The 56,534-nt window shown below is 67.6% G+C and carries 48 protein-coding genes and 10 pseudogenes (1 of these 58 cut by a window edge); 18 read left to right on the top strand and 40 right to left on the bottom strand.

Annotated features, from left to right (window positions below; translation table 11 throughout):
• The 6 genes from ACZ3H8_RS08565 to ACZ3H8_RS08540 form a co-directional block, all read right to left on the bottom strand.
• Positions 1-821, bottom strand: the beginning of a protein-coding gene (locus ACZ3H8_RS08565; protein WP_467399070.1) for an NACHT domain-containing protein. Its footprint begins 1,150 nt before the window's first position; the window shows 821 of its 1,971 coding nt (coding positions 1-821); it begins with the start codon at positions 819-821; its stop codon lies off the left edge, out of view.
• 430 nt (positions 822-1,251) lie between these two features.
• Positions 1,252-2,508 (bottom strand): ABC transporter substrate-binding protein, encoded by a 1,257-nt coding sequence (locus ACZ3H8_RS08560; protein ID WP_467399068.1) that lies wholly within the window; start codon positions 2,506-2,508, stop codon positions 1,252-1,254.
• Positions 2,505-3,755 carry a branched-chain amino acid ABC transporter permease gene (locus ACZ3H8_RS08555; RefSeq protein WP_467399065.1) on the bottom strand — a complete coding sequence of 417 codons (1,251 nt, stop codon included), beginning with the start codon at positions 3,753-3,755 and terminating at the stop codon, positions 2,505-2,507. Before ACZ3H8_RS08555 ends, ACZ3H8_RS08560 begins: the two co-directional genes overlap by 4 nt.
• On the bottom strand, positions 3,748-4,638 hold the full coding sequence (locus ACZ3H8_RS08550) for a branched-chain amino acid ABC transporter permease (protein WP_467399062.1): 891 nt from the start codon (positions 4,636-4,638) through the stop codon (positions 3,748-3,750). The genes ACZ3H8_RS08555 and ACZ3H8_RS08550 overlap by 8 nt, the downstream gene beginning before the upstream one ends.
• The gene (locus ACZ3H8_RS08545) at positions 4,635-5,507 is read right to left on the bottom strand and encodes an ABC transporter ATP-binding protein (protein ID WP_467399059.1); all 873 of its coding nucleotides are present in this window, start codon (positions 5,505-5,507) and stop codon (positions 4,635-4,637) included. The genes ACZ3H8_RS08550 and ACZ3H8_RS08545 overlap by 4 nt, the downstream gene beginning before the upstream one ends.
• Positions 5,504-6,364: an ABC transporter ATP-binding protein gene (locus ACZ3H8_RS08540; RefSeq protein ID WP_467399056.1), complete on the bottom strand. Its 861-nt coding sequence runs from the start codon at positions 6,362-6,364 to the stop codon at positions 5,504-5,506. Before ACZ3H8_RS08540 ends, ACZ3H8_RS08545 begins: the two co-directional genes overlap by 4 nt.
• Before the next feature lie 370 nt (positions 6,365-6,734).
• Between ACZ3H8_RS08540 and ACZ3H8_RS08535 the strand changes: the two genes are divergently transcribed.
• The 3 genes from ACZ3H8_RS08535 (at position 6,735) to ACZ3H8_RS08525 (ending at position 10,135) form a co-directional block, all read left to right on the top strand.
• Complete coding sequence (locus ACZ3H8_RS08535) at positions 6,735-8,039, top strand: PucR family transcriptional regulator (protein WP_467399054.1); 1,305 nt, start codon at positions 6,735-6,737, stop codon at positions 8,037-8,039.
• 276 nt (positions 8,040-8,315) lie between these two features.
• Positions 8,316-8,531 carry a hypothetical protein gene (locus ACZ3H8_RS08530; protein WP_467399052.1) on the top strand — a complete coding sequence of 72 codons (216 nt, stop codon included), beginning with the start codon at positions 8,316-8,318 and terminating at the stop codon, positions 8,529-8,531.
• The gene (locus ACZ3H8_RS08525; RefSeq protein WP_467399049.1) at positions 8,531-10,135 is read left to right on the top strand and encodes a sodium/solute symporter; all 1,605 of its coding nucleotides are present in this window, start codon (positions 8,531-8,533) and stop codon (positions 10,133-10,135) included. Before ACZ3H8_RS08530 ends, ACZ3H8_RS08525 begins: the two co-directional genes overlap by 1 nt.
• Positions 10,136-10,172: 37 nt before the next feature.
• Here ACZ3H8_RS08525 and ACZ3H8_RS08520 read toward each other — a convergent pair whose 3' ends face one another.
• The 5 genes and pseudogenes from ACZ3H8_RS08520 to ACZ3H8_RS08500 all read right to left on the bottom strand — a co-directional run.
• Entirely contained in the window at positions 10,173-12,158 is a 1,986-nt protein-coding gene (locus ACZ3H8_RS08520) for a sensor histidine kinase (protein WP_467399047.1), read from the bottom strand.
• Between the two features lie 200 nt (positions 12,159-12,358).
• The gene (locus ACZ3H8_RS08515; RefSeq protein WP_467399044.1) at positions 12,359-12,616 is read right to left on the bottom strand and encodes a hypothetical protein; all 258 of its coding nucleotides are present in this window, start codon (positions 12,614-12,616) and stop codon (positions 12,359-12,361) included.
• Between the two features lie 141 nt (positions 12,617-12,757).
• Entirely contained in the window at positions 12,758-13,621 is an 864-nt protein-coding gene (locus tag ACZ3H8_RS08510; protein WP_467399042.1) for a hypothetical protein, read from the bottom strand.
• Positions 13,618-18,855, bottom strand: a complete 5,238-nt coding sequence (locus ACZ3H8_RS08505) for a caspase family protein (protein WP_467399040.1) — start codon at positions 18,853-18,855, stop codon at positions 13,618-13,620. The genes ACZ3H8_RS08510 and ACZ3H8_RS08505 overlap by 4 nt, the downstream gene beginning before the upstream one ends.
• A 300-nt stretch (positions 18,856-19,155) precedes the next feature.
• Positions 19,156-19,305, bottom strand: a pseudogene (locus ACZ3H8_RS08500) (DUF7848 domain-containing protein); the annotation flags it as partial.
• A gap of 280 nt (positions 19,306-19,585) precedes the next feature.
• Here ACZ3H8_RS08500 and ACZ3H8_RS08495 point away from each other — a divergent pair.
• Positions 19,586-20,008, top strand: a complete 423-nt coding sequence (locus ACZ3H8_RS08495) for a ScoMcrA-related endonuclease (protein ID WP_467399037.1) — start codon at positions 19,586-19,588, stop codon at positions 20,006-20,008.
• 378 nt (positions 20,009-20,386) lie between these two features.
• Here ACZ3H8_RS08495 and ACZ3H8_RS08490 read toward each other — a convergent pair whose 3' ends face one another.
• Complete coding sequence (locus ACZ3H8_RS08490) at positions 20,387-22,687, bottom strand: LPXTG cell wall anchor domain-containing protein (RefSeq protein WP_467399034.1); 2,301 nt, start codon at positions 22,685-22,687, stop codon at positions 20,387-20,389.
• Positions 22,688-22,888: 201 nt separating this feature from the next.
• On the opposite strand from ACZ3H8_RS08490, the gene ACZ3H8_RS08485 reads away from it, so the two are divergent.
• Positions 22,889-23,392, top strand: coding sequence for a hypothetical protein (locus ACZ3H8_RS08485; protein ID WP_467399033.1), 504 nt, complete (start codon positions 22,889-22,891; stop codon positions 23,390-23,392).
• Between the two features lie 276 nt (positions 23,393-23,668).
• On the opposite strand, the gene ACZ3H8_RS08480 is transcribed toward ACZ3H8_RS08485, so the two are convergent.
• The 3 genes and pseudogenes from ACZ3H8_RS08480 to msrA (ACZ3H8_RS08470) all read right to left on the bottom strand — a co-directional run bounded on the left by ACZ3H8_RS08480 (position 23,669) and on the right by msrA (ACZ3H8_RS08470) (position 25,471).
• The gene (locus ACZ3H8_RS08480) at positions 23,669-23,881 is read right to left on the bottom strand and encodes a hypothetical protein (protein WP_356227271.1); all 213 of its coding nucleotides are present in this window, start codon (positions 23,879-23,881) and stop codon (positions 23,669-23,671) included.
• A gap of 575 nt (positions 23,882-24,456) precedes the next feature.
• Positions 24,457-24,609: pseudogene (locus ACZ3H8_RS08475) on the bottom strand (DUF4291 family protein); the annotation flags it as partial.
• 142 nt (positions 24,610-24,751) lie between these two features.
• Entirely contained in the window at positions 24,752-25,471 is a 720-nt protein-coding gene (gene msrA, locus ACZ3H8_RS08470) for a peptide-methionine (S)-S-oxide reductase MsrA (protein WP_467399029.1), read from the bottom strand.
• Between the two features lie 228 nt (positions 25,472-25,699).
• On the opposite strand from msrA (ACZ3H8_RS08470), the gene ACZ3H8_RS08465 reads away from it, so the two are divergent.
• Positions 25,700-26,239 (top strand): hypothetical protein, encoded by a 540-nt coding sequence (locus ACZ3H8_RS08465; RefSeq protein WP_467399027.1) that lies wholly within the window; start codon positions 25,700-25,702, stop codon positions 26,237-26,239.
• A 121-nt stretch (positions 26,240-26,360) separates the two neighbouring features.
• On the opposite strand, the gene ACZ3H8_RS08460 is transcribed toward ACZ3H8_RS08465, so the two are convergent.
• The 3 genes and pseudogenes from ACZ3H8_RS08460 to ACZ3H8_RS08450 all read right to left on the bottom strand — a co-directional run bounded on the left by ACZ3H8_RS08460 (position 26,361) and on the right by ACZ3H8_RS08450 (position 29,703).
• The gene (locus tag ACZ3H8_RS08460) at positions 26,361-26,600 is read right to left on the bottom strand and encodes a hypothetical protein (protein ID WP_467399024.1); all 240 of its coding nucleotides are present in this window, start codon (positions 26,598-26,600) and stop codon (positions 26,361-26,363) included.
• A 103-nt stretch (positions 26,601-26,703) separates the two neighbouring features.
• Positions 26,704-26,799: pseudogene (locus ACZ3H8_RS08455) on the bottom strand (peptide-methionine (S)-S-oxide reductase MsrA); the annotation flags it as partial.
• A gap of 144 nt (positions 26,800-26,943) precedes the next feature.
• A complete protein-coding gene (locus tag ACZ3H8_RS08450; protein ID WP_467399022.1) occupies positions 26,944-29,703 on the bottom strand; it encodes a tetratricopeptide repeat protein in 2,760 nt (919 codons plus the stop codon).
• A gap of 322 nt (positions 29,704-30,025) precedes the next feature.
• Here ACZ3H8_RS08450 and ACZ3H8_RS08445 point away from each other — a divergent pair, with 322 nt between their 5' ends.
• Positions 30,026-30,229, top strand: a complete 204-nt coding sequence (locus ACZ3H8_RS08445) for a hypothetical protein (protein ID WP_467399020.1) — start codon at positions 30,026-30,028, stop codon at positions 30,227-30,229.
• A gap of 45 nt (positions 30,230-30,274) precedes the next feature.
• Here the strand turns inward: ACZ3H8_RS08445 and ACZ3H8_RS08440 are convergent.
• The 3 genes and pseudogenes from ACZ3H8_RS08440 to ACZ3H8_RS08430 form a co-directional block, all read right to left on the bottom strand.
• Positions 30,275-30,370 (bottom strand): annotated as a pseudogene (locus ACZ3H8_RS08440) (peptide-methionine (S)-S-oxide reductase MsrA); the annotation flags it as partial.
• A complete protein-coding gene (locus ACZ3H8_RS08435) occupies positions 30,371-30,922 on the bottom strand; it encodes a DUF3885 domain-containing protein (protein WP_467399018.1) in 552 nt (183 codons plus the stop codon).
• A 34-nt stretch (positions 30,923-30,956) separates the two neighbouring features.
• Positions 30,957-31,055 (bottom strand): annotated as a pseudogene (locus ACZ3H8_RS08430) (peptide-methionine (S)-S-oxide reductase MsrA); the annotation flags it as partial.
• Positions 31,056-31,107: 52 nt separating this feature from the next.
• On the opposite strand from ACZ3H8_RS08430, the gene ACZ3H8_RS08425 reads away from it, so the two are divergent.
• Positions 31,108-32,595 (top strand): recombinase family protein, encoded by a 1,488-nt coding sequence (locus ACZ3H8_RS08425; protein ID WP_467399015.1) that lies wholly within the window; start codon positions 31,108-31,110, stop codon positions 32,593-32,595.
• Between the two features lie 216 nt (positions 32,596-32,811).
• Here the strand turns inward: ACZ3H8_RS08425 and ACZ3H8_RS08420 are convergent, their stop codons facing one another.
• The 4 genes from ACZ3H8_RS08420 to ACZ3H8_RS08405 all read right to left on the bottom strand — a co-directional run bounded on the left by ACZ3H8_RS08420 (position 32,812) and on the right by ACZ3H8_RS08405 (position 36,338).
• Positions 32,812-34,188 (bottom strand): replication initiator, encoded by a 1,377-nt coding sequence (locus ACZ3H8_RS08420; protein ID WP_467399953.1) that lies wholly within the window; start codon positions 34,186-34,188, stop codon positions 32,812-32,814.
• A gap of 298 nt (positions 34,189-34,486) precedes the next feature.
• A complete protein-coding gene (locus ACZ3H8_RS08415) occupies positions 34,487-34,684 on the bottom strand; it encodes a hypothetical protein (RefSeq protein ID WP_355836720.1) in 198 nt (65 codons plus the stop codon).
• A complete protein-coding gene (locus ACZ3H8_RS08410) occupies positions 34,681-35,982 on the bottom strand; it encodes an FtsK/SpoIIIE domain-containing protein (protein ID WP_467399951.1) in 1,302 nt (433 codons plus the stop codon). The genes ACZ3H8_RS08415 and ACZ3H8_RS08410 overlap by 4 nt, the downstream gene beginning before the upstream one ends.
• Positions 35,982-36,338 carry an SCO3933 family regulatory protein gene (locus ACZ3H8_RS08405; RefSeq protein ID WP_467399014.1) on the bottom strand — a complete coding sequence of 119 codons (357 nt, stop codon included), beginning with the start codon at positions 36,336-36,338 and terminating at the stop codon, positions 35,982-35,984. The genes ACZ3H8_RS08410 and ACZ3H8_RS08405 overlap by 1 nt, the downstream gene beginning before the upstream one ends.
• Before the next feature lie 163 nt (positions 36,339-36,501).
• Between ACZ3H8_RS08405 and ACZ3H8_RS08400 the strand changes: the two genes are divergently transcribed.
• Positions 36,502-37,278, top strand: coding sequence for a GntR family transcriptional regulator (locus ACZ3H8_RS08400; RefSeq protein WP_467399011.1), 777 nt, complete (start codon positions 36,502-36,504; stop codon positions 37,276-37,278).
• A 407-nt stretch (positions 37,279-37,685) separates the two neighbouring features.
• On the opposite strand, the gene ACZ3H8_RS08395 is transcribed toward ACZ3H8_RS08400, so the two are convergent.
• Positions 37,686-37,991 carry a hypothetical protein gene (locus ACZ3H8_RS08395; protein WP_467399009.1) on the bottom strand — a complete coding sequence of 102 codons (306 nt, stop codon included), beginning with the start codon at positions 37,989-37,991 and terminating at the stop codon, positions 37,686-37,688.
• 322 nt (positions 37,992-38,313) lie between these two features.
• The gene (locus tag ACZ3H8_RS08390; protein WP_467399006.1) at positions 38,314-38,814 is read right to left on the bottom strand and encodes an ATP-binding protein; all 501 of its coding nucleotides are present in this window, start codon (positions 38,812-38,814) and stop codon (positions 38,314-38,316) included.
• A 249-nt stretch (positions 38,815-39,063) separates the two neighbouring features.
• On the opposite strand from ACZ3H8_RS08390, the gene ACZ3H8_RS08385 reads away from it, so the two are divergent.
• On the top strand, positions 39,064-40,434 hold the full coding sequence (locus tag ACZ3H8_RS08385) for a sporulation protein (RefSeq protein WP_467399004.1): 1,371 nt from the start codon (positions 39,064-39,066) through the stop codon (positions 40,432-40,434).
• A gap of 3 nt (positions 40,435-40,437) precedes the next feature.
• On the opposite strand, the gene ACZ3H8_RS08380 is transcribed toward ACZ3H8_RS08385, so the two are convergent.
• Both ACZ3H8_RS08380 and ACZ3H8_RS08375 read right to left on the bottom strand, forming a co-directional pair.
• Positions 40,438-40,770 carry an ankyrin repeat domain-containing protein gene (locus tag ACZ3H8_RS08380; protein ID WP_467399002.1) on the bottom strand — a complete coding sequence of 111 codons (333 nt, stop codon included), beginning with the start codon at positions 40,768-40,770 and terminating at the stop codon, positions 40,438-40,440.
• On the bottom strand, positions 40,764-41,681 hold the full coding sequence (locus ACZ3H8_RS08375) for a phosphotransferase enzyme family protein (protein ID WP_467398999.1): 918 nt from the start codon (positions 41,679-41,681) through the stop codon (positions 40,764-40,766). The genes ACZ3H8_RS08380 and ACZ3H8_RS08375 overlap by 7 nt, the downstream gene beginning before the upstream one ends.
• Positions 41,682-42,319: 638 nt before the next feature.
• Here ACZ3H8_RS08375 and ACZ3H8_RS08370 point away from each other — a divergent pair.
• The 4 genes and pseudogenes from ACZ3H8_RS08370 to ACZ3H8_RS08355 form a co-directional block, all read left to right on the top strand.
• On the top strand, positions 42,320-43,513 hold the full coding sequence (locus ACZ3H8_RS08370) for a hypothetical protein (protein WP_467398997.1): 1,194 nt from the start codon (positions 42,320-42,322) through the stop codon (positions 43,511-43,513).
• A gap of 258 nt (positions 43,514-43,771) precedes the next feature.
• Positions 43,772-43,918 (top strand): annotated as a pseudogene (locus tag ACZ3H8_RS08365) (IS5/IS1182 family transposase); the annotation flags it as partial.
• Positions 43,919-44,007: 89 nt separating this feature from the next.
• Positions 44,008-44,694: pseudogene (locus tag ACZ3H8_RS08360) on the top strand (IS5 family transposase); the annotation flags it as partial.
• A 39-nt stretch (positions 44,695-44,733) separates the two neighbouring features.
• Positions 44,734-44,964 (top strand): annotated as a pseudogene (locus tag ACZ3H8_RS08355) (IS110 family transposase); the annotation flags it as partial.
• Positions 44,965-45,137: 173 nt separating this feature from the next.
• Here ACZ3H8_RS08355 and ACZ3H8_RS08350 read toward each other — a convergent pair.
• The 7 genes and pseudogenes from ACZ3H8_RS08350 to ACZ3H8_RS08320 form a co-directional block, all read right to left on the bottom strand.
• Positions 45,138-45,359, bottom strand: a complete 222-nt coding sequence (locus ACZ3H8_RS08350) for a DUF5959 family protein (protein WP_467399949.1) — start codon at positions 45,357-45,359, stop codon at positions 45,138-45,140.
• Positions 45,360-45,850: 491 nt separating this feature from the next.
• Positions 45,851-45,946: pseudogene (locus tag ACZ3H8_RS08345) on the bottom strand (peptide-methionine (S)-S-oxide reductase MsrA); the annotation flags it as partial.
• Between the two features lie 69 nt (positions 45,947-46,015).
• Positions 46,016-46,735 (bottom strand): SAVMC3_10250 family protein, encoded by a 720-nt coding sequence (locus ACZ3H8_RS08340; RefSeq protein WP_467398995.1) that lies wholly within the window; start codon positions 46,733-46,735, stop codon positions 46,016-46,018.
• Positions 46,736-47,395: 660 nt separating this feature from the next.
• Positions 47,396-47,485: pseudogene (locus ACZ3H8_RS08335) on the bottom strand (peptide-methionine (S)-S-oxide reductase MsrA); the annotation flags it as partial.
• Complete coding sequence (locus ACZ3H8_RS08330) at positions 47,486-48,082, bottom strand: DUF3885 domain-containing protein (RefSeq protein WP_467398992.1); 597 nt, start codon at positions 48,080-48,082, stop codon at positions 47,486-47,488.
• The gene (msrA, locus tag ACZ3H8_RS08325) at positions 48,079-48,750 is read right to left on the bottom strand and encodes a peptide-methionine (S)-S-oxide reductase MsrA (protein ID WP_467398990.1); all 672 of its coding nucleotides are present in this window, start codon (positions 48,748-48,750) and stop codon (positions 48,079-48,081) included. Before msrA (ACZ3H8_RS08325) ends, ACZ3H8_RS08330 begins: the two co-directional genes overlap by 4 nt.
• A gap of 112 nt (positions 48,751-48,862) precedes the next feature.
• Positions 48,863-49,966 (bottom strand): hypothetical protein, encoded by a 1,104-nt coding sequence (locus ACZ3H8_RS08320; protein WP_467398987.1) that lies wholly within the window; start codon positions 49,964-49,966, stop codon positions 48,863-48,865.
• Positions 49,967-50,153: 187 nt separating this feature from the next.
• On the opposite strand from ACZ3H8_RS08320, the gene ACZ3H8_RS08315 reads away from it, so the two are divergent.
• A complete protein-coding gene (locus ACZ3H8_RS08315; protein WP_467398984.1) occupies positions 50,154-51,308 on the top strand; it encodes a cystathionine gamma-synthase in 1,155 nt (384 codons plus the stop codon).
• Between the two features lie 92 nt (positions 51,309-51,400).
• Here ACZ3H8_RS08315 and ACZ3H8_RS08310 read toward each other — a convergent pair whose 3' ends face one another.
• From ACZ3H8_RS08310 to ACZ3H8_RS08295, 4 genes are all read right to left on the bottom strand, one after another.
• Complete coding sequence (locus ACZ3H8_RS08310; protein ID WP_307661460.1) at positions 51,401-51,592, bottom strand: DUF1059 domain-containing protein; 192 nt, start codon at positions 51,590-51,592, stop codon at positions 51,401-51,403.
• Between the two features lie 63 nt (positions 51,593-51,655).
• Complete coding sequence (locus ACZ3H8_RS08305) at positions 51,656-51,907, bottom strand: hypothetical protein (RefSeq protein WP_467398981.1); 252 nt, start codon at positions 51,905-51,907, stop codon at positions 51,656-51,658.
• Entirely contained in the window at positions 51,904-52,377 is a 474-nt protein-coding gene (locus ACZ3H8_RS08300) for a sigma factor-like helix-turn-helix DNA-binding protein (protein WP_467398979.1), read from the bottom strand. Before ACZ3H8_RS08300 ends, ACZ3H8_RS08305 begins: the two co-directional genes overlap by 4 nt.
• A gap of 32 nt (positions 52,378-52,409) precedes the next feature.
• On the bottom strand, positions 52,410-52,922 hold the full coding sequence (locus ACZ3H8_RS08295) for a MarR family winged helix-turn-helix transcriptional regulator (RefSeq protein WP_307661457.1): 513 nt from the start codon (positions 52,920-52,922) through the stop codon (positions 52,410-52,412).
• A 145-nt stretch (positions 52,923-53,067) separates the two neighbouring features.
• On the opposite strand from ACZ3H8_RS08295, the gene ilvA reads away from it, so the two are divergent.
• The 3 genes from ilvA to ACZ3H8_RS08280 all read left to right on the top strand — a co-directional run bounded on the left by ilvA (position 53,068) and on the right by ACZ3H8_RS08280 (position 56,393).
• Positions 53,068-54,297 (top strand): threonine ammonia-lyase, encoded by a 1,230-nt coding sequence (gene ilvA / locus ACZ3H8_RS08290; RefSeq protein ID WP_467398975.1) that lies wholly within the window; start codon positions 53,068-53,070, stop codon positions 54,295-54,297.
• Between the two features lie 192 nt (positions 54,298-54,489).
• A complete protein-coding gene (locus ACZ3H8_RS08285) occupies positions 54,490-55,536 on the top strand; it encodes an ATP-binding cassette domain-containing protein (protein ID WP_467398973.1) in 1,047 nt (348 codons plus the stop codon).
• Positions 55,533-56,393, top strand: coding sequence for an ABC transporter permease (locus ACZ3H8_RS08280; RefSeq protein ID WP_467398970.1), 861 nt, complete (start codon positions 55,533-55,535; stop codon positions 56,391-56,393). Before ACZ3H8_RS08285 ends, ACZ3H8_RS08280 begins: the two co-directional genes overlap by 4 nt.
• The last annotated feature ends 141 nt before the right edge of the window (positions 56,394-56,534 follow it).

The following is a 56,534-nucleotide window of genomic DNA, read 5'->3' as shown; positions in this document are numbered from 1 at the left end:
ACCGTACGAGCCAGCCACACCGTGTATGCGGACTCCATTGCGCGTGACAGCGGTCCGCGCGGCACCCCGCCTGCGGCTTCGAGTTCCCGCAGCACCGGGGCCCAGGCTCTGGTCCGCTGCGGCGGCGCCGAGGCGCGTAAGTATGCTGCTGCCGCCCCGGGTCCGACCGGCCTCGCCTCGACGACGGCCGCCGCGCTGAGGACATGGCCTCCGTCGCGTACGGCCGACTCGTACTCGGCCGTACGGCAGGTCACCACCAGCGACTGGTCGGCGGCGAGCGCGTGGTTGACCGCGCGCAGGGCCGGTGCGCGGTGTGGTGCGGGGAGTTCGTCGAGCCCGTCGAGTACGGGCAGGACGCGCCCGGAGTCCACCAGCCGGCGCGCGACATGGGCGCCGTGGGAGCGTCGGGGGTCGCGCGCGGCCAACTGCGGGTAGTCCTCCTCCAGCCGCCGCGCCAGCCACACGCGCAGATGCTCAGCCTCCGGATTCCACCCGGACATCGAGAACAGCACCGGCACGGGCTCGTCTTCGTCCAGCACGTTCTCCGGCCCGTCCCGCAGCAGGGCGAGCACCAGTAGTACGGCGAGCGTGGTCTTGCCCGATCCGCCGGGTCCGAGGACGACAAGCCGGCGGTGGGGGAGGCCGCGGAAGGCGCGGGCGAGGGTGTCCGGCGCGTCATCACTGGCGTACTGCGGCCGGGCACCGACGTTCTGGGGGTGGTCGGCGAGGTCGGCCGGACCCGGGACCCAGCGGACGGTCAACGGCGCGGTGGTGAACAGCCCTTGGTGCGCGGCCTCGTCCTTCCACTGGACGGCGACCATACGGCGCAGCTCGCGGGCGGCGCGGTCGAGGGGGTCGGGGGGCGGGGCGCCGCCGACGTACAGCCGTCCGATGTGGTCGGCCTGGATGACTTCCTTCGCCGACCCGCCGAAGTGGTTGCGGCCTGACCGACCCGGACCGCCTGGTCCGTCTGATCGACCCGGACCGCCTGGTCCGTCTGATCGACCCGGACCGCCCGGTCCGTCTGATCGACCCGGACCGCCCGGTCCGGGTAACTCGTCTGGTCCGCCTTGCTCCGGCCGTCCCGGACGCCCGTTCGGCACGACTCCTCGCCCCCGTCACTCGCGGTCGCTCTGCCACCCCAAGCTACGGCGAAGTCGTCTTCGGAATGGTCAGTTTCGCCTGGCTCGGCCGGCGGCCGTGTGCGGCAGCGTGAGAGCGCTGCCGCACACGGCGGACCGGGGTGACGGGTCAGCTCTTGGGCAGTGGATAGCTCCGTGCCGCGGGCGCTTCGCGGGCCGGCTCGACGGTCACCAGTCCGCCCGCCGCCTGCTTGGCGGGCTTCTGGATGAAGGACTGGTAGGTGGACGGCTTGGCGCGGTCGGAGAAGTCGAACGACACTCCGAGAACGTTGAGCCCGGACTGCTTGCGGTGCGCCGCGGCGATGCCTTCCCGGGTGAGGTCCTTGGCCTTGCAGGCTGCCTTGAGGTCCTCACCGAGGACGCTGATCGTGTTCCAGCCGCTGACGACCCCTGCGTCGAGCAGCTGGCCCGGATACTTCGCCCGGTAGTCCTTGGCGAGCTTCTGGATCGCCGGGGTGTCGGAGCTGAACGCCGGGGCGGCGCTCACCAGGTAGAGCTGCTTCTCCAGGGCGGGGCCGACCGGGGTGGCGAGCAGTTGCGGGGCGAAGCCGGGTGCGTTGCTGAGTACCGGGACCGCGAATCCCTTCGCCGCCGCGGTGCCGACCAGGGCCGCCGACTGCTTGGGGCCGGCGCTGATGAGGATCGCCTTGACACCGGCCTGCTTGAGGGCGGTGACCTGTGCGGTCAGATCCTGATCGGTGGGCTTGATCTTCTGCTCGACGATGCGCAGCCGGTGCTGCTTCGCCGCGTACTTGGCTCCGGCCAGGGCGTTCTCACCGTACTCGCCCTCGAAGTAGACGTGGCCGATCTTGTCGCCGGGCTTCAGCTTGGCCTTGCGGACGACGAAGTCGACGCCGTTGATCATGTCGATGTCATAGGTGGATCCGACCACTTGGACGTACTCGTGGCCCAGCAGGCTGGAGGCCCATCCCATCGGAAGCGTCAGCAGGTGCTTGGCTTCGATCTCCTGCTGCAACGAGGACACCACGGGAGAACCGACCACCTGGGACAGGGCGGCCACATTCGGCTCGGTCTCGGTGAACGCGGACACGGCCTTCTGAACGTCGTAGCCGTGATCCTTGACGGTTATCCGGACGGTACGGCCGCAGACGCCGCCGGAGGCGTTGAGCTGGTCGACGTACAGCTGCTGCGCGTTGACGATGCTCTTGCCGAGCGATGCGTACGGTCCGGTGAGGTCGGTCAGCGCGCCCAGGGTGATGGTCTTCTGCGTCACTCCGGGGCCGGCCTTGACGCCGTCGCTGCCGGCCGTGTCCGCGCCGGTACCGCTTTTGGTGCTGCAGGCCGTGGCGCTCAGGGTGAGTACGGCAAGGACGGCTGCAGCCGGGGCAAGTCGGGGGTGTCTCACGGTGTGTGCTCCTTCGGGGTGGCGCCTTCGACGCCCTGAGGGTCGGAGGTGGTGCGGGTGCGGAGAGGGAAACGCCAGTTGCGGCGAGTGCCGTCGCCGGTGCGGCGCGGCCGTCTGTGGGCCAGGCCGGCCAGGCCGCCCGGTGCGAAGACCAGGACGAGGACGATCGCGGCGCCGTAGAGATAGCGCGCGGCGTCGCCGGGGGTCACACCGGATCCGGCGGTACCGGGTGCGGTGAGCAGCGGCAGGTGGTCGGCGTACTTGGTGAGGACATGCGGTATCAGGGCGACGAAGACGGCTCCGGCGACGGCGCCGCCGACCGATCCCAGGCCGCCGATGACGATCATCGCGAGGTAGTCGATGGAGAGCAGCAGACCGAAGTGGTCGGGGACGACGCGCTTGAACACCAGAGCCAGCAGAGCGCCGGCGGCGCCCGCGTACATCGAGGAGACGATGAACGCCGAGGCGCGGTAACGGGAGAGGGGAACTCCCATGACGGCTGCGGCGACTTCGCTGTCGCGTACCGCCGCAAGGGCACGGCCGGGACGTCCGCGCACGAGATTGCGCGCGGCGAGCCAGGCCATGGCCACCAGTACGAGGCCGAAGTACCAGAGGCGTTCGAGTCCGCCGAAGGGGACGCCGAGTACAGCGAGCCCGTCGGGTGAGGTCTCGGAGAAGGAGAACCCGAAGATTTCCAGCGCCGGCACGGAGCGGCCGTTGAACCCGCCTGTGATGTCACGGGCGTTGAGCATCATGTGGTGGCCGAGGAAGACCAGGGCGAGGGTGGCGATGCCCAGGTACATGCCGCGCAGGCGACCGGAGATGGGGCTGAACAGCCCTCCCGCGACACCGGCGAGGACGACGGCGAGAACGAAGGCGAGCAGGGGCGGCAGCCCGAGCCCGTACAGGTGGGCGGAGCCGGTGCCGGACGGGTCCGCGGCCAGCCACACATAGCCGTACGCGCCTACAGCGAGGAAGAAGGCGTGGCCCAGGGACAGTTGTCCGGTGGTCCCGGACAGCAGGTTCAGTCCGATGGCGCCGATGACGGCGGCCATGGCGAACAGGCCTGTCTGAAGCCAGAACGACGAGACGTAGAAGGGCAGGACGAGCAGAAGCAGCACGCCTACGGCGACGGTGCCCGCCCTGGAAGCTGTGCCGGACCGGCGTCCGGCGGCGCCGCCCGAGTCGTCGGGGGGAGCGCCCGTGGTGGCAGGAGGGGAGGTGTCGGGCGACAGGGTGTCAGACACGGGTCAGCTCCTTCGATCCGAAGAGACCGGTCGGGCGGACCAGGAGTACGAGCACCATCACGAGGTAGGGGGCCACGTCGGAGATTCCGGAGCCCAGGGCGCTCAACTCGTTCTGGTAGCCGGCGGCCATCGCCGCGGTCAGGCCGATCACGAGACTGCCGACGAGTGCGCCGGCGGCCGAGTCCATACCGCCGAGGATGGCGGCGGGGAAGGCGCTCAGGGCGATCTGGCTGGTGGTGCGGTCCAGGCCCGCGGCGGGAAAGGCGGCGAGGAACACCGCCGCGAGAGCGGCCAGCGCTCCGGCGACGCACCAGGCGATGAGGCGTACGCGGTCCAGCCGTATGCCCATCAAGGAGGCGGCCTCCGGGTCGGCGGCCGCCGACCGCATGGACAGGCCCCAGCGGGACCAGCGGAACGCCGCGAAGAACACGGTGATGACAACGATCGCCACCGCTATGCTCGCGATCCGGGAGTCGGCGACGGTGATGTCCCCGAGCTGCGTCACGTCGGCACCCCAGGGATCTCCCATGTTGAGGAAATCGGCGCCCACCCGCCTGTTCAGTTCGGTGCTGAGCAGGACGTCGATACCGATCGTCAGGATCGTCAGCGTGTGGATTTCCGCTCCGCGCAGACCGCGGGTGGCCAGCAGTTGCACCAGCCCCGCGAGCGCCGCTGCCAGCGCGGCGCCGACGAGCACAGCCGGCAGGAAGCCGATGGTGTCGTGCAGCCGTGCCGTGACATAGCCGCCGAACAGGAGCAGGGAGCCGTGGGCGAAGTTCATGACGCCTGACGCCTTGAAGATCACGACGAAGCCCAGGGCTATCAGCGCGTACACCGAACCCAGCGCCAGTCCGTTCAGAATCGTTTCGGCCAGCTTGATCATGGTTGCGTTCCTTCGTCCTGGGCGTCCTGGGCGTCCTCTGCAGGGACGCCGAGGTAGGCGCTGATGACCGCCGGGTCGCGCTGGACACGTTCGGGCGTCCCGTCGGCGATGAGCCGGCCGAAGTCGAGAACGGTCACGGAATCGGCGATCCGCATGATCAAGCCCATGTCGTGCTCGACGATGAGGATCGAGATGCCCAGGGCGTCACGGACCTTGGCGATGGTTTCGGCCATGGCCACCCGCTCGGTGGGATGCATACCGGCGACGGGTTCGTCGAGCAGCAGCAGCTTGGGCTCCATGCACAACGCGCGCGCCATCTCGACGCGCTTGCGGTCGCCGTACGCGAGCGAACCCACCGGCTTGTCGAAGGCGGGGCCCAGGCCGAGGAAGTCCGCGATCTCGGCCGCGCGCTCCCGGTGGCGGCGCTGCTCCCGTACCGCTTGGGGCAGTCGCAACGCGGTCGCCGTGAATCCCGCACGGGTCAGGCTGTGGCGGCCGAGCATGAGGTTGTCGGCAACGGTTCCGTGGGTGAGCACGATGTTCTGGAAGGTGCGGGCCACTCCGAGTCGGGCGATGCGGTGCGGAGCCAGGCGGGTGAGGTCCTTGCCCGCGTACCGGACGGCTCCTGCAGTGGCGCGGTACACCCCGGACACGACGTTGAAGCAGGTCGACTTCCCCGCGCCGTTGGGCCCGATGAGGGCGTGGATCGTACCGGGGGCGACGGTGAATGAGACGGCGTCGAGGGCGACGAGGCCGGAGAAGCGGACGGTCAGTGCGTCGACCGTGAGCGTCGGCACCGGCTCTGTCTCCGCGTCCGGTTCCGGTGACGAGGCGGGATCGCGCGTCGTGGCCGCGGCGTCGATGCTCATCCGTTCCACCTGGCCAGCTCTGTCAGTCCTGGTGCGGTTGCGGACAGGGCGGTCGGGGGCGTAGCGGCGGACACCGCATCCTGGCCCGCCGTGCCGGCGTCGATGCTCTCGCCCAGGTACAGGCGCCGCACTTCGTCCGTGCCGGCGAGGTCGGCCGACGCCCCCTCCAGCCGCACCTGGCCGACGTCCAGCACCGAGGCACGGTCGGACAGCGCCAGGCCCATGGAGGCGTTCTGCTCGACGAGCAGGATCGACGTTCCCTGGGCGTTGATCTCGCGGATGACCGACGCGATGCGCTGAACCATGAGGGGCGCCAGTCCCAGTGAGGGCTCGTCGAGCAGCAGCAGCCGGGGGGCGGCCATGAGCGCGCGGCCCATCGCGAGCATCTGCTGCTCGCCCCCGGACAGCAGCCCCGCGGCCTGCCGCCGCCGCTCGGCCAGCAGCGGGAACAGCGCGAAGACGCGGTCGCGGGCCGCCTGCCGGTCAGCGCCACCGCGACGGCGGGCCCCCAGGAACCCGGCCCGCAGGTTGTCCTCCACCGACAGGGCGCCGAAGATCCTGCGGCCCTCGGGCACCTGCACCACTCCGGCGGCCACCGACCGCGCGGGATCGCCGGTCAGCCGTGTTTCGCCGAAGTGCACGGTGCCGCTGTCCACCGTGCCCCGATGGAGCGCGAGGGTCCCGGAGACCGCCCGCAGCAGCGTGGTCTTGCCCGCTCCGTTGGAGCCGAGGACGGCAACGATCCCGCCTTGCGGGACGCTGAGCGACACTCCGTGCAGCGCCCGCACGGACCTTCCGTAGGTGACGTGGAGATCAGTGATCCGAAGGGATCCCGACTGCGTCGGTGGAGGGCTCATAGGGGGTCTCCTCGCAAAAGGTGCAAACGAGCGGGCCGGGCTGGGCGCTACGAGAACACGGCCCGAGCAGGGCGTCCATACAGGTACGGCGAGCCGCTGTCCGCTCCCAGCCGGGAGGCGTCCGGCTTGTGAGAGCTCACAGTCCGCAAGGCCTACTGGGCGGAAACATCACGGTTTGGCTGAAACCTCGCCCTTTGATAAGCGACTGCTTAGCATGGTGGCCTCCGGGGAGGGTGCCGTTTCGGCTTCCGCACGCGGCTTCCGCGCGGCAGCCATTGACCCGGTGGAGGAACTTCACTGCGCTCCGCGCGGCTCACGACATGGCAACTCGCGTGTTCTTCTCGCACGCCCCGTCCAACCTGGAGGGTCCATGCACGCCAGTTCCGTCCCCGGCAGCGTTCGCACTCGCCGCCCCGACATAGCCCTGCCCCGCGGTCCGCTGTCCGACGGCGGCGCGGACGCCTCTCCTCTCCAGCTCTTCGACCGTGCCTGTCGGCGCCTTCTGGGGCACGGCGTGGAATTCACCGACACCGTGGTGGACAGGATCCGCGCCGAAGTGCCGTACTACGCCGACCCGGTGCTCGCGCCGCCCGACGTGCGGCGGAACGTAGGCATCGGCATCCGCCACGGGCTGGAAGCCGGCGTGGATCCCAGCAGAATCGTGGACGTCGAGCGGTACACCAGAGACCTCGGCATGAGACGCGCGGAACAGGGCCGCCCCCTCGACGAGGTGCTGCATGCCTTCCGTGTCGCCGGCTCCGAAGTCTGGAGCGGGATCATCAGCGTGGTGGAGCGGGACGGACTCGGCGACACGCGGCAGTTGGTACACGTCGCCGAGCTGGTGTGGAAGAGCAACGACCGCGACGCCGTCATGGTCGCCGACGCCTACCGGCAGGTCGCCAAAGGCGTCGCAAGCCAGCACGGTGAACGCGTCCGGCTGATCCTCGCCGCCCTGCTGGAGACCCGTAACGAACCCGAGTTCACCCGCGACGCGGCGGCGATCCTCGATCTGCCGATCGACGGGCGTTTCGCGGTGGCGGTGGTGGGGGCGACACCGCCGTACGGCCGCGCGCCGGAGACCGTTCCGGAGGTTCGCGGCATCCGGATCCTGCGCCACGCCTGCGGACGCCGCGATGTGCTCGTCGCCCACCTTGGCGACCGTCCCCTGGACGCGCTCGCCTCCGGCCTGGACGCCGGTCCCGGGTTCCGTATCGGGATCAGCCCGGTCGTCCAGGGGCTGGAGAGCCTGGCCCGAGCGCGTGACATGGCCGGGCTCGCCCTTCGCACGTGCCGGGCCGACGGTGAGATCGCCCGGCTCGATTCCCGCCTGCCCGAAGGGCTCCTGATCTCGCGGCCCGACCTGTCCGCCGAGCTGGCCCACGGGGTGCTCCGGCCCATGTACGACCTTGAACCTGCCGACCGGGACACGCTGTTCGACACCGTCGGTATCTGGATCGAGAACGGCGGCTCCGCCGTCCAGGCCGCCCGGCACATGCTGTGCCATCGCAACACCGTGCTCAACCGTCTGCGCCGCTTCGAGCAGATAACCGGCCTTGAGCTGACCCGCCCCCGCGATCTGGTCCAACTCACCCTCGCGCTCGACGCCCACCGCCTGCTCGGACCAGCCGCCGCACTCGGCATCACCGACGACCGCAATCGCCCACTGACTGCCTGACGACGCACGGCTCCGCGGCAGCCGATGACCGTCGGTGGCCGCCGGCGGGCACGGTTGAATGGGCAACAGCACAGTCACCCATGCAGGGCATTGGGAGCCGACAACGGCCCGCGCACAGCGCATGGACGGGCCGGGGCGCGGGTGCTCTGGTGAGCGTCGCATCAGAGGTGACCCACCCGAAGGTGCCCCACCCGCATCCGCGCCCGCCAGGAGACAGCCATGGCCCAACAGCACGCCCCCATGCTTCATCATCGACCACGGCCGTATCGCCCGGGCATGTCCTTCGCCGTGGTCAACGGACTGACCTTCGGGGTCCACCTGCTGCTCGCCTGTTCCGCCGCCGACTTCATGGCCACCCGCATCTGGGGGGAAACCACCATCGGTGTGCTGGCCCTCCTCATCCAGGGTTCCCTGCTGGTGTGGACCGCGGCGCGGTACGACCGCCGTGCGGACGGACGCCGCGTTCCGCAGGAGCAGGAGCTGGATTACTGATGAATCCGGAGATCCTGCTCGCCGCGCCAGGCGCCCTGGACAGAGACACGCGCGCCCTGGTCCTCGTGGGCTTTCTGACGTTCATCGTCCCCATCTTGTTCATCTGCGTCCTCAGCGGCCCCGAGAGAGACCGGGTCAACGACTTCTACACAGCGGGTCGCAGCGTGTCGCCCTTGCGGGGAGCCCTCGTACTGTCCGGCGTCTACCTGTCCGCGGCCACGGTGCTCGGCACCACGGGAAGCGTCGCGGTCTTCGGCTACGACGGGCTGTTCATCGCCCTGTGCACCGTGCTGTCCCTCGGCGTGCTCCTGCTGCTGGCCCGCCCCCTGCGCGAACGCGCCGGCTACACCTTGGGCGACATATTCGCCCTGCGGGCTCCAGGGCCCGCGGCAAGGATCGCGGCCGCCGTCGTGACCCTGTGCGCCTGCGTCCCCTATCTGGTCGTGCAGCTCTCCGGCGCGGGAGTGACCACCACGGCGCTGCTGGGACTGTCCGGTGCGGGCGCCGAACAGACGGCCGTCATCATGATCGGCGCACTGGTCGTCTGCGCCACGGTGTTCGGCGGCATGCGCGGCACCATCGTGATTCAGGTGATCAAAACGGTCGTGCTGCTCGGTGCGGCCCTGGCTGTGACAGCTGTGCTGCTCCATCGCTTCGACTGGAGCAGCGACTTTCTGATCGACGCCGCCGGACAGGGCAGCGGCCGTCCCGCCGGCTATATGAGCCCCGGCCTCCGGTTCGCCGGCGGCACCGACCCCGAGAGCACACTCGACTTCGTCGGCCTGATGATCACGATCGTGCTGGGAGTGGCGTGCCTGCCACACGTGTCCATGCAACTCGGCACCGCTCCCGACGCTACCGCCGCGCGCCGTACGGTGCGCCACACCATCGGCATCGTCGGCGCTTTCTGCCTCACCACAGCTCTGATGGGCTTCGCGGCCGCCGCGTTGGTCGGCGCTCCGGCGATCATGGCCGCGGATCCGGGAGGCAACACCACCCTGCTGATGCTCACCGGCGAACTGGCGGGCGGCTCGTCCACCAACACGGGCGGTGCGTTTCTCGTCGTACTGGTCTCCTCCGCGGTGTTCCTCACCACGCTCGCGGTCGTAGCGAGCATCACCCTGGCAGCCGCGGCGGCAGTCGCCCACGACCTGTACACGCATGTCCTGCGCCGGCGGCGCACGACCGAAGGCCGAGAGGTGGCCGCCGCACGCTTGGCGTCCGCCGGGGTGGGAGTACTGAGCATCGGACTGGCGGTCTGGGTCCAGGGATGGAACGTCCTGTTCCTGTCTGCGCTCTCCCTGGCGGTGGCGGCCTCCTGCCTGCTTCCGGCACTGGTGTACTCCCTTTTCTGGAGGGGCTACACCCGCGCCGGGCTGCTCTGGACGCTGTACGGAGGCCTGGGCTGCGCCGTCGGACTGCAGATCTCAGGCCCGGTCTTCTCCGGCTCCCCCTCGGCGCTCGTCCCGGACTGGCACCTCGACTGGTTCCCGCTCCAGACGGTCGTCCTCGTGTCGATGCCCGCCGCCTTTCTGCTCGGCTGGCTGGGCAGCGTATGGGGAAAGCAACGGGTGTCGGAGGTCGCCGAGCATGCCAGGGCATGAAATGGGGCACGGGGCTACTGCTGCCGACCCGTCCCCGTCACATAGCCACCTGCCGAGTTCCGCCGGCCGTCGCTGATTGCGTCTCCGACACATCGACGAGAGTGGCCGGCAAGGCGATGTACGCCGTGACTCCCACGGCCCCGTCCTGCCCCTGCGTGGGGCGCAGTTCGACCTGGGCGCCGAGCCGGGCCGCCAGGGTCCCGACGACGTAGTGGCCGAGGAAGCGGGTGGGGGCGATCAGGAAGGTTTCCCGGCCCGCGAGCCGGGCGTTGGAGCGGGCCAGTTCCTCGGTGGTCATGCCGGTACCCCGATCGACGACCGCGAGGCAGTAATCGCCGCCGTCACGCCAGCCGTAGATCTCGACCGGGTGCGAGGGAGGTGAGAAGACCAGGGCGTTCTCGATGAGTTCGGCGAGCAGATGGGAGAGCTCGGCGACGGCCCGGCCGCGGATCCGGCCGTCCTGTACGTCGGCCACAACGACGCGCTGGTACTGCTCGACCTCGGCGATCGCCGACTGCACCACCTCGGTCGCCGTCACCAGGCCGGACCAGGTCCGCGGCGGCAGCTCCTCGCCCGCGAGTACAAGCAGCGACTCGGCATTGCGGCGCATACGGGTTGCCAGGTGGTCGAGTTCGAAGAGCTCGCCAAGCGCGTCCGGGTCGATTTCCTGGCGCTCCAGGACGGTGATCAGGCCGAGCTGGCGCGAGAGCAGTGCCTGATTGCGGCGGCCGAGGCTGGCGAGCGACTCTGAGGTGTTGCGGCGGAGTACAGCCTGCTCGGTCGCAAGGCCGATCGCAGTGTGCTCGACATTGTGCAGGGCGGTGGCGAGCCGGGTGAACTCCCGAGCGCTGTCAGGAACCCGGCGGGAGAGTTCAGGGACGAGTTCGTCGCCCGCCTCGGCCTCCTGTATACGGGCGACAGCGGCGGGCAGTCCGCTACGGGCCACCGAGTCGGCCTCGTCGGCGAGTGCGACGAGCGGCCGGGTGATCGAGCGGGCGGAGAGCACGGCAAGTGCGGTGGCAACCGCGAGGATCAGCACACCGAGACCGATGAAACCGCCTAGCTCACCGGTGGCGTCGTCCCCGATCCGGTCCGCGCGAACCTGTACATCGGCGCCGATCTGTCCCTGAACGCGGTGCAGTTGGTCGACGAGCACGGTCATCGACGACCACCAGCGGCTGGGGTCCACAGCGAGTTTGCTGCCATCGGCTCCGCCCTCCGCCCGCTTCTCGAAGCCGGTGGCGCGCCGGGCGTCGCTGGTGGCGAAGGCGGCGTCGAGTGCGGACTGCTGGTCGGAGGTGGCGAGTTCGGAGTACTGACGCAGGAAGGACAGCCGGTCCGCCCGTACCTCGGTGAAGTCGAGGAACTCGCTCCCCTTGAAACGCCCCGCGGCAAAGACCCCGTTGAGGGAGCCGCGTTCCAGGGCGACCGCCTCGGTGGCCCGGGCGAGGGCCTGCAGGGCGCCCATCCCGTCGGCAAGGGGGCGGTCACCACGAGCGGGTTCCGCGGCCGAGGCGCTGATCAGTCCGTCGATCGCCTCGGTGTACGCGGCGAGAGTCTGGGCGCGCTGAGCGGTGCCGTCGTCAACCGACTGGCGCACGGCGGCCAGCGCCGCGACGGGCGAGAGCGCGTCCCCCAAGTCGTCGGCGGTGTCCGCTCCCGCGCCGCCTGCCGCGAGCAGGGCGTCGAATCCGGTACGGGCGGTGTCGGTGCGGGCACGCTGAACGTCGACGTCGTCGCGGTACTCCTTGGCGCCGCCCACCAGCCCATTGGTGAGCCCACGTTCGCGCTGCAGCTCGCGCACCAGGTCCTGGGCCTTGAGGACAAGCCCGACCCGGCCGGCGGTCTCGCGCGCCGCGGACCAGTCGGCCGCCCGGTCGACGACACCGAGGCCGGTCAGGACCAGCAGGAGACAGGTGGGGACGGCGAGCACGATGGCCACACGGCCGCGGATCGTGCCCCAGCCGAGCAGGGCGGGCAGAGCGGGCGGTCGAGGCAGAGTGCGTCGTTGGTTGCGCGTCACGTCCGACGACGATACGAACCGGCATGCCCGGCGCGGTTTCCTGGCGGTAAGGGGATGGTTGCTCCCGGCTCACAGGAGGCCCGGCCGCCCCGCGCGCCATCCGCCACTCTCCTGTAACTCCGCACCGAGCGGCGTGAGTTGTGGGTGCGGACGCCGGTCGGTACCCGTCATGTCGTACGCATGTATCGCGTTCACTGGCATCACCAGCCATGGCCACAGTGATCTTGACCGTCGGGCTGGCGTTCATCGGTTACCTGGCGACCTTCCTCAACGGTCTGCGACTGGCGCAGAGGCAGGCGCGGCTGACACGCGTCAACCTGCAGTTGAGCGACTTCTACGGTCCGCTGTTCGCGCTGATGGAAGCCAACAGCCGCACCTACGACACCTTCTCCGAGAAGTACGCCCGCCCCGATGGCCGCGATCCCTTCGACCATGACATACCTTGCGGGCTTGATCACACGATGATTCTCAAACGCAGAGCGCGGGTTCGATTCCCGTCACCCCGCTCCAAGGCGAAGGCCCCGGTCATAGACCCAAACAGCGCACGGCTTGGTCGACCGACGTCCGCGCTGCCTCTGGCGGAGCCACACCGAACCACGCTAGGCATCCGCGACACCTTCACTCAGTGCTTCGGCGATGGCTTTTCCGGTTTCCAGCGCTGTGAGATACGGCCGTACATCGTGAGCTTTGGCGCCATTGTGGACGACGACATCGCTCACGCGATCCCCGAACGAGGGTGCCAGAGCCTTGGTCAACGCGACGGCATCGCCCCGGTCGGCGACATTGGTCCAGCGCTTCACGGGAGCCGGCCAGCGGGCGTAGCCAGCAGTGGGCTCCGGGATCAGGTGCTCGAATACGAGATTGCGCACGGCAAGCGGGGATCCCAGCGTGATCAGTGTCAGGTCATGCCAGTCAGGATGGGCGCACAGGGCCTCGTAGGCGACCACCGAGCCGAGTGAGTGCGCGACAATCACCTCGGTCTCCCCGTTCACTGTCTGGGCGAGGCGCTTCTGAACCTCTGCCCTTACTTCCGGCTCCGTGAAGTAGCGACGGACCTGTCGCGCACTGGAGATCATGAGACGTTCACTGAGCCCGGCGAAGAAAGAGGAGTGGCTGAGCGCATCGAGTGCCCGCTGGACAAGGTGTGGGGTACGCAGCCGAGTTATGGCATCCGGTCCGGCTACCTGCGGCTCCTGGCGGGATGCACCCTCCCACCAAAGGAGGAGCAGTTCGCGTTCGAGGTCATTCCGAACGTCGGAGGCGTCCAGGTCCGGGATTCCGATCCTGCGGTGGCCGACGGGGCGGAAGAGATCGCCGTAGAAGGCCACGGAGACCTCGTGTTGCTGCACTTGCGTCCCGGCCAGGCCGAGACCGTCGCTCAGTGCCGGATACCAGTCGGCAAGCAGAGTGCGGGGCCCCTTGAACTCTTGTGCTATGCCGTGGACGAGGACGATACGGGTCATATGGCACCCTGCTCCTTCACTTGTCCGGCGATATTGAGACGTAGAGCGACAACGCCCATGTCGGTTGCGACGCATACCCGCCCACTGCCGTCGACAGCAATGCCGTTGATGCCACTGCCGATGTCGAGTTCGCCTGTCCAGCTGGCGGAGTTCATGTTCGCGACCCGCATCAGTCCGTACCGGTCCGCTGCGACCATCATTGGTGTGCCATGAACGTCTGCGATACGAATCGCCCGGACTGCGGAGGGGAAGGCTTCAAGTTCAACTCCCGTGTCGCGAACATCGGCGATGTCCGAGAATCGCAGGCGTCCGTCGCCCGCTCCGGAGACGATGACATCGCGGTCCAGGTGAGCGAAGTCCAGGCCGAACGCGCCCATTTCGTGTCCGCCGAGCGGCTCACTGAACGGGTCTCCCGTGTGCAGATCCCACAGGCGCACCGTTCCGTCGAGGGACGCACTGGCCACGAGATGGACGCCGTCGGCCACGCCTGTCCGGACCGTCATCACATCAGCGGTGTGACCGGTCATCGGCGGGCATACAGGGGCGTGGGTCTGCAGGTCCCAGGCATGGAGTGTGTAGTCCCCCGCGACCGACACCACCACGGCATTGCCGTCCATCGTGTGCACGCATGCCCGCCACGACGTGCCGGAGCGCTTACCGAGCCGTCGCCGGGTTTGCAGGCTCCAGACTTCGGCCTCCGTCCAGCTGCTGCGCACCAGCACGCTGTCACCGTCCACTTGGGCGGCCGTTACGTCGAAGATCTCCTGCGCAGCCGATGTGATCTGGGCCGTCACCTGGCGGCCGTCTTCCAGGTCGTGTGTGCGTACGACGCCGTCGGCGCTTCCGGTGACGACGACCGCCTTGCCGTCCGTGGTCTGGACGATGTCGGCCGATACCAGCCTCTGATCCGCGCCGCACAACGGTTCTCCGATGGGCCGCATGGTGACCAGGTCCCAGAGCCGCACATCGCGCGAGTGGACGATCACAGCCACCGGCACCCCGTCGACCTGTCCGAGTACCGGGGCCGCGCGCATGAGATCCGGGCCTAGCCTGGTGAACCCTTCCAAGGGCGGGCCCAGAGGCGAGCGCGTTTCCAGATCCCAGATCCGCACAGTGTCGTCGTAAGCCATGGACACCACGACGGACTTTCTCCCGACAGTGCCGAGCGCTCCGACCAACACGTACTCGGTGTGGCCGAGGAACGGCCCACCGACGGCGGAACAGCTGACGATGTCATGCACGTACACGTTGTTGCCCTCAAGCGTGGACAGGACAACAGGACGCGCTCCGAGGAAGGCCACACCGACGGCCCGCGCGGTCGGCGTGAGGTCCTCGACGTTGAAATGCGCATGCGGCCGGGCCGGCAGCGGCACACTGCGATCGCTCACCTGCCAGAGATACGCATGATCCAGCGAAGTCGCGAGGACGATTTCCATTCCCCGGCCTGAACGCCGCACGGCAAGGTGGCGGATGCCGCCGATGTGCCCCACCATCGGCGGGCCGACAAGCGCTCCGGAGGCGACGTACCAGATCCGGACGGTGCCGTCCTCACCGCCACTCACCACGACCGCCTCGCCGTTCAGCTCGCCAAGGGCCATACATCGCACCGCGTTGGTGTGTCCTGTCAGGGGCGGTCCCAGGGCCGTCCCCCGGAAGGCGTCCCACAGCCGGACCGTGGTGTCGGACCCCCCTGTTGCGACGATCGTTCGCCCGTTGGCGACCCCGAAGGCCACGGCGAGCACCTGACCCGAATGCCCCTCCATGGGACTGCCGACCGTGCTTCGCGTTCGGAGATCCCACAAGCGGGCGGTGCCGTCCTGTCCGCCGGTCACTGCCATGGGGCGGCCCGCGACGTCACAGAACGCCGCGGCGAGCACTGGGCGAGTGTGTCCCTCCTCGGGCTGGTCTGCGGTCAGATCCCACATCCGGGCCGTGCGGTCCTGACTCACCGTGACCGCCAGGGAGGCATCTCCACGGTCGGTAAGAGCGGCTGCCGTGATGTCCTCGACATGACCGCGGAGAGGATGTCCGAGTTGCTGAAGCGTTCGCAGATCCCACAAGCGGGCTTCACGCCGCCCGGTCGTCAGCGCCACGGTCCGGCCGTTGAACTCTCCGATCACCGCGGAGGCGACGCCACTCCTGGTGAAGTAGACGTGGCCCATGACAGGCTCACCGATCTGGCGGCGATCGGCCAGGTCCCACAGACTGATCATCCCGGCCTTGTCTCCGACCAGCGCCACGGTCCGGCCGTCCAACCGCGCCACACATACCGAGGTGACCGCCTCGGCCGGCCCGATGAGCGGGCTACCGTCGAGGCGTGCGTCACCACCGTCGAGCACATCACTCAGGTCCCAGACATAGACGGCTTTGTCGTCGCCACCAGTGACCGCGACCGGGCGCCCATCGAGTGCACCCAGGTCGGCGTCCCAGACCGTTCGTTTGTGCGCAGTCAGGTCGCGGCCGAGCTGACGTCTGCTGACGAGATCCCAGATCCGTGCCGTACCGTCCCCGCTGGCGGTCAGAACGACGGGGCGCCCGCCGACGGCATCCATCACGATGGCCTCGACACGGTTGGTGTGTCCGGTCAGCGCTCGGCCGTGTTCCTGGCCCGCCGAGAGATCCCAGACCCTGACGGTGCCATCGTCACCCCCGGTGAGCGCAACCGTGTAGTCGCCGAGATCGCCGATGGCGATGGCGCTCACGGCAATGCCCACCCGCAGCGGGTCGCCAATCTGGCGTTGCGTGGTGAGGTCCCAGACCAGGGCGGTCCCGTCCAGGCTGCCGGTAACCGCGATGGGCCGTCCGTCGAGTTCTCCGACCGCAACGCATCCCACTGTCTTGGTGTGGCCGCTGAGCAGCCGGTGTACGCCGCTGGTCGACCACCAAGCCCAGCTCGCGGACCACGGGAGCGAGACCCCGAGTTCGCCGATGCGGTCTGCCAGTTGATCGGCCTCACAACGACGGGCGGACAGTTGCAGATCGGCGGCTCGTTCCCCCAGCGGGCGATCTGTCGTCAGACGGTGCGCGACCTGTTCGTACGCGCCGCGGATACGTCTCGGACCGTCGCCCTCTATCGATGCGAACGCCCGTAACAGTGACAGAGGTTCGCAGGCGAGCAGGAAGCCCGGATCCGCGACGAGCCCGGCGAGAACGCCCGCCGCCGCCGCGTGCGTCGCCAAGTGCTGACGTATATAGGGCACAGCCGCGAACCAGTCAGGCCGGCCGTCCGGCGAGGCGGGTACAAGGGAACAGAGCGCTTCGACGACCGACTGCTGGATGTTGTCGGGCAGCCGGTCGGCCGTCCCGCGTAAATGCTCGGCCAGTGCCTTGTGGTAGAGCCGGTAGGCCGAACGCCGGTCGTCGTCGATAACCTCGGCGATATACGCCTCTGCGACGTCCAGAACCCACGAGACGTCCTCTTCCGTGCAGGAAATGCCCGAGATCACCGAACTCAGCGCCGTCCAGACCTGCCCCCGGGGAAGGCCCTTGCCCTCCGAGAAGGCGAGGGCAAGCAGCATGCGGCGCACCCGCGGCTCGTCGGGCCCGAAACGGGCCAGGTAGTCGTCGAACGCCTCACCGACCTCGCTCGGCAGCTGCCCTCCCCAACCGGGACGGTCGACGTCCACGGCGACCCGGTCGGACCGCAGCGTGCGCGCAGTGGTCCTGGCGTAGAGATAGACGCCAGCGGCCTTCGCGGCCACACCCCCGGCAACTGTTCGAGCAAGATCAGGACGGCCCCGGTACGGGGTACACACCTCGGGCTCTTCGGTGGCGAGCAGCACTCTGGTGACGTATCCGGCCACATCGTCCTCACCGGCACGGTACTCGGGCCGGTCCAGATCCATGCAGGTGAAGGTTGGTCCGAGGGGCGCGACCAATTCGTGGCGGGTCCCCACCAGAAGCCGCACCCCCTGGATCTCCGACATGGGCCGCAGTAACTCCCGGGTGATCCGCCGCGGTTCGCCGTGGCCACCCGCGTCTGCCGCGGTGTCGGACCCGGCCTCGTCCACCGCGTCCACGACAATGACCAAAGGCGGTCCCTGTCGGCCTCGCCGCGTCAGTTCCTGGAGTAGCGCCGCCGCGCCGTCCGCCTCCGCATCGAGAGCGGTGGCGATCCGTTCTACGACCTCTTCGAGACGCTTGTGCCGTGCGTGCACTGCCGCTGTCACGCACCCCTCGGGCATCACGGTCGCCGGATCGACACCCGTCAGATCAAGCCTCGAGCGGTACCGGCTGTCCGAGAGTGCGACGATCCTGCCCAGAACCGCTGACTTGCCGCAGCCCGGACTGCCGGTGATGACCCGTCCCTTTCCGTCTCCTTCGTCTGCCGTCAGCCACGTCACCAGTTCGGTCAGCACACGAATGCGTCCGCTGAAGTAGAGCCCCTGTTCCGACTCGAACTCCACTCCACGCGACCGAGGTCCGAAGTGCTCGGTGAGGTCTCGCTCGACGACCCGGCGCTGAACCTCGAGATCGGTGCCGATGGGGGGCAGTTCCTCCCGGAAGCCCGAGTTGGGCAGGAAGGGGGCCAGGCCTGTGACCAGACCGCTGGCCAGTTCAGCGCGCTGCCCGAGACCGTCGGCCTCAAAGCGCTCGTTGACCGCCTTCACAAGTTCGGTGAGGTCCAGGTACTGCTGACGCTGGCCGGTGCGCCCTGTTGTCGTCCCCACTGCCTCGCTGAGGGCGTCCACGAAGGCACCGTCCTCAGCAACGTCCTTGCGGCGCGCTGACGCCAGGAACCACAGACCGGTAGAAACATCGGCGCCACTGTTCCGGTACGCAATCGACTGGAGAGCAACGGCAGAGGCCTCCGCACTGCCGGCACCACCCGCGCACGTATCGAGGATCAGCAGGAGGTGCCGCAGATTGCCGCGGCACAGAATGCGCACCAAGTCCTCGGTAGCCAGGGCGGTGGCCGCGGGGTCCTCATCATGCGAATCCCAGCAGAGCAGATAGTGCCGGTCACGCTCCTCCACGAATCCGTGGCCGGCGAAGTACACGACCGCTACGTCGTCAGCGGTCAAGGCGGTGTCCGCCGACCAGTGCCGCAGCTTCTGACGGATCTGCTCGGCGCCGTCGTACTCCCCCAGGCCGGGTAGTACCGCTTGATATCCGAAGGCGGCAAACAGCTCTGTCGTCGCGCGGACGTCAGCGGCCACGGAGTGCAGTTGTTCGTCCTCCGGAAGATGGCGGTACCGACCGCTCCCCAGCGCTATGAAGAATCGCCGCCCCACCCCGCCGCCCCACTGTTGCGTTTCGCAGACCTTTGAAGACTGTAGCGACACGACCACAGACTGCGCCGAGGAAAGCTGGGACGAACGCGCCTTAGCTCACTGTTTTCGGGACGGACATCAACCGCCCGGCCACGCCAACACGCCGCGGTGGAACGGGAACACCATTACTGACGCTTGCGGCAGGCTCCAAGCGACGGGCCCCTTCCGTGCCCTTCATGGCCGGACCACCCGGATGCTGTCGGGGCCAAGGGGCGGTCCGGTTACGTACGGGGTTGTGGGAGCTAACGACACGGTGTGTTCTCAACCGCCACTGGTCCTGTCCGGCGCTGACTGCCCATCGCCGACCACGGCCGCTTGGAAGAAAGCGGTAGTGGTCGCCCGGAAGCCGGTATGGCGCGTGCGGCCCGCGTGCCGTAGGCACCAGATCGTGGACCCGGTGGGGCGTCGGCCAAACTCACTCTGCCGAGCCCACGTTCATCAGCCGATCGCCGGTGCTCGTGCCAGATCCATGTCAGATCGAGCGGTCAGTCAGGTCAAGTGGGGCGGCCTCGCAGCGCATCCGCCGGTCGGCATGCAAGAGCCGTTTGCTGACTGGTGACCAGCGATGACGCCCCTGGAGGCGCGTTCGGCGCAAGGCGGTGGTCTGCCGGGCCCTGAGATCGCGCAAAGGCGAGGCGGCTCAGTCCAGGAACAACAGCAGGACTGTCAGTCCCCCGTCGTAGCCACAGCCATGCGTCGAGAAGCGATCACACGCGAGGCTGTACTCGAAGCCATCACGGAGGGCGAGGAGTTGGGGCGCGAGGCAGTCCTGTCGAAGTACGGCTTCGGCGAAGTCCGTTCGTACGCACTCGTCCCCGAACCGGGCAGGCCATTGGCCAAACCCGTTCCGCCGGCCTCGCAGCGACTCACTGTTGTGGTCGGATTCGTGGCCGAGGGAACCGGCAAGGGCATCCCCGTCATCACGATGCCGTGCGTCAACGCCGCGTACGTGAAGCACACGCAGTTCGATCAGAGCGTCGCAACCCTCCGCGCCATGGGCGTCCAAGTGCTCTACAGGGAAGGCGGGTTCATCCCGAACAAGCCAGGCGAGGGCCGACCGGACGCGTACCCATGGCACCTCGCGCTGGCAGCCGCTGAGTCGGCCATCGGCTGATGCGACGCACGGTGACACGGCGGGGCTGGGGTTACTCCTCGGTCGGAGCGGGGGTCAGTCCGGTCGGGCAGGAAGCTCCCCAGTTCGTCTCGAACGGGGTACTTAGCCTGAATCCACCGACGAAACCGGGGTCCGTGCAGCCTTCGACCAGGTCAGCGGCCCAATCGAGCCGTTCCGCGCCTTCACCTCCCGGATGAAGATCGATTACCACCCGAAGTACTGGTTGACCTGGGAGGACATGGGACGCCCATTACCTCTCGTACAGCAACATGCCGGTGGCCCGTCCCGCACTAGCGGGAGTGAACTGATAGACGGCTTCGGCCCCGCACCCAGTCGTTGGGTGCGGGGCCGAGCCGTTATGAGAGCGCTGTGGTCGGACTACTCCTGGTCGGCGGTGCGGCGGCGCTTCCACCACACCAGGCCGCCGCCGATGGCCGCGAGGGCTGCGGCGAGTCCAGCGAACAGTCCGACCGGTGTGCTGGAGCCGGTGTCGGCGAGGTCGCCTTCCGGGTCGTTCCCGCCCGTGCCGCCGCTGCTGCCGCCGGTAGCCGGGGGCGTGGTGGGGTCGGTGGGCTCATCCGTCGGCTCACCCGGCTTGGTCGGCGTCGGCGTGGGAGTCGGCGTCGGGTCCGGGGTGTCGCCGCCGCTGGAGACGTCGGAGGACACGGTGTTGCCGCCCAAGAGCAGAAGGTTCCTCTCGCCGTCCTTGGCGTTGTCCGTCAGCGTGCGCACCGATGACTTCGTCTCGCGAGGGAGGTAGCGGTGCTCGGTATCGAAGCGGACCTTCGTCATGTTCCGCTTCGGCTGCTTGGACAGGTCCACACCGCCGACCCCGTAGGCGTACCGGCCGCCGCCGGCGTCGTGCTCCCAGTGATCCTCACCGGTGCGCAGAGACTTCAGGTATGCCTGGTAGGTCTTCTCTCGCGTCCAGTCCTTGTTTTCCCCGCGCAGCGGCCACGCGGTCACGTCGTTGCTGTTGATGACCTTGTGGTAGTCCGTGGGTGCCTTGGCGTCCTGCTGGCGGATGAACTCCGCCGCCACTCGCGCCGTGTACACCCGCCGCAGGTCCGCGTAGCGGGGGCTGGTGTTCACCTGCTTCTCCACCTCGGGGATGATCAGCGTGTTGACCTGCTGCTCGGCCCACTTCTTCTGCTGCTCGTTGAAGTCGCACAGCTCCGTGCCGTTGTCGGGCATGTTGCTGTAGGCGAGGTACTGGGCCTTGACCTTCAGCGGCGTGTCGAGGATGTGGATGCCGCCGTTCTCCTCACGGACGACGGCGGTCGCAGGCTCGATCCAGTTCCGCACGGAGAACCAGCACGGAACGCCCTCACTGTTGCGGGGCATCGACTTCCAGAACCGGTCGGCCTCGGGCCGCTTGGTCGGGTTCATCGCCGAGGCGTAGTCCCGCTTCATCTCCAGGTCGGCTTCCAGCAGGATCCGGCCGGCGTCGGTCTTCCCGAACGCCGTGTCCATGATCTTGTCGGGCTGGTCCGGGTTCAGGTTCACCCAGAACTTCGACGGGTCCAGCGCGAGCCATGTGAAGAACGCGTCGTTGATGAGCTGCGACTTGGCCTTGCCTCCCCAGCCGGCCGTGTCCTCGGGGACTTCCTTGGCGGAGAAGCTGTAGTCGACGCCCTTGCCCTTGACCGGCTTGCCGATGTACCGCAGCTCCAGCGTGGTGAAGTCCACCCCACCCGGGCCCTTGGGCTGAAGACGGTTCGGGTCGGCTGCGTTCTTGCGGTCCAGGAACTCCTTCATGTCCTTCGGGTTCGGCCGCGACTCACGGATCAGATCCTGCGCCCCGCCGCCGGTCACCCCCTTGGATCCGGGGGGCTGCATGGTGGTCGACTTGTCCCGCACGCCCCCGCCCGGGGCCAGCTCGACCTTGCGGGAGCGGTAGTTGTACTCGGTGACCTTGCCCGGAGCGTTCTTCTTCAGCTCGTTCAGGTGGTCCTTGGCGGACTTCTCCTGCGGCTCGGCGAAGATGTACTTCAGCGACTTGACCGGGGATTCCTTCTGCTTCGACCAGGCGATGTCACCCGGCTTCTGCTTTTTCTCCGGATGCCCGTTGGACTTGATCTCCAGCGCCTGACCGGTGCTCTTGTTCCACGCATCCGCCTGACGCCGGTGAGTCTTGCCGGTATCGGGGTCGGTGTAATCGAACTCCTTCTGGCAGATCCAGTCGTCACCGACGAGACCGTGTTCCTTGATGATCTTCTTCTCGAAGGCCTTGCCGCGCGGGTCGTTCCCGGCGTTCTTGATCAGGATGATGTCGCGCCAGTAGGTGAAGTCCCCGAACGCGTTCGGGTTCTTCTTGCTGGCCCGGATCCACTTCCACCAGACCCGGTCGACCGGCCGGGACTTCGGAGGCTCCTTGGTCTCCTTCTCCAGGCGCTTGTAGTCCGCCTCGGACGGCCCCTGAAGACCGTCCCAATTCTTGCCCGGGTTCTCGTACTCGTAGGTGTCCCACTGGGACTTCGCCCGCGACGCATCCCCGTCGGGCATCTCCACGATGGCAGCGAGGTCTTCCGCGAGATCGAAGTAGTCGCGGCAGAGCATGCCCGGGTTCGGCGGCTTCCGCGGTGCGGCATCCGCGCTGGAGGTCAGGCCCGGAAGGCCGGTGAACGCGAGGGTTGCCGCGGCGGCGACCGCGACAGCGGATGCCAGGCGTGCCCTCACGCGTGAACGTATGGTTTTCAAGTGCTTTGTCCCTTACCTGCGGGGGCCTGGGGACATGTGAGAGAGCGGTGTGAGCCCCCGTGACATGACACCGCCAACGAGGCAGCCTAGTACCTGAACTCTTTGTGAATGCAACCCTATTGGGGCGCGTCGTACGAGCCGCTGCCGCACTGTCAGAGGTGCCGGGTAGGGTCGGCCGGTATGGAGATGACCGACGACGAGTACCAGGAACTGGCCGAGCTGGACCGCATACGCTCCAGCAACCCCGTCCTGGACGCCTGGCTTCAGATCCAGCAGCAAGAGTTCCCCGCATGGGCCCAGCGGTACGACGGGGACTGGGACTTCACCCCCGGCTCCCTTGAGCGCCTGGAGGCCCTCGTTCGCTCCCGCTACACCAGCAGCGACCAGGCATGGGAGGAACGCGGCAGCGACTTCCTCCAGACGGCCGCCTGGTATGTCGGCGAGGTCCACAACCGCACCTGCGGCACCCAGTGGCAGTACCACCCTGACTCCGCCGCCGCCGACCCGGCCGTGTGGCCGTTCGTCACCGTGCCGTTCGACCGGCTCTTCGACTTCGAAGACGAAGACGGCATCGAATCCGACGCCAGGCCCCTGTACACGCCGGTCAACCGCCTGTGCGGAATCCTCGACGCGGACGGCGGGAGTCTCATCACCGACATCGACATCCACACACCCCCGCAGTAGTCGTCAGGATTACCTCAACACACCCTGGGGGAAGGCCGGTTAGGTCACGATGGTCCGATCGGTGCCGCGCATCCGCGCGCCCGACCGTGGAGAGGAACCCTCTCTTGGCCACACCACCGCGATCCGCTCGCGCAAAGCCCACGCCGGCCCGCGCCGCGGCCATCGCCCTCGCGGCCGTCGCCGCCCGAACAATCGACCGTGGTGAGCGCCGAGTCGCTCGGGCGATCACAAGCAAGCATGTGGGGGCGGCCCCTGGGAAACGCCCCTCACTGAGGGTTAATTGCCCTGCCTCTTGACGTAAGCGACGGCCGTCATGCAGAGACCGAAGACCCCGGCGAGCACCACGGCTCCAGTACCGACTGCCGACACCGGCGACATGCCAAGCGCGACCCAGAGAAGGCCGCTCATCAGGCCCGCGACCACGGACACCAGAAAAACGATCACGACTTCGTAGACCCGGTGGTTACACACCGGCACCTGAGTGGACAACGACGATCCTTCCGAGTTCTGTCAGAACATCGGCGTCCGGATCTTGCAGGGTGAAACACACATGCCAGCCGGACGACCAATGCCTACGCATTGAGGTCGTAGCCAGAGCGCATCGCCTGCGAAGCGAACGCTTGGCCGCCACGGGGTAAAACCCACGTGGCCTAAGCACTGCATGTGCATCCCCCTGAGCTTGTCCTCAACCGTCGGCAGTCGCCGAGCAGTCGAAGAAGGCTACCGCCCACGGCACACAACGGCCCACTGACACAAGGGAGTTGATGTCCAGATAGCAACCGTAGGGGGTGGTCGCTCAGACCGTCCGTCTTCTTCGCTCGACCGAGAAGCCGCAGGCAAAACCTGCGTACGGGACGCCGTTGCGCTCGCGAGCACTAGCGCGGTCGGTAGTCCACGCGGCCAAGTCCATCGCCGGATATGGCCGGAACCGACCACGGTTCCTCGAGATGCAGCATCGTGACGCTGGCCCTTCGGGGCTCCCCTCTTGAACGGAAGGATGAGCCCTTTGCGGCATCGCTGACGGCCTCTTGGGAAGATCACAAACCGCGATCAACGCGCGGCAATGAGCGACTGATCCATGTCATCCGGTCCCGCTTCCACATGGCGAAACGGCCCTCGCGGACGGCGGGCAGGCCGATGTCCGGGGAGTACGCCTGATAGACGGTGATCGTGGATGCTGCGTAGACCGCCCTGATCCGGCGTTGCGGTTCTTCCATGACGCGCAGCGTCGAGCCGACCGGTCCGGGCAGCCACCGATTTTCGACCCCCCTTCACCCCCGGCGAAGGCCTGGCCGCAGCACGGTGCCAGTTGCCAGTACCACGGCCGTCCTCTTCAAGCACCAGGGCCCGCGCCACCAGCTACTTGTCCGTGGCCTCCGGAGCCGGCGCGATGCCCGACGGGCAGGACGCTCCCCAGTTGGTCGCGAACGGGGTACCTAGCTTGACCCCCGTCCCGCCGATCCCGCAGTACCCCGCCGGGTTCTTGTCCAAGTACTGCTGGTGATACGCCCGCGCCGGATAGAACGGGTGGTGCTCGGCCGGGAGGATCTCCGTGGTGATCTCGCCGTATCCCGAGGCGGACAGGGCCTGCTGGTAGTGCGTCCGGGTCCGCTCGGCCGCCGCCTGCTGGGCGGGGGAGTGGGTGAAGAGGATCGACCTGACGTGGGTACCGACGTCATTGCCCTGGCGGAAGCCCTGGGTGGGGTCGTGGGACTCCCAGAAGAGCTGGAGCAGCCGCTCGTACGTGATCTCCGCGGGGTCGAAGACCACCCGCACCGTCTCCGCGTGCCCCGTCCGCCCGGTGCGTACCTCGTCGTCCACCGGGTGGGGCGTATAGCCCCCCTGAAAGCCGGTCAGGGTGGTCCAGACGCCCGCCGGAAGCTGCCAGAACCGGCGCTCGGCGCCCCAGAAGCAGCCAAGGGCGAAGTCGGCGACCTCGAAGCCCTCGGGGTAGGGGCCCAGTAACGCCGTCCCGAGCACGGTGTGCTTCTCGGGAACCTCGTACGCGAGCGCGGACCGGCCCGGCGGAGCCTCCTCGGGTGTGGGCAGACGCAGATCACGACTCCGTGCAAACGACATGGCGGCCTCCTCATTCTCTGTGGACGCTGAGGTCGGCGCTTCGGGCGTCGAGCCGTGTCCAAGCATGGCGTGCCGGCTGGCAACTTGTCACAACTCCGCATGCAGGAGGGGGCATTGGCCCCGGGGACGGGGGCTCCGGGGCTGGCCGTTCCGGTGCCGCGATTCAATGAGCCTGAAGAACCAAGCTTTCGTAGTCGTCGGCAACTACGGCGACGTGGAAGAGGACTGATGACCCGCACCGCCGCCAGGCTCCTTGTTTCTGGCCTGGCTCTGGCCTCCATCACGACGGGATGCTCGAAGGACATGGACGAGCTCGGCTACACCCCCACCGCGCTCGGTGTCGAGGAGGCCCGGGCGAAGACCAAGGATGTCTCCAGCCAGGTCTTCGACATGATCGGCATCAAGGCGGGTAAGACGACCGAGCCCGGTCCCGGCATCTCCACCTGCGAGGAGGACCCCGAACACCTCTTCCTCTCCCGCCACCCCTGGTCGCTCTACGGAGTCTCGCCCGACGAGCTGAAGCAAGGCTTCACGCGCCTCAAGGAGAGACTGCCGAAGAATGGGTGGAAGATCGTCGAGTACGGGCCCAACAAGAGCGCAAACAAGAACCTGGAACTCACCGCGGACTCCGAGAAGGAGCACTTCTCCATCAATGCGGAACTGCATGTCACCGGAGAGTCGGGCAAGACGCAGCCCCTGATCCTGGTGAACGTAGTCTCTGGCTGCTACAAGGCACCCGAGGGCACGGATCTCAGCGGGGTCTACTGAGCCATCTGCCAGGGCGCTGAACTGCAGCGCACCAACCCGTTCGGGTTTGCTGCTCGAAAGGCACTACTGGTGCCCGCATCCGCTTGGTCACGGTGGACGTTCCGCCTGCGCTGTCGGCTGCTCAGCGCTCGACGAAGCGAGGCTCCGGCCATGCGGTGATCGGCTCGCTAGACGCCGAGTAGATCTCCAAGAGCGAGAGATAACCGTTCTTCGTGAACACCATTACCCCGGCGTCCTCCGGCGCGACGTACCAGGCATCTGCCGCCAAATTGCCGTGCGTCGGAGCGGGGGCACTGCCGCCCGGTCCACCGTCAGGTCGACTGTCACGCAGCCGCAGCCGCAGCCGCAGCCGCAGCCGCACCGGCCCGTCACTCGCGTGTGCGGGATCTGAGCCCGCAGGGCGCTGCTCACCGGATCAGGACCGGCGAGCAGCGCGTTCAGCGTTGCCGTCGCGCCTGGGGGGTTCAGCCACCGGCCTTGGCGACGCCGATCGGGCACGAGACCCCGGTCCCGCCGATCCCGCAGTACCCCGCCGGGTTCTTGTCCAGGTACTGCTGGTGGCAGAGAACCTGGGACAGTACGCCAGACCAACGCGTCTCCGCCCCGCCCCGTGATGAGTGCTCCCGGCGGTCGATGCCCTGGCTATTTGATCCCACACGGCCCGCGAGTCCTGCAGTGCGTGCTCCGCTCAGTCGGCGGCGTTGTCACCATGGCTCGGATGGCGAGCCATCCGGGTTGAGCCCGTACGGCCACAGAGGCTTGAGGCGCGTATCTCCGTCCATGCGCATCGCTGCAAGGTGGAGCAGAGCTCGTGCGTCGCCAGAGTCTGCGGCTTGATGGGCCAGGCGTTCGGCCTCCTCACTGTCACCAGCTTCCTCCCGCGACATCGCAACATGCATTAGAGCGTCGGTATCTCCGGCCTCGGCGGCCTGCTGGGCCATACGTTCGGCACCGCCCCAATTTCCCGCCCGCTCGCGCATTATGGCCAGCGAGAACAGGGCTTTTGTGTCGCCAGCGTCTGAGGCCTGCTGGGCTAGGCGTTCGGCCTCCTCACTGTCACCAGCTTCCTCCCGAGACTTTGCAAGTAGGAACAGGGCGCCAGTGGCGCCGGCATCGGCGGCTTGCGTGGCCAGATGCGTTGCGGCGTCGCGGTCGCCCTTCCTCTCCTGTAATACGGCGAGCCGGGAAAGGGCGCGGGCATCACCGGTATCGGCGGCCTGCTGGGCCAAGCTCTCGGCAGTGGCGAGGTCTCCCGCCTTCTCCCGCATCGCTGCGAGCACGCGCAGCGCGTCGGTATCGCCGGCGTCGGCGGCCTGCTGAGCCAGGCGTTCGGCATCCTCGCGGTTTCCACTCTGCTCGCGCATCCCGGCCAACTGAACCAGAGGGCGGGTGTGACCGGTGTCGGCGGCGTGCTGGGCCAAGCGCTCAGCACCGCCCCGGTCTCCGGCCACTTCCCGAGCCACAAGGATGATGAGCAGCGCGCTGGTACCGCCGGCTTCGGCGGCCTGCCGAGCGAAGCGTTCGGCCTCGTGGCAGTCCCCATCCTGCTCCCGCCGATGGGCGAACAGGTCCAGAGCGTTGGTGTTGCCTGCTTCGGCGGCCTTCTGGGCGTAGTGGTTGGCCGCCTCGTGGTCGCCGGCTTTCTGTAGCAGCATGGCGTAAAGCGAAAGGGCGGTTGAGCTGCCGGTATCGGCGGCCTGCCGCGCTAAGCGCACTGCGTCGGCGAAGTCTCCTGTCTTGTCTAGCATCACAGAGAGCTGGATCAGGGCGCCGGTGTTGCCTGCTTCGGCGGCCTTCTGGGCGTAGTGGTTGGCCGCCTCGTGGTCGCCGGCTTTCTGTAGCAGCATGGCGCAATGCGAAAGGGCGGTTGAGCTGCCGGCGTCGGCGGCCTGCCGCGCTAAGCGCACTGCGTCGGCGAAGTCTCCTGCCTCGTCCCGCATCACAGAGAGCTTGAGCAGTGCGCTGGCATCGCCTGCTGCGGCGGCCTGCCACGCGAACTGTCCGGCTTCCTCGCGGTCTCCCTCCCCTTCCCGCCACACCGCGAGCTGGAATAGGGCATCAGTGTTGCCGGAGTCGGCCGCCCGTCGCGCCACATGCTCGGCACCATCGCGGTCCCCAACACTTTCGCGCCACATCGCGAGCCGGAACAGAGCCTCCGAGGTGCCCAGTTCGGCGGCTTTGTGCCAGAGCGGGTGGGCCCATTGGGTGCGGTGGCGGTTGTGAGCAGCCTGGGCGAGGTGCGTGAGGTCCTCGGGGTTGGTGAGGTGGTCGTTGGCAGCGTCCCAGAACGACGCTGGCGGGCACAGGCTCCGGCGTCGGCGGCTGCCGTGCTGTTCGAGATAGTCGGCCAGCCGACAGGAAGGATCCGACGGCTCAGGGGTCCGCGGGACGCCGGGGTTGTTGCGAGCCGAGCGTTGGCGGACGCGTCGCAAGGGGGCAAGATTGCCGTGGACGGTGGCACTTACCTGGGCGAGGGCCTGTTCGAGCCAGTTATCGTCCATGCTGTCGAACTCGTCTTCCGTGAGGTAGCCCTCCGCCGCGTGTGCCAGGAAAGCCATCGGCAGTTGAAGGCCGACGCCGAGGCGGAGGGCGTCCATGGCCGCATGGAGAATCGCCCGAGCCGGCGGTGATGCAGTTTCGTAGCGGTGCAGCAATTCGGGGGCGCCGGCCAGGAACTGTGCGAGATGCTCGCCGCGGGCGTGCTCCAGCGCATGGGCTAGCTGCCGGTCGCCAGCAGCGGCAAGGTCCTTCGCGCTGTTGGTCGCAGCAGTGTCAAAGCTGTCTGCCACATTGATCCGCCGCCCGGTGAGGAGTTCCCTCACCTGAGGGTGCTGGTCCTCCTGCCCGGGCTTCGGAAGTGCGGTGTAGTCGCGGGCGAACTCGGGCCAAAGTGTGCCCAGGACCAGGACCGGGCCCCGTGCCGGTTCGGTGAGCAGGCTATGCAGGGCTGTGGCGATGCGCTCGCCCAGTCCGAAGGCCGCGCCGAAGTAGTGCTGGGCTTCGTTCAGCCACACCACCGTGCGCGGCCCGACGCGTGCGAGGTCGGCCAGGGCGGCCTCGGCTCGGGAGGGAGCGAGGGGATGCCACAGCCGCCAGCCTTGCCCGGCCAGCGGCTGCACCGCCTCCCAGCAGGCGCGGGTCTTGCCCGTGGAGGACGAGCCGACCAGCACCGCCAACTGACTCTTCCCAGCCTGTGCGGCGGTGACGAGCGCTGCCAGTTCCTCGTCGTGCGGGCGGCGTACATAGCTGGGCAGCGCAGCCGGTCGGCCCCGCCTCAATCCGCCACCTGCCACGCTATCTCCAGGGCGCGCGTGGGCTTCGGCAGCGGGCTTGACTTCCAGGTCATGAGGGTCCCAGTCCAGGACCGGCTTCCCCAACCCGCTCTGGTCCTCGCTGGCTGATCCGGTCGCGGCGGCCAGCAGATCAAGTAAGGGCTGAAGATCAAGCCGGAGGGCACGAGCCATGGCCCCCAGAGTCTGCGTCGACGGCGCGGGCGCAGAGTTGCTCAGGGCTTGGCTGACAGTGGTGCGGCCCAAACGAGCACGGCCAGCTAACTCGGTCTTGCTCAGTTCCCTGGCGACTCTGCCGGCCTCTAACCGGGCGCGCAGCTCGTCGAGCGCCGTCGCCGGAGCCTGGTAACCATCAGTACTCAAGTCGCCCCGCCCTCAAGCCGTGGCATGACGTTGTTCATCGTTGTTTACCTTCGACCGGCTGCACCACGGCGAACACCCGAATCGCGAGATTGGCACCACGACAACACCCACCGTGCCGAAGAGGAATGACACCATGTCCGACCGCATCGCCGTGGTCCTACTCGCCTTCGTCCTGACTACCGTGATCGCTGCCCTCGCAGCGGTCGGCGCTGGCTACTTGGCCCGCCGTGACCACGCCACCTACCCCACCGCCCTTGCCCGTGCGGCCATGGCCTTCACCGCAACTCTCACCCTGGCCGCCGTCGTCACCGCCGCCCTGGCTGCACTGGCCCACTAGCAGCATGTCGTAAGAGGCCTTGCCCAGTCGCGCCGATGACGTAAGTCAGTCCTCTACCTTCGCAACACCGATCGGGCATGCGACCCGGGTTCCACCGATGCCGCAGTACCCGGTCTTGTTGCGATCGAGGGATTGCTGGTGTCAGAGCCCCTCTGGGTGACTGGAGAGCCAGGCAATGTGCTCGCCGTGCAGCCGGTCTCGCTCCTCAGAAGTGGCGAGGATGATGTCTGCGCCGCCGTCATACGGGTGGTGGATGCGTCGAAGTTCCGTATCGGTGAAAAACACTTCGACGACCGCCTCGTCCGCGACGGCGTGCAGCAGCGCGTCGACGCAGCCGCGTTCCCACGGGCGCCTGTCGGCGTACAGACGTGTGTGGGTGTGGAACTCCGGGTCGGGGTCGGCCTGGTCCGACTCGGTCCACCAGCGGATGCCGTCGGGGTGCAGTGTCTGTCGTGGTGACGGGTAGCCAGCGGGCCCGGTGGGTGAGTTCGACCAGTCCATGGTCACCACGAACACGTCCGTGCCCGTGAACAGTTCGTCGAGGATCGTGTTGTACCGGTCCAGCACGATCGCGTACTCGTCCTCGGAATCCGGGTAGCGCTTCGAGCCAGGGAGGCTGTGGAAGCGCACCCAGCGGTCCGCGTACGTCCTACGGAACGTGTGGGCGATGGGCGGACCCGGCGTTCCTGCCACAGCCCCGCCAGCAGCTCGGGGGTGACGCCACCGCTCACCCGTCCGCCTTCGCGACACCGATCGGGCACGAGACCCCGGTCCCGCCGATCCCGCAGTACCCCGCCGGGTTCTTGTCCAGGTACTGCTGGTGGTATCTCTATACTTCAGGCAGTATTAGAACTGCCCGACGGGCAAGGGGAGTTCACTTGATCAGCAACGAGCAGTTAGTGCCGGTGGTGGCGTACGCGAGGATCTCGGCCGACGTGACCCGGGACGCCCACGGGGTCGAGGACCAGCACAAGGTCAACGACGAACACGCGGCCACGCTGGGGCTGAAGATCGTGCACTACTACACGGACAACGATCTCTCGGCAGCCAAGGCCGATCTTGTGCGGCCGGGCTTCGAGGCGATGTTGAAGGTTCTCAAAGCCGGGCGTCTTCCGGACGGCCAGGCGGTACGTGGTGCCATCGTCGTCGCGGATGACCGTCTGGTGAGGCGCGTGGGTGACTACGAGCGGTTCGTGGACGCCCTGACGTACGAGGACGGCCGCGTGTACGCGGACGCCAAGGGGCTCAAAGACCTCTACAACGAAGACGTCGAGTCCATGGGGCTCTTTGGCGTCGTCATTTCCAAGGCGGAGGTGCGCAAAATCAGGCGGCGAACCCGCCGCTCGCACCGGCGTCGTGCCGAGCAGGGAATTCCCGTCGGCGGGACTCGACCGTTCGGGTGGGAAGAGGACAAGCGCACCCTTCGTCCCGAAGAAGCCCAGAGGATCGCCCAAGCTGCGCGCGATGTGATCGCCGGGAAGTCTCTGCACTCCATCCTCGCGCAGTGGCGTGAGGAGGATGTTCGGACGGTTCACGGGAATTTCTGGTCCTCTCGGGCCCTCAAACTCGCGCTCTGGAATCCTCGTATGTGCGGATGGCGCAGGCATAACGGGGAATTGGTGCGGGATGCTGACGGCATCCCCGTGGCTGGGCAGTGGGATCCGATCATCACGCCGAAGGAATGGATGGCCATTGACGCCGTCTTTTCGGCGAGGATCATGCCAAATGTCAAGGCCGATAGAACTGTGACCGACTACCGCACGCCCTCCCATCTCCTGACGGGCATCCTCCGATGCGGAAAGGCCAACGGGGATGGGCAGATCTGCAACGCTCCCTTGCGGGTGAGCACTAGGCGGGATCTGTCCGGCGGGTTCATCTACCAGTGCCCGAGCCGGTCCATGGGCGGGTGCGGTGGCAGTGCGCGTAACGGCGTGAAGGTCGATGAGTACATTACTGAAGCGGTTCTGGCGAAGCTCGAAGAACGCGCTGCTGTCAAGAAGCAAGTGGATTCTGAGTGGCGTGGGGAAGCAGAGCTCGAACGATTGACGAAGAAGCAGCGGACGATGTTGCAGAAATGGCAGGAGGACCAGATTTCGGATGAGCTTTTCTTCCCTGAGAACCACAAGATGGAGTCCCGCATCAAGAGCCTGCGCAAGGAGCGCACACAGCACGCCTTGCAGGTTCAGCGTGCGTCTGTCGTGACCGAGGATGTACGGAAGCAGTGGTACTCGAACAAGCTCGACATGGCGCAGAAGCGGGCTCTCGTCCGAGAGGCATTGCATGCGGTGATCGTCCTGCCCGTTGGCGGCGGCGGGAGGCGCCCGTTCAACCCTGACCTTCTCGTGCCCAAGTGGACTCGCGACTAGGTTCTTGAGCGGCAGTGGAGGGGACATGATCCGGTCCTCTCAACTCAGTCCCGTCGCTCTCGCTGCGACTCCTCCCGTCGTTGGGCCCCTGACCCTCTTGGCGACCGTCGACCAGGTCGACTCCGAGAATCCGCGATATGCGGCGCCAGCGTTCCTCGCTCCAAGGGGGAGCCTTGGCCGCTTGTGCCTTCCCCCACTCGCGAGCGCTGAGATGCGTCATAGGCAGTGCCCCTGCCTATCAGGCACTTCACGTGAGCTTGCTTCCCTAGCCAGTTCGCGTCCAATGGCGAGATCTTCGGCGATCCCAGCCGCCATCAGGGCGGCACCGGGGGTGTGGCCAGAGCCGACATAGCGCCATTGGGCACTGGTTACCGCGTCCGGCCTCGCTTCCCGCTGCCCTCGGTGCTCCGCTCGGTCGGCGCGCAGGGCCGCGTACGTCGTCGAGTAGGCGCGTGACTTGGTCAGGATGTGGCCGCGGTAGCCGAGCGTGTGGGCCCAAGCGCGCAGGTGCAGCTGCTCGTACTCAGGCAGTCCGCCGAGGCGCCAGCAGCTCCGCATGAGCGCGCGCACGTGGTCGGTCGCCGGTGTCGCGTCGATGTCGTCCCAGTTGGTGAGCCGATGGTCGGTGCCGGCGCCTGTCTCGCTCGCTCCCTTGGTGACGTACTTCGCCACGTACGCAGCCACGGCTTCACCATCCGGGCCGAGGCCGTCGGCGCGCAGGGGACGGACGTCAACCTGGATGCCCCAGCGGAGGGCGAGTTCGCCAACGGCGGGGCTGTATGGGGTGCGGACCACGACGCGATGCGCGGACGCTCGCACGGCGTCGGCCAGCCGATCCGCGGTGCCCCATACCGGGGGTTCGTCGTCCGGTCCGGCCGGGCCGTCGAGGCGTACGACCGCGTGCACGTGGACGGCAGCGCGCTTCTGGTACTCGGCGACGCGGGCAAAGGACAGCCGTGCGTGGGTCGGGAAGCGGGACTGTGTCAGTCCGACCGCCGAGGCGAGTTGGCGCCGGACGCCGATGACGAAGCGGTCCCAGAGCTTGCCCGCCTGCGCGTGCCACAGCGCGTGGGCCGGGTAGTCGTAGCAGTCGGCGCACAGGGGCTGGCCGACGAGGGAATCAGCTGCGTCATGGACGGCGCCGCAGCCGATGGGACGACCGTGCTCGCACTCGCCGCCGTTGCGGCGGGGTCGGCAGCGATCACCGGTGTGGTGCACGGGCCCGAAGGACGGGGCCGTGAGGGTGACGAAGAGCCGAGGCCGGTTGCGGACTGTTGCGGGGACGTTCTTGCCGCCGAGGAGGCCCGCGCGGACGAGGTGGAAGGTGTCTCCCGCGTGGAGCCGGGAGCACGGTGCGCAGACGGTCGCGCGCCTGTTGCGGCAGCGCACTGAGAGGCGTTCGGCGAGCTCATCACGAGTGTCGTAGTGGTGCAGGATCTCGCCGGTGGTCGCGTCGCGCGTGGTCGTCGAGCCGGAGAGGTGGACCGGGTGGGCGCATCCTCCCGTGGCGGCGATCTGCTCCAGCCATCGGGCGAACTTGGGGTCTTGGGCGAGTCGTATCGCGTCGCGGTCTGCTTCGGAGAGCTGACGCAGGCGCGCCGCACGATCGAGGGCGGCGCGCCTGTCAGCCGGGGTGAACTCGGGTGTGATGGTGGGGACCTTCCGGGGTGGGCCGCCGAGGCGGCACGGTTGGTGGTTGGTGGCGCGCTATCGGTCATGCGTCGAGCTCCTTACGTGCGTGGTCGGTCGTGGGGATCTCAGGTCAGCGGATGGTTCCGGCGCCCCGGCAGATGCGGCAGCGGCGGCGCCGTCCTGTCCAGGTCGTACGGGCCCCTTCGCCCTTGCAGTGGGGGCACGTCACGCGACTCATGGGCATGTCTGTCCTTCCTGCTCAGGTGTGGGAAAAGCCGCTGATGACCCAGGTCACGAGGCCGTGAACGGTGAAGACCACGGGCGTCTGACCGAGGTAGACCCCAAAGAGGCCGACGCAGACCGCTTCCCATGCGCGTACGTCGCGGGAGCGGACGAGGAGGACGGTGATGATCCCGAAGATCACTGAGAACGTGAACGCTGTGCCCTCGCTGATCACTTGTCGTCTCCGTCCACCGCCGCAAGTGCACTGGCTATGGCGGGCAGTTCCGGGGTCATGGCCGAGTGCTTCCGGGCCGTGGCCATGGCTTCCTCGGTCGTCGTCAGGTGCGATCGGGCACGGCTCCAACCACCGTCCGGGCCGGTGCAGACGGCGACGCCCTGTTCCTCAGCAGTGATCGACTGGGCGACCGCCACGGCGTCCTTGTTGAGGTCGCCGAGGGTCATTTCCGCCGTTCCGGGGTCGTTGACCCGGTGGCAGACACGGCCGCCGAGTTGGGCCCGCAGTGAGGTGACTCCGGGCCCGAGGTCGGAGCCGACGCGTTGACCGGCGACGACCAGGTGCATGCCGAGCGCGGCGCCGAGTTGGGCCAGGCGGAGGAGGAGCGTGGAGCACTGCTCCGCCTCGGCCTTGCTCTCACGCCTGCCGTCGGAGAGGTACAGCTCTGCCAGTTCGTCGACAATCACGACAACGGGCGCGGGCCGGAGCTTGTCGGGCAGCTCCCAGATCGAGCGCACCCCCGCCGCCCGGCAGGCGCGCATTCGGTCCTGCATATCGACGACGAGAGCGGCGAGCACCGCGACCGCCTCGCGCCTGCACGTCGTGAGCGCGCTCAGCCGGTCGGCGAACAAGCCGAGTTCCATCCCGCCCTTGCAGTCGATGCCGACCAGGGCGACCGGTTGCGGCGCGAGTTGGGTGATCAGCCGGGCAAGCAAGGTGGACTTGCCCGAGCGTGTGGCCCCGGCGATGAGCCAGTGCGGCACCATCCGGAGATCCATGACCCATGCCCCGCCGCTCTCCAGTGCGCCGATGAGCGCGGACAGCAGCGCGGCGGGAGCTGTCGCCAATCCGGGCCGTTCCAGCGGATCACTGGCCGTCGCGGTCAGGAGCACGAGGCCGCGTTCCGGCGAGGTGACCCGTACGGCGTGGACCTTCCACGCATGCACGAGCGCGTCGGCCGCCTTCATGTATGTCGCCGGGGTCTGCCCAGCGTGCAGTTGCACGACCACGGTCAGGTCCATGCGGGTGGCACGCGGGAAGGAGATGCGCGGAGCCACCGGCCGCAGCGGATCACCCTTGACCACCACGTCCCCGATCAGCCCGCGCGGCGGACGGCGGGACACTGCAAGGTCGTTGAGCATCGCGACCCTGCGCCAGGTGAACAGCACCCGCCACGCGGTCAGCGGGTAGCCGGTGACGTACCAGTGCCAGGCGGGACGGTGTCGCCGCAGCATGTCGCCGACGACGAACACCCACGCGAGCACCGCGAGCCCGAAGGCGAGCGCAATCGGACCCATCACGCACCGCCCGTCTTACCGCCCGGAGCCGGCGCTTGGGCGGCGGGCACGGGCGTGATCGCGTCGGCGCGGAAGCTGATTCCGTGCCGGTCGCCCATCGACCAGGCGAACGCCACCAGGCCCGTGACCTTGACGACCTGGCCTTCCTCGACGCCTTTCGGCTCACCGGATACGGCGATCTCGATCACGGAGATACGCCGCCGGTCCTGCCGCACCGTGACGGCCACGGTGTAGATCGTGTTGCCGTCGCGGTCCTTCTTCACCTCCTGGGTTTCGGAGCTGCTGATCTTCTTTTCGGGCGCGATGGCGCACCGCAGTACGCCCAGTCGCGCCGTGTCCACGGGAATGGACTGCATTGCTTCGGCCTCCTTGGCCATCCGGACGCCACTCTCGATGTGACGTCACTTGTTATGACGAGTGATAACTATGTACCCCTGTACGGCGAGGGGTCAACTACTTATGCTGACGAGTGATGTCGCGCGTGCGACGTGCCTACGACCTCAAACCGAAGGTTCCGAGATGACGGAGATCCAGCGCCCCGGCGCGCTCTACCAGCAAGTTGCCGCCGCGATCCGGGAAGCGATCCTCTCGGGCGAGTTCGAGCCCGGCGCCCCGCTCCCCTCCGAGGCCCAACTCATCGAGCGTTACCAGGTCTCCCGCCCGACGGTCCGCAACGCCGTCGCCGCACTGCGAGCCGAAGGCTTGGTCACAGTCCGCCACGGCAAAGGCAGCTTCGTACGCTCCGACGGCCAGCCCGCCGTCACGATCGAGCGCCGCGTCAGCCACACCCGCGACGGGAAGTTCGTCATGCCCAGCGGTTCCGTCTGGAGCGAAGCCGAGGAACCGACCTCGTATCGCTCCCGCACCACGACGGCCACGGGTCAGCTGCTCGCTCTCGGCGAGGAAGAGGCCCTCTTCACGTGCGACCGGCTGCTCACTGACCCGGCCAGCGGCACGCACGCCATGCACCGCACGCTGATCCCGTTCGAGGTTGCCCAGGGAACATCCCTGGCCGAGGCACCGAACACGCCCCCGGCGTCCGCGTACGAGATCCTGACGCAAGCCGGACACAAGCTGTGGTGGTCCGAGACGGTCCGCGCCCGCATGCCGATCCCCGACGAGCGAGGCGCCCTCCAGCTCCCGGACGCGACACCGGTCCTGCACCTTGCCCGCGTCACGCACGGCACCGACGACCGCCCGTTGATCCTCGAAGAGCTCCGCGTCGGCGCGGACCGTGCCGAACTCGCCTACCGGATCACCGCCGACAAGGAGCCCGCGCGGCGCGCCCGCGCCTGAGAGCCGTAGATCGGTCGAAACTTTCTCCACTTCCTCAAGGGCGCGCCTGCGGCGCGCCGGGCAGCCCGGCCGCCCCGGCCGGGCGTGCGGCGTGGCCGCCGGTCCCGTCCGGTCGCCCGGTGCCCCACTCCGCAACGCGGTGGAGATTGAGAAGCAGCGACCGGTCTGCCATGGCTGGGCCCCGCGTGGCTGGGGGTCGACGGCCTCCGATGCTTTAGGCAGCTCCCATGGGGCGAGCCTCGAAGAGCAGGGGGCCCATCGGGCACAACAGCGGGCAGGGCAGGTGCCTGCCCGATTCGCCGGGCCAGCGTAGGGCCCCCTGCTCACTCGCCCCATGGCAGCTACCGCCCAAAGCCTCTGCGGCCGGCGACGTGCCCACGTGCGGCACTCACCAGGGAAAAGGCGCCTCACGACGCACCGCCTTCGCCGTCCGCGACAGACTCCAGGAACCCAGCGAGCCGGTCGACGGCGTCCGGCCAGCCAGCGACACGCACGACCCCGCGCCCGCCCCCGTCCGTCGACGCGACCGCCCGTACCTCCGACAGCTCGAATCCGGCACCGAGCAGCGCCCGGTTCAGCCGATCCGCAGCCTCCCCTGCCTTGCGCCAGCCCGCCACGTAGTCGACGCCGGGCACCCACAGACCGGAATCTGCGCCCACGACGTCGAGACCATCGCTCAGCCACTCCTCACCCGCGCCAGTCAACTTGCTCACCTCTGCCCCGATCTAGGTAACGGATCATCAACTTCTTTTGGTCCAGGGCAGAAACGCAGCGCAGCGGCCCCGGTACCATCAGGCACCGGGGACCGCTGCGTCCCCTGCCGGGCCACCCTTCGCTTTCCACGGCTGACGGGGTGGCCCGGTCTCGGTTTTCGGTTGTTGTGCAGGGCGCGGCCGCTCAGCCGGGAGGGGGATCCCGTGAGCCGCTGGCAGACCGCGCCCCTCGGCCGGTGCGGTCTGAACCGGCCGGTTACCGGGGCGCCGCCTTCCTCCCGATCGCGTGGGAGGAGCTAGGTAGGCAACGCCCCGGAGCTCTCTACGGCGAAGAGCCGTCGAGGTCGAAGCGGCAGAACACGGTCTTGCCGCCCGCGTCCTCCGGTGACCACCACAGCGCGTCTGCCAGCCCCTGAACGATCCGCAGGCCACGACCGCAATCCGGCAGGACAGCCTCGGGGAAGCCTCCGACCAGTTCCGGCGAGAAGACATCACCCGCCGCAAGCGTCGGTGGGCTGGAGTCTTCATCGGTCACGCCGATGAACAGCCACTTCGGCCATTTCCGGATCGAGACATCGATCCGTCGAGCGGCACCGGGATGGGCGAGACGGTCGTCAGGAACCGCATGATGCACAACGTTTCCGACGAGTTCCGAAACGACCAGCCGCACGTCCTCGACGAGGTGAGCAAGCTCCCAGTCCAGGAGTGTGGACCGCGCCATGTCGCGCGCGGCCTTTACCGAGTCCGGAGATTCGACGAACAGCGTCAGAGCGCGGAATCGCTCGCCCCCTTCCAGCTCTCCCACGTGGTGCTGGGTCAGCATCGCCGGAGTGTTCGCTAGCCGCGTGCTCTGCCGGGCATTCATCGCGTCCCCTCCCGAGGTTGGCGAGTCCTGTGTCCCGCTCGTTTCCGTGCTGAACAGTGAACGGCGACGGCGGCACGATCGGGAGCGTTCACCTGGGGGTTCACGTGAATACCCGGAAGGCAGAAGGGGATTCACGAATGAACCCCCTCTGTCTGCGGGCTGTGTCACGATGAACACAAGCCGTCATTCTCGGGTTGGGCAGGGAGCATGGGCCGAGAGCCGAACGCGCAATTGATCGCAGTCATGGACGCAGCGAAGGTCTCGAACAAGGGCCTGGCGAAGCGCATGCGTGACGCCGCCGAACAGCGCGGATCAAGTCTCGGGACGACGCATGTCGCCGTGCAGCGATGGCGGGACGGCGCAGGCATCCAGCCGCAGACAGCGGCGATCATGGCGGAGGTACTCGGCGAAAAGCTGAACCGTCGCATCACGCCCGGCGATCTTGGATTCTTCGGCCAGCCGGAGCCGTCGGCGCCGCAGCCGGTCGGCTACCCGGGCAGCGTGCCGGATGTGTTGTCGATGCTCGACGGACTCGCCGAGGAGCGCGCGGAGACCCTGTCGGGCGGGCAACTGATCACCGCGGACGCCGATCTCAGCTCCGCCGTCCTGTCATGGATGGTGGCCCGCCCGGACGGTGTCCAGGCCGACAGGCCCGTCTCCCAGCGCGTCGGCATGCGCGACGTGAAAGCCATCCGTGCAGCCGCCGATATGTTCATGCAGCTCGACTTCAAATTCGGCGGAGGCCACGGCCACAAGGCCTTACGGCATTACTTCCGCCACGAGGTCCTACCGCTGCTCAGTGCCAGCTACAGCGAGCGGGTCGGCACCGCGCTATTCGGCGCCGCTTCCGAAATCTCGCAGTTGCTGGCGTGGACCGCCTACGACTCGGGAAACCACCGCCTCGCGCACCGCTACCTGACATCCACACTGCGCCTGTCCCAGGTCATCGGCGATCGCATGTTCGGCGCCCGCATCCTGTCCAACCTCAGCCACCAGGCCAACTACCTCGGCAACCACGCCCAGGCCATCCAACTCGCCCGCGCGGGAGTCGAAGGCGCCAAGGGGAAGGCAACCCCGCGCGCCATGTCGTTGTTCTCGGCCATGGAGGCCCGCGCCTTCTCCAACGCGGGTGATCCGATCAGTGCCAGCCGGGCGATGAACGAAGCGGAACGCCACTTCGAGCGCGCCGACACAGCCGAGGACCCGCAATGGCTCGGCTACTTCGACTCCGCGGAACTCATGGGTGAGTTGTGCCACTGCTTCCGCGACCTCAAGATGCGCCGCGAATCCGTGGATCATGCGCAGCGGGCGGTGAACGACACCGACCCGAAGTACGCCCGCACCCTGGGGTTCTGCCGCATGGTGCTCGCGCAAAGTCAGTTGTTAAACGGCGAGTTGGAAGCAGCCGTCACCACAGCAAGTCTCGCGGTCGACGGTGGCGACTCCCTCCAGTCCGCCCGCTTCCAGCGCTATGTCACCGACTTCCAGACCGAGGTCAGCGCCCACGCTATGAACCCCACCGTGGCCGACTTCAAGGACCAGGTGCGCGACGCACTCGCCCGCCTGGAGGACGAGTAGCAGTCAGCGTCTGCTCGTGAATGCGTCGATCAATTCCAGCGCCAGCCAATGCCCGCACCCCTCGGCGAAGCTACGTGCGTCCCGACCTTCCCTGTCCTTGAGCGTCGGATCGGCACCGCGACTCAACAAGTAGGCCGTGGTGTCCACGTGCAGCGGCTGCCCCGACTGCAACGCCCCGTCGGCCTCAGTGTCGACCGCGTGATGGAGCAGCGGCATTCCGTTGAAGGACTCGTTCACGTCCGCGCCAGCGTCCACCAGCTCACGAAGCCGTTCGAGATCCGCGCTTTCCACGGCGAACCGAACTTCGCTCCACGGCATATCCGGGACCGTCACCATGGCCGCCAGTCCCTGGGCCCGTCGTCGTTTCGAAGCCCGGCGATGCGCCGGCGGTACTCGGCCGCCGTCTGCTCGTCTTCCTGCACGTTCTGCATGAGCCACGTCGTCATGCCGAACTCCTGCAGGCCGCGCAGCGTCTCGTACCCCTCCCAGTCGTACAGGTCCCGCCCGTACGCGGTCACGAAGTCGGCATACTGTTCGTCGGTTTGCCACCCAAGGCTGTGGTGCTCCACAGCCGTGACCATCAGGTCCCACTCCGGGTGATCGAAGCAGAAGGCTTCGAAGTCGATCAGGATCACTTGCCCGTGGTCGTCCACCATCAGGTTCTGCACATGGGCATCGCCGTGAACAGGCCCCTTGGGCGTGGAGAACCGCAGCTCTGCGTACTTGTCCTTGAGTTCCCGCCAACGCTTCCGTAGAAAGACCTTGTCATCCTCAGGAATCACGGCCCGATCAAGTCGCAGCTCGTGCTTGTCGAAGGGCTCGAACGACGGCAGATGCAGGCCATCCGGCACCGACAGAGAATGCAGGTCCCGCAGGACGCCCCCCAGCTCCCCGTACGTCGCCTTCCGATCCCGCTCAACGATCAGATGCCAGAACGTCACAGGGTGGCCGTCGATCAACAGCGGCTGCTCCAGATCCTCCACAACTTGGGCGGCAGGGAACCCCTCGCCCGTCAGCCAACGCGAGACGGCGACTTCAGTGCGCGCCTTCGGAAGCCACTCTTCTCCGCGCGCCACACGCACGATCACCGGCGCCGAGGCCAGCCGGAACAACGCGTTCTCTCCGAGGCGGATCAACTCCGCGCCTCTGTCGTCGAGCCCAACAGCCCGGCACGCGGCAGCCATCACCCGCGTCGCCCCCGCCGACGTGAACCCGTCTCCCGAACCCCGAGCAGCGTCAACCGCCATGCCCGTACCAGCTCCCCTAGTTGCGCGCGCTCAACCGGCGCGCGCCTACGGGCGACCAACCCACGTGCGCCGGACACGACAACGACCGTATCGGGGAAGTCCACTCGGAACGAGAGGGTCCGGGACAAGCCGCGAGCGGAGCCAGTCCGACATGAGTCGGCCAACAGGGAGCAACAACCCCAGATGGCCGTCCAGATTTCTCAGCCGGTCCTCGACGGGCACGGCGAGCGCGACGACGTCATGGGGGTGGGACATGTCGAGCCGTCTCCGGGTACCCCGACGAAACACCGAGCGCACTCAGAGCGGGCGGCAACCTCGCACTCATTGACGCCTGCCAGCAGGTGAGCGATGTGCTGTAACGCCTTGCTGACCTCAGCGCTAAACGCTGGGCTGCACTATGAGGACGTCTTCAGAAACGAAGGCATCGCTTGGTTCAAGGTTCCCGGCTGGAGGCGCTATGCACACGTGTGGACTAGTCCGACACGCTACTCCCCGGGGCTTCCGTGCAGTATCAGTGTATGGATCAGAAGAGCAAGGCGCCGTCAGGCCGAGCGATAAGAGGTCGACGCCCTAGATCAGAATTCTTGATGGCGGCTGGCCTCTTGGTCGCGACAATAACGCTCGGTTACATCGGCGCAGTGGACGCCAGCAGGGCATTGACATATGCGGGGCGAATTACGGGAGTGATCTTCCTTTTCGCATCCTTGATCGCACTCACTGCAACGTTCGCCGCTTTCGACTATTCTAGAGTGAACCCTAGAGTGAAGTATTCAGGTGCAGCGGTTCTACTCGGCGTCCTGACCGCATTCTTCACGAACCTCGTTCTGCTGGTTATTACAATCCAGGCCGGGGATATCCCCCCAATTCTTGCGCTTTGGATAGTTTCCCTTTCCTGGTCCTGCTGGGCACTTTGGGTGCTCTATAGCCAAGAGATTCGGAAGGAAATTCCTCACCCTAAGAAGTTCGCGGCCGGGGTGACTGTAACGGCCATTATCGCCGTCGCTAACTTTTCCTATTCTCAGATCTATCAGCCGTATGCCGCATCTCCCCAGTTTGCGACCGATGTAAAATTTGGGGAGTCGACAATCAGCCCCGATGGCGCTCTTATCTCCCTGCCCCTGCATGTGCATTTTAAGAACACCGGCAAAGTAGGTGTCTACATCATTGGCTCCCTCTATCAGGTCACGGGACGGAAGGCGAGTCCCACTGGCCCAAGGGCCCTGAACGAATGGATGAGGGATCTCGACGACTACGAGTGGGACCTGCATCGTAATACAGAGGTGAAAGGATACGACTTGATCGATCACGGGCCATTCATAGAACCAGGAAGTTGGATCGAACCTGGGGACGAATTCACCGAAGATAAAGTTATCCAACTTCCCACCAGCAGCCCATATGATGCCGTCTTCGCCGTGAGCGAAGCCATCATTATAAGAAAAGACAGGGTGACGCCTAACGTTGACTACGCCCTTTCGGCAACCACGTCATGGGATGACCAATTTCAACACTCAGAGAATGCCCCAGAGTGGGTTGTTGAAGGCTCCGACCCTCAAACCGCATATATCAGGTATCAACATTCAATTGATCCCAGTAGCGCCATATTTAATGTTACTAGAAATCCTAAGCAGGTGACTATGTGGTGGGTGTTCGCGCAGCCGACCAGCGGGTCGCAGTTCGGTCCCTACCTCATGGCTGCCATTTCTTCGGTCAACGAGGAGAAGCGGGAACCTTCTCCCTCTGGCTGGCAGCAGATGACTGACAGGTATGGCCTGATGGTCATATACAGCGGGACGGTGCAAAAATCATTCTGGTCGCTCAAACAAGCTCGGTAATTCACCCCTTTGGCGATCACATAGTTCTTCCAATCCTGCCCGGATTGGCCACGCAGGCACATAGAGCCGCCGCGCCCACCCCTGCGCACATCGATCACGGCGGTGATAGCTGGGGTCCAGCAGCATGACCCAGCGGCAACGACCAGACCACGCACCGCCTCTATCAGCTCGCACGCTGCCTCGCCGCCGCGGGGTTCGGGATGGCTAGGCTCACTGGTGTGCACCTCTGACCTTCTTCGCCCTCCGACCGGAAGGGAGTTGCCCCTCGCGGTTGGTGTCTCAGCTGGCAACACCCACGACAGCGAGGGGCGGAAGCCAATGGTGGCCGGTCTCTAAACGAAACACGACCCTGATCGAAGCCGCCATTTCACGCCCGGCAAGCTCCACGCCGACAAGGCATACGAGGGGCTCCCCGCGGCTAGGAACCTCTAACAAAATGATCAACGGTGCGCTTGGATCGCACCCGACGTCAGGTTGATCACGGGGGTGCAGGGGTGTCACGGCCGAAGCCGTGGGAGGTCGGCGACGAGCTGTGGGCGGTGATCGAGCCGGTGCTGCCGAAGGTCGAGCGCCGGACGAACCATCCGGGCCGCAGGCGTCTGGACGACCGTCTGGTGTTCCAGGGGATCCTGTTCGTGCTGCACACTGAATCTCCTGGGAGCACTTGCCGCAGGAGCTGGGCTTCGGCTCGGGAATGACCTGCTGGCGGCGGCTGGCGAAGTGGCACGAGGCCAGCGTGTGGCAGCGGCTGCACGAGGTGCTGCTGGCCAAGCTCCGCGCTGCCGACGCCCTCGACTTCTCCCGCGCGGCGGGTGGACTCTTCGCACGTCAGAGCTTTAGAAGGGGCTCCAAGACAGGACGAAGCCCTGTCGACCGGGGTAGAACGGGCAGCAAGCACCATCTGATCACCGACGGCACCGGCATCCCCGCTCGCCGTCGCGCTCACCGGCGGCAACCGCAACGATGTCACCCAACTCATCCCGCTGCTGGAGGCAGTGCCGCCCGTGCGCGGCAATCGGGGCAGGCCACGCCGTCGCCCGGACGTGGTCCTGGCGGACCGCGGCTACGACCACGACAAGTATCGGCGCCTGGTAAGCGATCTGGGCATCCGGCCCCTGATCGCCCGCCGTCAGACTGAGCACGGATCCGGCCTGGGTGCCCAGCGGTGGGTGGTCCTACGTTGTTGGTGGGTCGGATGGGCTGTCGTATGGTCCGGAGGACGGCCCCGCCGCTACCACCGAAGACTCCAGCGCGTCTTCTACACCTCCGCGCAGATCAGCATCCGCAGTTGCCCAGAGTCCCGGCAGTTCTACGAACGTAAGCGGGCCGAGAAGAAGCAGCACAAACAAGCGGTGCTCGCCCTGGCCCGTCGACGCGTCAACGTCCTGTTCGCCATGATCCGTGACGGACAGTGCTACCACGCTGCAACTCCAGTCACAGCTGCGGCTTGACAACAACATGAGGAGGTAGAGCGTGCGTTCGCGCTGCTGCACCACTTCCGCCGGCTGCGGATCCGCTGGGAAGTCCGCGACGACATCCACCAGGCCCTGCTCAGCTTTGGATGCGCCGTCATCTGCTGGAGACGTCTCGTCTCCCTACGCTGACGAAGCCGTCCAGGACTCCCTCAGTGTGCGGAGGCGCTTCCGGTGGTCGGCATCCAGTCCTCCGGCAGCACAACGGGAACGCGAACCGTGACCATGGAGAACGACTCGTCCTCCACGACCACTTCCGGGCAGTGTCGATCGCCGGTGAACTGGATGAAGACGGAGGGGCCGTGTCGAGCGAGTGCCTTGGTGTGTTGGGTTGCTTGTTGGTCGGACCGGCTGCTGCGCGGATGGTGTCGCAGAACTCAACACGACCGCACACCAATCACGCACGAGGTCGTTAACTGCTGGTGCCTCGACTACCAGGTGTAGACGTACCGATTGGCGCGCTGATCGAACGCTGCTTCCACCGGGTAGGAAGAAAGGGCGAACTCCCCCTCGGCCCACTCAAGTACCGCGGCGGCGAGGCCCTCAGGCTGAAAGTCCGTGAGGGGGAACAGGACTCGTCGGACTGTGACCGTGGTGTGCAATGACGGGTTCTGGGCCGCGATGGAGCCTGCGACCAAGGCCACTCCACGCTGCAACCAAGCCGCTTCATCCCCGGTGATCCGCAAGCCCGAGCGGTCGGAGGGCGGATGGTTGAGGACGGGGGCGAGGTCGAGCCACACCCGGTCGCCGACCAGTTCGCCACCTACCGGCGGTTCCCGGGTGAGGCTCGCCTCGGCGGTCAGGTCGATGGCGATACCCTATGGGGCGCGCCGCAACCGGTACGACGTCGTTCTCATCTGTTGAGTCAGCCGTCCGCCTTCGCGACGCCGATCGGGCAGGAGACGCCCGTCCCACCGATCCCGCAGTAGCCGTTAATGTTGCGGTCAAGATACTGCTGGTGGCTGGACCCGCGGGCAACACTGTTCGGGTTCTGACTTTCTCCACAGGTCGTGTGTTCGGTCAAGTGCCGTCACGTGTGCTCGTCAGGCGAGTGCTCGACGTACAAGGGAGATGCCACCACGAGGCGGGACGGACGTACTGAACTTTGATCTGGTGGATAGAGAAAGATCCGGTTTGAGCTATCGAAGCTGCTAACTACTTGTGCATATCCGCGGAGCGGTGGGAAGCTGAACGACTGCTGGCAAACTCGCTCTGCCATGCTCATAGCTCCTCTTTGGAAATCAAGTAGGCCATGCACACTTATGGGATCCTGCTCATTCACAGTGACGGCTTGAATGATCTGAGAGAGACTGCTTACGTCAGAGTCCAAGTCATGCACGTCGGCGGATGCCAGGTCACGTGGTGAAGAAAGCAGATGCTTAGGTGACCCATAAAGAAGTAGAGCTACTTGTCCTGTGGCTGACGGATCAGGCCCGAAGAGCAGCATTCGGTAGGAACCGGCGGTCACGAGCGCCTGAGCCATCTGTGTCTCGAACTGAATCCAGTCGCCGTCCGAGATTTCTGGGTCCTCGTACCAGAGGGCTGGTCGTCCCGAGCCTTCGATCGCTGCGGTGACCTCATCAACCCTCTGGGCGATCTCTGCCGCTTCGCTAGCTTGCGTAGTCGCAGTTACCTTGGCCCCAGTAAATGGAATGGCGAGTTCGAAGGTTCCTTCTGAGATTCGACGCCTGCGACTTTGTTGAATGAATTGGGATGATTTCGCCTCTGAAAAGTACAACACCTGGCGCATGTGTGCCTCGATCGTCCATCCTGCCGGAAGTTGTCACTCATTGTGGCACTGGCATGCGAGTAAGGTGTTCCGTTCCGGCGAATGGCCGAGAGCCTAATTTGGCTGATGAACGATCACTCACACGCATGAGACGGGTGCCTGAAGGAAGCACCACGCCGCGGTGGCAAGGGACAGCGTGGCCACGACCGCCGGTCCTCCGTACGAGTTGATCCATGCCGCGATGAGCAGGGCAGCAGTGAGGACTCCCCACCAGCGCCCCAGGCCGCATAACGGACCCGCCTCGGATGTCGGCATTCTCTTGACATGCCACGGACGGCCACGAGCACATCCGGTGGTTGGGGGATACTGCGAGATGCCGCCCGAGAACAACAGGTTCCCTCGGTTCACCACACAATTGGCACTGGCGTTGGCTGCTCTAGCCCGGCGTTGCCGTTCGCGCCCGGACTCTCCGTTGATCAGCGCTTGACGAAGCGAGACTCTGGCCACGCGGTGATTGGCTCGCTGGACGCCGAGAAAGTCTCCAGCAGTGAGAGGTAGCCGCCCTTCGTGAGGACCATCACCCCGGCGTCCTCCGGTTCGGCGTACCACGCGTCCGCAGCCACCGGATCAGAGCCGGTCGGCAGCGCGTTCAGCGTCGTCGCGACGCCGGGGGGCAGGGTCTCAGCTATCTGCCTTGGCCACGCCAGTCGGGCAGGACACGCCGGTGCCGCCGATCCCGCAGTGCCTGTTGCGGTCAAGCTGCTGCTGGTGTTAGAGCCCCGCTGGGTGGCTGGAGAGCCAGTTGGTGTGCTGGCTGCGTAGCCGGTCTCGCTCCGCAGACGTGGCGAGGATGACGTCGGCGCCGCCGTCGTAAGGGTGGTGGATGCGTCGAAGTTCCGTATCGGTGAAGAACACTTCGCCGAGCGACTCGTCCGCGACGGCGCGCAGCAGAGCGTCGGCAAGGCCCCGTTCCCACGGGCGCCGGTCGGCGTACAGGCGTGTGTGGGTGTGGAACTCCGGGTCCGGGTCGTCCTGCTCCGACTCGGTCCACCAGCGGACGCCTTCGGGGTGCAGTTTCTGTCGTGGTGTCGGGTAGCCGGCGGGCCCGGTCGGTGTGTTCGACCAGTCCATGGTCATCACGAACACGTCCGTGCCCGCGAACAGTTGGTCGAGGATTGTGTTGTACCGGTCCAGCACGACCGCGTACTCGTCTTCGGACTCCGGGTAGCGCTTCGAGTCGGGGAGGCTGTGGAAGCGCACCCAGCGGTCGGAGTACGCACTGCGGAACGTGTGGGCGACGGGCGGACCCGACGGACGCCGCTCCTGCCACAACCCAGCCAGCAGCTCGGGGGTGACGCCAGCGCTCACCCGTCCGCCTTTGCGACGCCGATCGGGCAGCTGACGCCGGTCCCGCCGATCCCGCAGTATCCGTCGGGGTTTTTGCTGCTTGAAAGATACTGCTGGTGGTACCCCTCCGCCGGGTAGAACGGGCGGCCCTCCGCCGACAGCAGTTCCGTCGTGATCCTGCTGTACCCCGAGCCCGTCAGGACCCCCTGGTACGCCTCCCGGGACGCCTGCGCGGTCTTCGCCTGGGAATCCGAGTGGGTGTAGATCGCCGAGCGGTACTGCGTGCCCACGTCATTGCCCTGGCGGAAGCCCTGCGTCGGGTCGTGGGACTCCCAGAACAGCTTCAGCAGCGACTCGTACGAGACGACCGACGGGTCGAAGACGACGCGGACCGCCTCCGTGTGGCCGGTCAGGCCCGAGCAGACCTCTTCGTATGCCGGGTTCGGGGTGTATCCGCCCTGGTAGCCGACCAGCGTCGTCCAGACGCCGTCCGTCTGCCAGAACTTGCGCTCCGCGCCCCAGAAACAGCCCAGGCCGAAGTCCGCGACCTCAAGGCCCTCCGGGTACGGGCCCAGCAGCGGGTTGCCGAGGACCGTGTGGCGGTCGGGGACGGAGAACTCGGGGGTCGGGCGGCCGCGCAGGGCCTGGTCGGGGGTGGGGAGCTCGGGGGTGCGGCGGGACAGGAACATGCGGGTCTCCTCGACAGTCGGCCTTCATGACAACGTCCGGGGGTAGGCAAGGATTCCTGGCCCGGCCGCCCGGCCGCCCCACCCCCCCCGGCCGCCCCACCCCCCGGCCGCCTCACTGCAGCAGCGTCGCCGGGCTCCCCCCATTCGCCTCGTACCCCGCCACCGCCAGGTTCCGGTGCACCGTGTACTCCGCCGCCGGGTCGCCGCTGTGCGTCCACGGCAGCGCGCCGACGTGGCCGTCCACCCTCACCAGCTGGTTCATCGCCTCGGCCCACCTCTCCGAACGTACGAGGAAGAGGACCAGCAGATGCCGTACGTGCGCGAGCATCGGGTCGTCGGGGCGGGCGGAGTGCACCGCGAAGAGCGCGCCCTCCATCGCCTTCGTCACCACCGCGCTCTGGTAGAAGCCCTGCACCAGGTTGACGTCGGGGACGTGCTCGTACACCGCGAACAGCGGCAGCGCGGCCAGCAGCGAGCCCTGCGGGGCGCGGGCCGCTGCCGTCGTCGCGAAGTGGTCGGCCTCCTCGCGGGAGCCGTGCCACTTCTCGCACCAGTAGTGCAGCGCGGCCAGATGCGCGCCCATGTGCTCCGGCGCCCGGTCGATGACCTTCGCCCACAACTGGTCGAACTGCTCGGGGGTGTAGCCGAGTCCGCGCGCGACGGCGAGTTCGACGATGTACGGGACGGGGTCGCCGGGCGCGAGCAGAGCCGCCTCGCTGCAGACCGTACGGGCCTCCTCCAGGATGATCCGGAAGTCGTCCGTCCCCGCGGTCGAGGACCGCCAGGCCTGCTGCACCAGGAACTCCGCGTGCACCTGCGCGCCGCCCGCGTCCTTCGGCGACTCCGAGCGCCAGGCGCGCAGCCATGCCCCGCCGACGCCCGGCCGCTGCCGGAGCTCCAGCGACGCCGCTCCGGCGAAGGCCTGTACGCGCTGCCAGCGCACCTCGCCGTCCTTCGGGGTGCCCGCCAGCAGCTGCGACGCGGCCCGCCAGTCCTGGGTGTGCTGTACGACGTCGAGTACGTCGAGGAGGTCCTGGTCAGGTCCCGGCAGCCGGATGTCCAGTTCCTCCTGGCGCATGAATCCGTACGTGTCCGGGTCGGCGGCGTCGGGCGAGCCCGGGGCGACCTGGAGGATGCCGGAGCGGCGGCGCAGCACAAAAGGACCGATGACCGCGGCCAGCATGGCCATCGCGATCAGGAACCAGAGAATCTCCATGGCCCCATTGTCTCCAAGACCGAACAGTCCAGGACAGCGGCGGGGGCGGGCCGCGTACCAGGGCCCGACCGCAATGTCCCGGACAGCGGCCGGGACGGGCCGTGCACCGGAGTCCGACCGCACAGTCCCGGACAGCGGCCGGGGTGGGCCGCGCCCCCGAGCCCGACCCGGACTACGCTCGGGCCTCATGAGCGACCAGCACAGCTTGCACAGCTTCGAGACCATCGCGATCCACGCGGGCAACACGGCGGACCCGCTGACCGGCGCGGTCGTCCCGCCCATCTATCAGGTGTCCACCTACAAGCAGGACGGCGTGGGCGGACTGCGCGGAGGCTATGAGTACAGCCGCAGCGCCAACCCGACCCGTACCGCCCTCGAGGATAATCTCGCGGCGCTGGAGGGCGGCCGGCGCGGGCTCGCCTTCGCGTCCGGGCTCGCGGCGGAGGACTGCCTGCTGCGTACGCTGCTGGAGCCGGGCGACCATGTGGTGATCCCGAACGACGCGTACGGCGGTACCTTCCGGCTCTTCGCGAAGGTCGTCTCCCGGTGGGGCGTCGAGTGGTCGGTGGCGAACACCTCCGACCCGGCCGCGGTGCGCGCCGCCCTCACGCCCAAGACGAAGGTCATCTGGGTCGAGACCCCGTCCAACCCCCTCCTCGGCATCACCGACATCGCCGCGGTCGCGGAGATCGCGCGGGGCGCGGGCGCGCGCCTCGTCGTGGACAACACCTTCGCCAGCCCCTATCTCCAGCAGCCGATCGCGCTCGGCGCGGACATCGTCGTGCACTCGCTGACCAAGTACATGGGCGGGCACTCCGACGTCGTCGGCGGTGCGCTGATCGCGGCGGACGCGACGGTGGGCGAGGAACTGGCGTACCACCAGAACGCGATGGGCGCGGTGGCAGGACCGTTCGACGCGTGGCTGGTGCTGCGCGGCATCAAGACGCTGCCCGTCCGCATGGACCGGCACAGCGCGAACGCCGCCCGGGTCGCCGAGATGCTCACCCGTCATCCCAAGGTCACGCAGGTCCTCTACCCGGGACTGCCGGAGCACCCGGGCCACGAGACCGCGGCGAAGCAGATGAAGGCCTTCGGCGGGATGGTCTCCTTCCGGGTCGAGGGCGGCGAGGAGGCGGCGGTCGAGGTCTGCAACCGCGCGAAGCTCTTCACGCTGGGCGAATCCCTGGGCGGTGTCGAGTCGCTGATCGAGCACCCGGGACGGATGACGCACGCCTCGGTGGCGGGCTCCGCCCTGGAGGTTCCGGCGGACCTGGTGCGTCTGTCGGTGGGCATCGAGGCGGGCGACGATCTGCTGGCGGACCTGCAGCAGGCGCTGGGCTGACCCGGGCGTACTGGAGGCCGGCGCCTGGCCGACGCCCTACGGAAGAGCCCTACGGAAGAGCCCTACGGAAGTGGCCTACGGAAGTGGCCCGGTCAGGCGTGGACCTTCTCGTCCTCGAGGAACTCCCGGATCTGCGAACGCAGTTCCAGGCTGTCCGTGTGTCCGTGCACGGAGACCGCGTGTTCACTGGCGGCCCGGACGACTTCCTCTTCCTCGCCGGAGATGGTGAGGGTGCAGTTCATCTCGCTCGGGAATTTGCGGCAGTCGGCAACTTTTCTGGTCATGACGACCTCCTCGGCTCGATCTGTGCGCCGCTCCATCCAGCATAGATCCGGACAAGGGGGTCGTTACCAGCCCTCCAGTGGAGGTGTTGTCTTCGTCGGCGGTGTCACCCACGGCTCCGCCGTCGCCGCCCAGATCGCGAACGCGATCGCCGCGGCAATGAGCAGCAGCCATGCGGCGCGGCGCACCGCCCGGTGGCGGCGCAGCAGCCGCGTCCCGTGTTCCGCCGCGCGGGCCGCCAGATCCGCCGGGACCGTGGGGTGGCGGGACTCCAGCATCCGGCGCACCTCGTCCTCCTTGCGGTCCTGGCGGCTCATGTCACCGCCTGGGCCGGGGCGCGCAGCGGCGTCGGCGGGGCGCTGCGCATCGTCGCGATCGCGCGGGCGCAGATTGCGCGGACCCGTTCCACCGGTAGCCCGATCAGCGCCGCCGTCTGCTCCTCGGCGACCCCTTCGTACAGGCGCAGCACCAGGATGAGGCGTTCCTGCGGGGTGAGGCGGTCCAGTACGCCGCCGCGCACCCGGTGGTAGCGCCAGGCGCTGCGGGCGAAGCGGGCGGCGAGTTCCTGGCGGGTGCGGTCGTACGGGTCCTCGCCGCGCAGCCGGTCCCATTCCGCGTACGTATGGGCGAGCGCCGCGGTCAGCAGCTGCTGGGCGTGCGGGTTGGCACTGGGCGGCTCGGCGGTGAGCAGGGTCGCGGCATGCAGCAGCCGGCCGGCCGCGCCCGCGACGAACGCATCGAACTCACGGGCCCGGCGACGCCCTCGTACCGTCTGCCGCTCGCTCACGTCCTCATCTAGAGGCAGATACGCCACCGGGGTCAAGAGGTCGGCGGCGTCTCCGTGTCCACGGGCGGCAGGCCGGCCTGGCGGGCGGAGAGCGCGGTGTTGAAGCGGGTGAGCAGGGTGCAGAACGACTCCCGCTCCGTCTCCGTCCAGCCGTCCGTCACCTGTGCCATCAGCTCGCGCCGCGAGGAGCGGACTTCTTCGAGCCTGGCCTGGCCGCGGGGGGACAGCTGGAGCACGACGGCGCGGCCGTCCTCCGGGTGCGAGGTCCGCTTGACGAGGCCCGTGTCGACGAGCGGCGCGACCTGGCGGGTGACGGTCGACGAGTCGATGCCCATCCCCGCGGCGAGCGCCTTGACCCCCATCGGGCCTTCCTTGTCTAGCCGGTTGAGCAGCAGATACGCGGCACGGTCCATGGAGTTGCGGACCTGGCCGACCCCGCCGAGCCGGGTCTGTTCCGCGCGGCGTGCGAAGACGGCAACCTGGTGCTGGAGGGCATCGAGGAGGCCGGGGTCGAGATGAGTCGTCATGTCCTGAGTGGTGGGCATGGCCAGGGGCTCTCTCGTGCGGTGGTCGGTTGGTGGGGGACAGAGTACGCGGCAACGACCCGGTGCGTACCAGGGCTGCACAAACCAGTGGGGAAGCACGGGATCCGGGCGGCCGCCGGTCCGGTGAGCTGCGAGACTTGACGTCATGACCTTCAGTACGCCTGGCGCCTCTCGCCCCGTCATCCTCGACGACATCCGGGGGGCACAGAAGATGCTTGCGGGGGTCGCAAGGATGACCGCGATGGAGGGCAGCAGGCATCTGTCGCAGCTGGTGGGCGCGCCCGTCCACTTCAAGTGCGAGAACCTGCAGCGCACCGGTTCGTTCAAGCTGCGCGGCGCGTACGTACGGATCGCCGGGCTCTCCCCGGAGGAGCGGGCCGCGGGCGTCGTCGCCGCGTCCGCCGGCAACCACGCGCAGGGGGTCGCGCTGGCGTCGTCGCTGCTCGGGGTGCGCTCCACGGTGTTCATGCCGATGGGAGCGCCGCTGCCGAAGGTCGCGGCGACGAGGGAGTACGGCGCCGATGTGCGGATGGAGGGGCATGTCATCGACGAGACGCTGGCCGCCGCGCAGGAGTACGCGCACAAGACGGGTGCGGTCTTCATCCACCCCTTCGACCACCCCGACATCATCGCCGGGCAGGGCACGGTCGGCCTGGAGATCCTCGAGCAGTGCCCGGAGGTGCGGACGATCGTGGTCGGCATCGGCGGCGGCGGGCTGGCGGCCGGTATCGCGGTGGCGGTGAAGGCGCTGCGGCCGGATGTGAAGCTGATCGGCGTGCAGGCGGAGGGCGCGGCCGCGTATCCGCCCTCGCTCACCGCGGGGCACCCGGTGTCGATCGACCATCTGTCGACGATGGCGGACGGCATCAAGGTGGGCCGCCCCGGGGACGTTCCGTTCAAAATCATTGGCGATCTTGTTGACGAGGTCCGTACGGTCTCCGAGGACGCGCTCTCCAGCGCGCTGCTGCTCTGCCTGGAGCGGGCGAAGCTCGTCGTCGAGCCCGCCGGGGCGAGTCCGGTGGCGGCGCTGCTGAGCGAGCCGCGGGCGTTCGAGGGACCGGTTGTCGCCCTGCTGTCGGGCGGCAATGTGGACCCGCTGCTGATGCAGCGCATACTGCGGCACGGCATGGCGGCGGCGGGCCGGTATCTCTCGCTGCGGCTGCGACTGACGGACCGGCCGGGGGCCCTTGCCGCACTTCTCGGCTCGTTGTCAGTGGTCGACGCTAACGTCCTCGATGTGAGTCACGTACGGACCGATCCGCGGCTCGGGCTCACGGAGGCGGAGGTGGAGTTGCACCTGGAGACGAAGGGCCCGGAGCACTGCGAAGAGGTCGCTGCGGCGCTGCGCGATGCGGGTTACACCATCATCGACTGAGCCGTGGTTCGAGTCATCGTCCTGCACCTCTCGCGACTCATTACGTCCACCTGTCGCGACACTCTTGAGTGACGCGATGTATCGCGTTACTGTGAGGGTCCTTGCCATGTTCCCGCCGAGTCGCGGGCACGCACGCACATCCGAGCTTTTCGCTCTGACGCGACCACCACCTGCCACCCTGGGAGACCCCATATGCCAGGCGCCATTTACGCCGAAGGCCTGGTGAAGACCTTCGGCGACGTAAGGGCTCTGGACGGCGTCGATCTCGACGTCCCCGAAGGCACGGTTCTGGGACTTCTCGGCCCGAACGGCGCCGGCAAGACCACCACCGTGCGCGTACTGACCACGCTGCTGCAGCCCGACAGCGGCAAAGCCGTCGTCGCCGGTATCGACGTGCTCAAGCACCCGAACGAAGTCCGACGCTCCATCGGCCTCTCCGGCCAGTTCGCCGCGGTCGACGAGTATCTGACCGGCCGCGAGAACCTCCAAATGGTCGGCCAGCTCTACCAGATGAGCGCGCGGGACGCGAAGACGCGGGCGGGCCGGCTGCTCGAGCGCTTCAACCTCGCCGACGCCGCCGACCGCCCCGCAAAGACGTACTCCGGCGGTATGCGCCGCCGCCTCGACCTCGCCGCGGCCCTGGTCGTATCGCCGCCGGTGATGTTCATGGACGAGCCGACCACCGGCCTCGACCCGCGCAACCGGCAGCAGTTGTGGGAGGTCATCCAGGAGCTGGTCAGCGGTGGTACGACACTGCTGCTCACCACCCAGTACCTCGAAGAAGCCGACCACCTGGCCCACGACATCTGCGTCGTCGACCACGGCAAGGTCATCGCCCGCGGCACCTCCGACCAGCTCAAGGCCCGGACGGGCGGTGAGCGCGTCGAGGTCGTCGTGCACGCGAGCGAGCAGATCGGCCCGGCCCGCGAGGTGCTCCTGGGCTTCGGCAAGGGCGACGTCGCGATAGCCGAGCACACCCGCAAGCTCACCGTCCCGGTCACCGGCGGCGCCAAGCTGCTCGCCGAGGTCATCCGCGAGCTGGACATCCGCGGCGTCGAGATCGACGACATCGGCCTGCGCCGCCCCACCCTCGACGATGTCTTCATCTCGCTGACCGGCCACGCCGCCGAGGCCGAGGCCGAGGAGAACGGCGCTCCGGAGGACGCCAGGGGCGCTCAGGGCGCTCAGGACGCTCAGGACGCGAAGGCCAAGAAGTCCCGGAAGGAGCCCGCGAAGTGACCGCCACAACCGCCACAACGGACGCCGTTCAGATCACGGCCCCCAGACCCCGCGGCGGCATCGTGCAGTCGGTCAACGACTCGCTCGTCGTCGCCAAGCGCAATCTCATACGGATGACCCGGATCCCGGAGATGATCATCTTCGGGATGATCCAGCCCGTCATGTTCGTGGTGCTGTTCAGCTACGTCTTCGGCGGCTCCATGGAGATCGGCGCGTCCACCGCCCCGTCCGTCTACCGCGAATTCCTGATGGCCGGCATCTTCGCCCAGACCGTCACCTTCGCCACCGCGGGCGCCGGCGCGGGCATCGCCGACGATATGCACAAGGGCCTCATCGACCGGTTCAGGTCGCTGCCGATGGCCCGCGGCGCGGTCCTCACCGGTCGTACGCTCGCGGACCTCGTACAGACCGCGCTGACCGTAGTGGTCCTCACGATCGTCGCCCTCCTCGTCGGCTGGCGGATTCACGAGGGCCTCCCCAAGGCGCTCGGGGCCTTCGCCCTGCTGCTTCTGCTGGGGTACGCCTTCTCGTGGATCGGCGCACTGATCGGACTCTCGGTCCGGACGCCCGAGGCGGCCACCTCCGGCGGTCTGATCTGGCTGTTCCCGGTGACCTTCATCTCGAACGCGTTCGTGGACTCCAGCAAAATGGCCGGCTGGCTGCAGCCCATCGCCGAGTGGAACCCCTTCAGCGCCACGGTCCAGGCCTGCCGCCTGCTCTTCGGCAACCCGGGCGTCTCGCCGTCCGACGCCTGGCCGATGGAGCACCCGGTGCTGGCCTCGATCCTCTGGTCGGTCCTGATCATCGCGGTGTTCCGGACGCTGGCGGTGCGCAAGTACCGCTCGGCGACCGCCTGATCCGCAGCACGCAGAGTGAAGGGGCCGGACCGCGTCACGCGGTCCGGCCCCTTCACTCTGTCCGGTCTCAGGCGGTGTACGGCTTGGCCGCGTGGTTGTTCACCGAAGCCCACGTGCCGGTTGGGAGCTCGTACTACGCGT

This window comes from Streptomyces sp. NPDC002868 (assembly GCF_055563295.1).
The sequence above is the reverse complement of the archived record's forward strand: the minus strand, read 5'-3'. Positions and strand labels throughout refer to the sequence as shown.

Bases quoted from the DNA above. Each gene is read 5' to 3' on its own strand.
- ACZ3H8_RS08550 (WP_467399062.1), bottom strand. From the start codon at position 4,638: ATGATCAAGCTGGCCGAAACGATTCTGAACGGACTGGCGCTGGGTTCG.
- ACZ3H8_RS08545 (WP_467399059.1), bottom strand. From the start codon at position 5,507: ATGAGCATCGACGCCGCGGCCACGACGCGCGATCCCGCCTCGTCACCG.
- ACZ3H8_RS08540 (WP_467399056.1), bottom strand. From the start codon at position 6,364: ATGAGCCCTCCACCGACGCAGTCGGGATCCCTTCGGATCACTGATCTC.
- ACZ3H8_RS08535 (WP_467399054.1), top strand. From the start codon at position 6,735: ATGCACGCCAGTTCCGTCCCCGGCAGCGTTCGCACTCGCCGCCCCGAC.
- ACZ3H8_RS08530 (WP_467399052.1), top strand. From the start codon at position 8,316: ATGTCCTTCGCCGTGGTCAACGGACTGACCTTCGGGGTCCACCTGCTG.
- ACZ3H8_RS08525 (WP_467399049.1), top strand. From the start codon at position 8,531: ATGAATCCGGAGATCCTGCTCGCCGCGCCAGGCGCCCTGGACAGAGAC.
- ACZ3H8_RS08510 (WP_467399042.1), bottom strand. From the start codon at position 13,621: ATGACCCGTATCGTCCTCGTCCACGGCATAGCACAAGAGTTCAAGGGG.
- ACZ3H8_RS08495 (WP_467399037.1), top strand. From the start codon at position 19,586: ATGCGTCGAGAAGCGATCACACGCGAGGCTGTACTCGAAGCCATCACG.
- ACZ3H8_RS08485 (WP_467399033.1), top strand. From the start codon at position 22,889: ATGGAGATGACCGACGACGAGTACCAGGAACTGGCCGAGCTGGACCGC.
- msrA (WP_467399029.1), bottom strand. From the start codon at position 25,471: ATGTCGTTTGCACGGAGTCGTGATCTGCGTCTGCCCACACCCGAGGAG.
- ACZ3H8_RS08465 (WP_467399027.1), top strand. From the start codon at position 25,700: ATGACCCGCACCGCCGCCAGGCTCCTTGTTTCTGGCCTGGCTCTGGCC.
- ACZ3H8_RS08450 (WP_467399022.1), bottom strand. From the start codon at position 29,703: ATGGCTCGTGCCCTCCGGCTTGATCTTCAGCCCTTACTTGATCTGCTG.
- ACZ3H8_RS08445 (WP_467399020.1), top strand. From the start codon at position 30,026: ATGTCCGACCGCATCGCCGTGGTCCTACTCGCCTTCGTCCTGACTACC.
- ACZ3H8_RS08410 (WP_467399951.1), bottom strand. From the start codon at position 35,982: ATGGGTCCGATTGCGCTCGCCTTCGGGCTCGCGGTGCTCGCGTGGGTG.
- ACZ3H8_RS08405 (WP_467399014.1), bottom strand. From the start codon at position 36,338: ATGCAGTCCATTCCCGTGGACACGGCGCGACTGGGCGTACTGCGGTGC.
- ACZ3H8_RS08400 (WP_467399011.1), top strand. From the start codon at position 36,502: ATGACGGAGATCCAGCGCCCCGGCGCGCTCTACCAGCAAGTTGCCGCC.
- ACZ3H8_RS08390 (WP_467399006.1), bottom strand. From the start codon at position 38,814: ATGCTGACCCAGCACCACGTGGGAGAGCTGGAAGGGGGCGAGCGATTC.
- ACZ3H8_RS08385 (WP_467399004.1), top strand. From the start codon at position 39,064: ATGGGCCGAGAGCCGAACGCGCAATTGATCGCAGTCATGGACGCAGCG.
- ACZ3H8_RS08380 (WP_467399002.1), bottom strand. From the start codon at position 40,770: ATGGTGACGGTCCCGGATATGCCGTGGAGCGAAGTTCGGTTCGCCGTG.
- ACZ3H8_RS08375 (WP_467398999.1), bottom strand. From the start codon at position 41,681: ATGGCGGTTGACGCTGCTCGGGGTTCGGGAGACGGGTTCACGTCGGCG.
- ACZ3H8_RS08340 (WP_467398995.1), bottom strand. From the start codon at position 46,735: ATGCGCCAGGTGTTGTACTTTTCAGAGGCGAAATCATCCCAATTCATT.
- msrA (WP_467398990.1), bottom strand. From the start codon at position 48,750: ATGTTCCTGTCCCGCCGCACCCCCGAGCTCCCCACCCCCGACCAGGCC.
- ACZ3H8_RS08320 (WP_467398987.1), bottom strand. From the start codon at position 49,966: ATGGAGATTCTCTGGTTCCTGATCGCGATGGCCATGCTGGCCGCGGTC.
- ACZ3H8_RS08315 (WP_467398984.1), top strand. From the start codon at position 50,154: ATGAGCGACCAGCACAGCTTGCACAGCTTCGAGACCATCGCGATCCAC.
- ACZ3H8_RS08310 (WP_307661460.1), bottom strand. From the start codon at position 51,592: ATGACCAGAAAAGTTGCCGACTGCCGCAAATTCCCGAGCGAGATGAAC.
- ACZ3H8_RS08305 (WP_467398981.1), bottom strand. From the start codon at position 51,907: ATGAGCCGCCAGGACCGCAAGGAGGACGAGGTGCGCCGGATGCTGGAG.
- ACZ3H8_RS08295 (WP_307661457.1), bottom strand. From the start codon at position 52,922: ATGCCCACCACTCAGGACATGACGACTCATCTCGACCCCGGCCTCCTC.
- ilvA (WP_467398975.1), top strand. From the start codon at position 53,068: ATGACCTTCAGTACGCCTGGCGCCTCTCGCCCCGTCATCCTCGACGAC.
- ACZ3H8_RS08285 (WP_467398973.1), top strand. From the start codon at position 54,490: ATGCCAGGCGCCATTTACGCCGAAGGCCTGGTGAAGACCTTCGGCGAC.